This window comes from Verrucomicrobiales bacterium, assembly GCA_016793885.1.
Lineage (GTDB): Bacteria > Verrucomicrobiota > Verrucomicrobiia > Limisphaerales > UBA11320 > UBA11320.
In genome coordinates, this window is the sequence record JAEUHE010000149.1 from 1 (window position 1) to 57,671 (window position 57,671).

Genomic DNA, 57,671 nt, shown 5'->3' on the forward strand with positions numbered 1-57,671 from the left:
GGCAGCCGAAATTCCAAATCTCCAACGACACACCGAAACTAAAACATTGAGACTCCATCTCTGATGGACTACACCTTTCCCACACCAAGCCACCATAGCTTAACTAACCCTCCAAGTGGCCGGACTATTGGGGCCACCTCAAAGTAAAGTATTACCTTTCGGACGACTTCCAGGATTCATTGGCCATCGTTGCAGAGAGCGACAAGGGTGTCGGTTCGTTGCGGATCGAGGAGGAGGGCATCAAGCAGTGACATGGTGTGGTGGGGCTAGGGGAGCTGGGATGGTGCCGGAGAATCCGAGTAAAGGCGGAAGTAGCGGGTATCGCCCAATGCGGACTTCTTGAGGGTTGCATAATTAGTGTCTAAATCATTGGGCCACTCCTCCGTCCCGTAGTCGCTCCAAGCGAGGCTGTTTCCAACAACCTGGGCAGCTTGAAGACGAAAGTGAGGAAGCCTGTGAGACCATTTCAGCAATATCGAGTCTGCCTGATCCTGCACAGTCAACGCAGGTCGCACGATAAAGAACTGAAAAATCAGCCCCGTGGTCAGAGCCTCCTTTGCAACTTCAGCGGTGTTTGGACACCCGTAAATCATCGATATCCCATCTGCGAGGTCTGCTTGCGCGTCCATCGTGGGCCCAAGTCTATCGAAATCAGGCATCTTCCTTGAGTATTCGATATCGATTAGCAGGTTGCCTTTCAGTGGCGAATAAGGAAAGGAGTTGCTGAGAATCCACCAGTTGTTGAGGAACCTTGCCGGCCCACCCACACAGTCGCCCCCTCCATATACGCCAACCGAGCCTCGAAGCACAACCCTTTCATCCGGACCGATGTTCTCAGCAAACCTCAGCGAGAGGTTGTCCGGTTCCTTCGAAGTCGTGGAGAGCCTTATCACGACGCCATCGAGTGAAGTGCCCTCCTGATTGCAAGTATCCCCCCTGGGGAGTATAGAGTAAATAAAGCCATTTTCCTGCGGTCCCTCGCTGAATTCACTTGCAGCGATGACCTGTTGAAATCGACACGATTCGCATTCATGAAAGTTAGGGGATGGAAAAGTGCCAAATGGGATAACCGTGGCTCCTGCTCCCTCGGTGGTCTCGTTCAGGTTTTTAGGAACAACTGGTGCAAAGAACCACGGAGGAGGAGAGGCAGCGAAGCTCTGCGCAGCGGAGAGCAGACAAACCAGCCCGAAATAATACAAACGAAGTGTCTTCATACATTACCTACAAAAGCGCTAGTGCCATAGCGTCCTCAATCAACGTGCTCAACTCTTGGACCGGATAGAATGGCGAGCCAGCCGGATCTTGCAGGGCCCCTTGAATCAGCTGCCCGGATGACTTGCGATTATTGAAATATACAACTGAGTTAGATCGCCAATGGCTCATGGGAAGCTGATTCGCTACATCGATCACGTTGTTCTCAACATTGCCATTGATGACGTAAGCTAGGTCCACTGCCTTGTCTTGGGATACATCTCCAGGCAATGACGATCCGTCTGGAGATGTCACGTACCGCACTAGGTTATTCTGGATCTGCACATTCCCGAAGGCCCTGAATCTATCGGGAACATAGGGATCCGGAGCAGGCGGATTGAACGGCCCAGTAGGGGTTGCAAGGCACCTGATGGCAATCGAGCGCTGCGACGACGAAACCCCGGTGGGAATGAGCTCGATCGCGTTGTTCTCAATCAAAAGGTCTCGAGTGAAATTGCATGAAATCACTTCCGGCGGACGTGTGGGGGGTGTGGGGTTGTCAGCCGTCACATTAAACATCGGTATGGTGTTCAAGGCATACGTGAACGAATTATTATCGAGGCTTACACTCCGAACGGTGGAGATGATGTTGAAAAGCGCGCTAGGAACGCCACCCACTGTTGCCCCTATTATAGCTATCGGTTGGCCTACTACCAGGCCATGCGGAACAGCGACCGGATTGGGACTACCACCTGTATTATCCAAATGCTTTACGGTGAACGTGGCGAATGTTTCTCCTGCTAGAGCTTCAAGTGAAGAGGCGGAAACCTGTGGAGCGGCCCCAAGTTCGGTGTTCGAATTCCGTCCCATGTTGTAATTCGGCCCCCGTCGCACCCACCTAAACTGATTGTTCCGGATCACCAAACTTCCAGTCGCGGCCGTGTCGTTGTAGGGACCCGCAGACTGACAGTGGGAGATCTGATTCCCTTCGATGACTGAAGACGTGGCTCCAGACATAGCAAGCGCTTGGAAAACAACTCCGCAAGCACCCTGTGTGAGGTCGGAAAGTGTGCCGGAGAGGGAAGGGTCCTTCCCCGTTGCGTAGATCCGCCTACACTTGAATCCTCTTCGAGTCAGACCGTTCCCATTCGCCACAACGGTCCATTCAGCGTTAATGGTTTGATTATCCCCAGAGGTAGGGGCAGCGGGCTTGGTTCCCTCTATCACTACGGTGCTACCGGGGAGCAAGAAGTGTGCAGTCTCAGTTGCCACCGTCAATTCCCACTCGTTCGGTGTGGTCGTGATCTGTGTGAGGCTGGGAAATGGCGTGGTTTGGCTCACCGCCACTCGCATGCTCGGAAATCTGCCTAACCACATTTGGCTGCCAGCCATGGGTGAAGTATTGCGAGGGATGCTGCCCGATGGAGTGTAGCTGAAGGTGGTGGCAGTGGGGACCGGGCTCGCGTCGACCTGAAACGAGCCTACAAAGTCATTGTCGTAGCCATTATTGTAGAAAGCGCCATACAGTCGAAACCAATTCCCAGCTGAGAGTCCGTGGGACGTTCGAGTGGTCACCGTGGCCTGCGTTCCCGTCGCGGGAGTCACCAGGGACCCAATAGAAACCGGATTCTCCACGTACTCGCAGTTGACGTAGTTATTGCGGAACACGCACGATCGGTTAAAGGCGCTGAAACCGTTATACACCGTCGGCGATCCTCCCCGGGACAAAGCCGCTCGGCTACTGAACAGATGGAGGCAGGTCGTTTCCCGCACACTTCTGAGCCCGGGCTGTTCAATCACGCATTCCTCCACAACGCAGTTGTAGCGCTGTCCGTCCGTCAGACTGGTGATGTATTCAGATCCACCGACCCCGATCACGAAACATTCCTGAGTATTGGGAACCGGGTTACCCTGTCGTCCGAAGTTAATCACTCGAATTCTCCGGATCCGCGTCTGACTCCCTCGGATGAAGATCGCGGCACAGGAAAGTTGTGAATTCACCTGTCCAGCGATGTTACAATCGATGGTGAAATCTTCAGCGCTGAACGCGATCAAGGGTTGAAAAGCCAAGGTCATCGTCGCACGTCCAATGGCATAATAAGGTCGATTAAGAAACGCCGCCTGCACCAGCTTCAAGGTCGTCACACGCATGCCAGAGCCCCTGATCTTCAGCCCCGACCACGGTCTCCAACTGGCGGCTGGCTGTCCACCGGCTAGAACCCCACCCAAGCAATCTTCGCTTCCCTTGGTCTCGAAGGTCCCGGGTCCCAGCCATACCGCAATAGGTCCCAGTGTCGACAACGACCGCATCACCGCATCGAACCGATATGGGTCCTTGCGGCAGGTACCTCCAGAGTATGTACCAGCAGTGGTAGCATCTGCAGGCACGAAGGTCCTGAATGTAAAGGTTTTCGCTCCAGTCTTGGTGATCGAAAAAGCCCCCAGAATCTGATAAGCTGCGCTTGTCGAAAAGCCTTCTAGAAGGATGATATCGCCGCTTTCATAGCCGTGGTCAACCGTCGTGGTTGCGACAGCCGTGGTTGCAATAGTCGGATCCAAGGAGCTCGTCCTTACAACGGTCACACTGGCCGGCGGCGATAGGTTTTGCAGGACGGACCCGTCAAAAGGTTGCGCTTCGGTACCATCCCCGGCTTGACCGTCGGTCCTGAGCGCAACATACACGTTCATCCGAACCGGATCTTGGATCAGTGCTTGTAAGAGCGACATGCGTGATGTGAATTGTGCGCAGCGTCAAAGCCCGGACGCTCATTGCATCTTTACCTCTTGATTCTGGAATCAACCTAATCTGTACCCCCCCCCCATTTGTCAAAATATTTTCAAAACTTTTTTCGAGCTATCTAAATATGATGCAGGAGTATCGAAAGTGCTAGTGCGGAATGGGTGCTGGGGCTGGACGGGAACTATCTGCTCCGATGACTGGGGGGGGGACGAGGGACGAGTTTCCGACGGAGGGGGCGATTACGATTACGATTACGATCACGATCACGAGGGGGAGGGAGAGATGTTGCCCGCGGATCACACGGAACACACGGATCAGGAACAGGATCCCTGAGCACATGAATTATTTCCCATCCGAGTCATCCGTGAAATCCGTGGTTACCTTTCCTGCTTCCCAGTTGGTTCCTCTCCGCGCCTTTGTGGCTTAGTGTGAGACCATCGGGTTAGGCCGTGCCCTTCTCTGGGTCACTCGTCACTCTCAATCCTTTCGCCGCTCGGAGGCTGCCAACTCCAGCACTTGGAGGGTCTCCTCCACATTGCGCTCCAGGCGGAGCTGGTCTGAGTCCACCGGGCGCAGCATGAATCGCTGGGAAAACCAATAGGCGATCGCATTCACCAGTCCGGGGACGTTGGAGGGATCCGAAACCACGGTGCCATTGACCCCTTCAACGATGAGCTCGGACGAGCCATTCTGAACCGAACTGATCACCGGCAAACCCGCGGCCATGGCCTCGAACACGACGTTTGCCGACGGCTCGTATATGGGGGGGAACAGAAAAAGATCCGCGGCAGCGTAAGCGTTCTCCACATCCGGCATCGCACCCGCAAAGACAAAATCCTTCGACGTCAAATAGGGCAGACGCCCTTTGCCAACCACCAACAACTTGACGGGAGTTTTGGCCATGCGACGGGGCGGCTTACCTTCCCCGTTCCATTCATTCTCCAAGATCTCAAGGCCTTGTTTGACTCCAAACTGATCCACAGCCTGCAGCACATACTTCAGCCCCTTGCGCTCCCATCCTGACCCCACGAACAGAATCACGAAGTCCTTTTCAGTAAAACCAAAGCGCTTGCGCGTCTCGTCACGACGGCCGCTCTGAAATCGCGGGACATCGATGCCATTTCGCACCAGATGGATGCGTTCCTCCGGAAAGGGAAAGAACTCCAGGATCTCCCGTCGCACCATCTCGGAATTGACAATGATTCGTCGGGTGCGGCTGGGGTCGAAGGTCTGGGCTTCCAACGCCAGCATGTTGCGGTGAAACCCACCCCATTGAGTGAAGGGCTTCTGATACCAGGGGGCAAAGCGCCGACGCTGGTTCAGCCACGCACGATGCACCCCATCTCCCGCGCGATACACATCCTGCCGAAGCGTGCGCTCGAAGCTGAACACACAGTCAAAGCGTTGGGATTGAAGCCTGCGGTCGACCTGCTCGGCGAAACCGACGCTACGCAAAGCTCGCGATGCGCTGGCTGACACGAGATAAACCCTTGTTCCCTCCGGAGGCGAATCCCACTCTTCGGTAAAAAAATGAAGCTCGTGACCAGCTTCTGCCAAACTGGCAACGAGGCGCTGCACGTACAGCTCCGCTCCTCCTACGGAGGAAAAGCGACGTCGAATCAGCGCAAGTTTCACTGCCGAAGAAACTAGAGACCGACAGCGGCGGCTTCAAGCTCTGCCTCGAGAGCCGTGGGCTCGTCAGGGCTCGACGGAGTCTCTCCCTACCCCCAATCGTCACACGGTGGGGCGAGAGTCCATTGAGACCATTACCGCCAGACCGGCCAGGGTGTGATCAACCGATAGATGCGCACAGGATCCGGTGAAGCGGGATCGGCCAGGACTTCCGTTCTATTCGTGCTGCGAGGCAGCAAATGGACCCAATTACTCCACGAGGATCCAGCGGTCTGCGCACTGACTTGGACGGTGTAGGTTCGGTTGGACCGGGCCACAAACGAAAGGATCACCCGCCCGGCATCGTCCGCAACGGCACTCAACCGCAGCTGACTCTCGTGATCGTTCGGATCCGTGTCCGCCAGATACTCCTGAAGATTGCTCATTCCGTCGTTATCGGGGTCCAAAGCCGCATCGGCCGCGGTGCTGGTCGACAACCCATGCGCCACCTCCCAAACATCCGCCATATGATCTCCGTCGGCGTCGGACAGGATGGTGAGGGACGCCGATGAACTCGTCGCCACTCCGACCTGATTGGACACATTGACCGAGTAGAAACCTCCATGGCCGGATTGCACGTTGGTGATGACGTAGAATGCGGAGCTGAGAAACTCGAGATAGTTGGTTACCGCAGCTGCTCCCTTTCGCCACCGATAAGTCAACGGTTCTCCCCCCGTGGTTTCGACGACGAAGATCACGGTCTCGCCCTCCACCGCGGTAAGGCTTAACGGATGCTGAATCACAGCCGGCTTGGTCAAGGTCCGGAGCGACACCGCCGGGCTGGTTTCTGACCTGAGATCGTCGCGCACGACCACGTCATAGTTCCCTTCGCTCGTCGGCTGAGCGCTCGCGATGGTGAACACGTTGCTGGTTGCGCCGTTGATGGGAGCTCCGTTGAACCGCCACTGGTATTGAAGGGTTCCAACTCCGACCGCCGCGACGCTAAAACTGGCAGAAGCACCGACTGCAACCGCCAGCGGTTGCGGAGGAGTCAGCAGCAAGGGCGACTCCAGTTCACCGGCGATGGGGTAGAGCTGGGATGTGGGGATGACTTGTTTCGGGAGATTCGGTGCCGACCACGCCAGCGAAGCCGTCGCTCCGCCACCGTTTTCGTAATATTCCAGACGCAGCTCATACCGCTGTCCCGCGATCAAGCTGATGGTTCCGCTGTTCTCGGTGTCGCCATGGTCCGTCCAGTTATCGACCAGCGGCTCATTATTAATCCACAATCGAATCCCGTCGTCGGAGATCGTAAAGAAGCTGTGCTCGCCGGAATACTGCGCCTGCACAAATCCGGACCACCGTATTGAGAACTGATCCACCGGTAGTCCCGACGCCGGCGAGCCAGCGCCCCAATGGTTGTCCACCACCGGATCTACCCGCGTCAGCCGGGCCCGGGTCGATCCGGGACGCGTGCCGGTAAAGTACTCCGCCTTGAGACCAATGCCATTGCCCGGCGGGGCCGGATTGACCCGCAGTTGCAGCGGCTCAGAGAGGGCGCTCGAAAAGCCATCGTCAGTCACTCGAGCGGTGATGGTTAGGGAACCGGTGGGAACATTCATCCACCGAAAATCAAAGGGGCTGGTGCTCGTTTCACCAATCTTCTGCCCATCGACGAAGTATTCAACCAGCACCGGCTCGCCATCGGAGTCGCCTACCAACACTGTCAGAGTGAGGTCTACGGGAGCGGTATAGATGGATCCGCCCGCTGGGGAAGTCAGGCTGACCTGTGGGAGCTGATTGACCCGATTCGTTCGGCCGGGCGACATTCCCGAGACAAACCAATTAGCCGGGTCGTCAGCATACTGATCGAGACGAACGCGTTGGAGAGAAGGCCCTTGACCATTAGCAGCCGCTGGCCAAGGAACCTGGGGCGCATAGCGAAGGGTATCGATGGTGATCGAAGGAACTCCATTGGTGGATGGTTGCCCGGGCATGGATAGCTCGAGTCGTTCGCCATCATCCTGTAGCGCGCCGGTCCACGGACCGAACACGGAGACGGAAGCCGGCACCCGGTACTTGGCACGGAAGAGATCCGGCTCGATCCCCACCACCAGGAGCGTTTCCCCAGGCGACAAGGTCACATTGGCTGGGAACGAGAAACCAAGACCGCTCAACCTCCAGGTGTTGGTCGGATACGCCGCATCGTAAAGCAGCACAGGCTGGCTCGAAATGTTTCCCAGCTCTACAAACTCATCCTGTCCTGGGCGCGGATGATACATGACCTCGGAGATAACGATCGGACCGATCTGCGGTCCCAAATTGACTGCCCCGAAACTGTGCGCGACCTGGGCGGGGTAGTGCACCTCGGGAATGCTGGTAAGGTATCGTCCGAAGGACACGCCCTTCTGAGCGGCGCCGAATCCAAATCCATCACTGTAGCCCGTCAACTCGCCACTGGCATCGCCAGAGAATAGGTAAACCGAGTCTCCTTCGCTGTTGAACGAAAAACTCGTGAGCGAACCTGGGCTGGGATTGAACTGAGCCTCGCTCAGAACCGTGAAGCCGCCTGCAGCAATGGACGCCCCGGCGGGGAAGCGGAACTTGCGGGGGACCGCGGGGTCATCCGTCAACCACCATCCCGCGAGGCTCACCGAGGAAGCCGTTGGGTTGAAGAGTTCCACTTGATCCGTCTGGTTCCCCAAGCCCGCGGTCAGAATCTCGTTGATGACAATGGGAGGTATCGTGTTGGCCGGATCGTCCTTCCCGGGGGAGCCCCCGGGGAGGCTGCTCGTCCGCCAGGCGAGGGGATGGTTGAAGCCAGTGCGGGCGTCGGGATCCTTTAGCACCAAGGAAAATCCCAGACCGTCGGGAGTCACCGGCCACGGTGCTCGATCCCCATAAGAGAAAGACCAGACTGCCCCGGCCACCGGATGACTCAGCGTCAGGGCCTCGCCTGCGTTGTCCAGACGCCCGACGTACGCCCCCGTCACTTTCAGCCCGGGATAACGTGACTCCAACAGCGCCTGGTTGCGACCCAGAACGATGAACTGGCCGGGCGAGACCGCGGTACCCGCGGCGAATTCAAAGGTCACGCCCGAGCCGAAGAAAAACCCGGTCAAATCCAACGTCTCCAACCCGACATTTTTGAGCTCGATGAATTCCAGTTCATCGCCCGAAACATCTCCGAGATCGGCGGGATGATACATAACCTCAGTCAACCGCAGCGCGGAGAAGTCTTGATCAGCGTAAAACTCAGGTTCAACCAGGGCGCTCCAATTCGATCCACTCTTAACCCGTGCGCGAATCTTGGTGTAGCCCAACAGGGAAATGGGCGTCGAGTAAGGTGTGGCCGAAGCGGCAATCTCCCCCCCACGTCGGCGTGGGTCCGATCCATCCAGCGTGTAGACAATAGTCCCTTCGCCGTTGGGGTTGCTCAGGCTCACAAGCCCGCCTAGGGGGAGCAGTCCGCCGAACTGACTAAACACGGGAGGAGCGAGATCCGGATAGAGGCCGTCGGCGATCAACTGATCCATCATCACGGTGGTCCGATTGACCAAGAAATCATTGAGCACAGTCTCGCACGCCGCCCGCCAATCAGCCTGCGTAAACGGGGCCGTCGGGCGCTTGGAGTCCCCCCAACGCGCCGATTCACAAATGACCGCCCGCTCGATCTCCGCCATGCGCCTTTGGAATCGAACCCGGGCCGCCTCGGCCGTCAGCGGCCCTCCGTTAAAGCAATACTTCTGCAGACGGTCGGCCACTTTCAGCCGAAACTCCGGATTAGAATGCAATTTGAACCACAACCGTTGCGGATTGCTCGTATCGACACTCGCTCCGGCGCCGAAATCAATGACGTAGCCAGTCCCTTGCCGATGGATGCCGGTGCGGTCCTCAAACAGGTTCAGCAAGGTGTGCTCCGAGTCATGAACCACAAAGCGGAATCCACCCTCTCCTTCCCGATCCCGCATCCCGTACCAGTTGTTGGGAGAATTGTTGCCCAGAAACGCGGAGATGGGGGCATCCAGGTTTCCGCCGAAAAGAATCACCAGCATGTAGTCGATGAGATTTCCAACATCCAATAAAACCGGGTAGTCGGGGTTGCGCGTGCCGTCGGGATTATTCCCTTGAATCCGCTCATAAGCGGCATCAGTTGCCAGACCCAACTCGGCCTGTTTCCAAAGATTCGTCCAGGCGGTCATGTTGCCATCCGTTGCATTAATCGTGTAGGGGCCAGCCTCCACCTTGACCACGTCGTAGTTCTCTTCCTTACCCCCAAAGTAGGATTCTCCAAACGACGCCTCGGGGCGTTCTTCGGTGTTGTAGAGACCCCAATAGACGCCATTGATGTAAAGATGATAGTAGTCTCCGTGTGCTGAGGACTGTCCTAAAGCCAGTTGGGTGTCGCGCGAAAAGACGTCGCGAATAAAACACCCGCGCGCGTCTCCCTGAAAGGCCCAGGAATAGTTCTGAAAGGTTCGCAGATCGAACTTATCGAAGCTCGCGGCGGCGTCGGGTCCAAAGACCGGGAAATTCAGCTTCGCCGCTCCATACTCCTCGCGAAAGAAGAAGCGGAATGCATGTTTGGGGTTGTCCGTGCTTCGGCTGAACCCACCACGCAATCGGATCCCCCCGTTCACCTGAAATCCTTTGCGTCCATCCGGATAGATCAGCTCCAACGACATGGCCCGCTCCCAAGCGGCTCCATCCTCGCTGGGATTGGCATAGATCCCACGCGTCGCGTTAAAGAGATCGTCGAGCCTCATGACGATCGAGAATGACGGAAGGCTCTTGAGGTCCTCGCGAATGGTCTGGCCATAGACCGGATGATTCACGATTCGGGGATCCATTCCATAATCAACCGTGTTAGCCCCCCAAGTTGCAGGCCAGCCGGGAGGCGTCTGACGATTGGGGGACTGCTGCACCACATCCTCCACGAAGAGGTAGGTGTGAGTGTCGACCGCGGAGGGCGTGAAGCCTGGGGCGAACGCGGCCGCGCGGATGGTCGTGGTGCGGGCGATGGGAATGGGGGAGGAGTAGACAAAACCGTTGGTCAGCGAAGGCGGCGATCCGTTGGTCGTAAACCGGATCACAGCTCCCGGGGTTTCACAGGTGATGCTCAGGCTGAAATTGGTTTCGTAGAACCCGCGGTCGTGGCTGAACTTGGTATCCGAGACGAAAGCATACCCCGGAGCTTCGTTGAACGTTCCCGGAGAAGCTTGAGCGAAGTATTGATTCGTGCTGTTGGCATAACGATACCCGACGAGTTCTCCGGTCCAGAGCTGCTCCGCATCGGTGCTGGAGCGAACAAGCCCCTGAATGGCGAGCACGTTCGCCCCGGGCTTGAGAAGACCCAGGTGGGGAGTTAGATTTATCGTTTCCGGGAATACGGCCAAAGACGGACTTCGGGCAGCCGACGCGGCCGAGTTCCATACGGGAGCGAGGGGCGCCAATCGAGAGGCCGTTGGAGTGCCGTTGAGGGAGACAACGAAGCCATCGTCGTAGCGGGCCAGGAGAGCCAGTCCCGAATGCTGCCCCACCTCACCCGTCGCTGCGAAAGGGATCCGCAGATAGACCGTGGTGCTTTGCCCGGCCAGTGAATCCGCCAAGTCGGTTCGGATCAGTGGCGCGTAGGCAATCACTTGATTCTCCACGACCACAGTGGACCGCACCGGCAATCCCCCACGACCCGCGTCACCCACCAGGGCGAAATCGTTGCTGCTCCATGCCGTTCGGTTGCCGGCGGCCGCATAAAGCTCGACCTCCGAGCCCCCCAGACGATCATACATCATCAAGCGCACGGGATAGTCTCCGGCGACTCCGAAATTGAAGGCCGCCAAGGTTTCAGAAGCGGTCGTGCGATTGCTCGACACGGTAAAGTTCCCAACCGTCAGGCGAAATCCAGCATCACTGTGCACCCCGAAGGTCCAAAAACCAGGTGACGGAATAGAAAGCATGCCCGTGGCCTCCAGGACAAAGTCATCCACATTCACATTGGTGGCGACGCTTCCCGGAAACGGTGCGTCCAGGCGATAGCGTCCCGAGTTGCCGGTGCCCAGGTAGTTGATGGTCGGCCGATTTTCCGCCGATTGCGAAACCTTCAGGGCGGCATTGGTAAGGACGGCCTCGGCAGTGTTGAGGTTCGTGACCGCCAGGCTGGCCTTGATCCATCGAACCGCGAACCCGGAACTCAATCGCTGATAGCCGACCCCGTTGGTTCCAATGAGCCAGGCGGAATCGTCGAACGCGGGGGAGGTCCAGGTGTCGCCCAGAGTGCCATCGGACGGAACCCGATAGCGAAGCGGCGCCTGATCGGTGACATAGACTGTGCGCTCAACCGATTGGCGAACACCGTAGGAGACATCCTGAACCTGGGGCGGATAAGCGTTGAATTCCGAGGCTTTGAGAACGCCCCCCGGTTTCACCAAAGCGAGGTAACCGCCCTTGGCCGACAGACTGAAGTTCGCGTGCAGGGGCGATCCGGCCGCAGTTCGATTCTTCCCGGAGGCGAAAACAACCAAGAAATCGTTGACCAAGAGGTTCGTGGAAGGCAGACGCCACTTCGTGAGAGCACCGGCGTCATCGGTTAAAAACCATCCCGCTAGATTTACCGGTCCAGGTCCCTGGTTCTGCAGCTCGATCCAATCCGAAGAGGCTCCATCCTCGTCTTTAAGGCCATGATCATTGCTGGCCACGAACTCGGTGATGATCACCTCCGCCACCACGGGATGGAAGCCCAGGACCGTCGCGGTAAGGACAATCAGCATCCAGTTGGGTAACCGCAGGAATAAAGCAGGTTGAAGATAGCGCATACGTCGTGGCACAGGCTCGGCTTGGGAGTTACGGGACCTTACCCACGGTGTTGGAGAAATGTCCATTCTTGCTTACTCTCTGGGGTCAAATCGGTCATTTCCAGCCTATGCTGGTCCGGTGGAGGTATCGGCATTTTACCGGAGAAAGTGAGCGGAGATAACCCTGAAGCCAGGGATGGACTAACCACGGATGGCACGGATCTCACGGATCAGGAAAGCGATCCCCTTGGAAATGTGTTGCTGGGGACCGTGGGCCCATCAGGGCTCGACGGAGTCTCTCCCTACCTCAAATCGAATGACACCCCCCTTTTCCACCCGCCGCGTCTTTTTTCTTGTCCGCCCCGCCCACGGTTGCCCATATTCCGGAACCATCAGCCCCTCGAATCCAGGATTCAACCTGCCATTGCGGCAGGCACTGACGTAGTGTCATGGCCACAGGCAGGGGATGTGGGATTGATGGGCGTACCCAAATAAGTAACCAGAAACCCATGAAAACTCATCACCCCTCACGATCTGTCGCGGGAGCCAGGCGTGCTTGCCTCGGCCTGCTGCTGGCTGCCGGAGCGAGCTTACCTAGCCAAGCCCAGGACATTCCCAAGCTTTTTGCGCTTTGGGACTTCAACGATCCGGCCGTTTCAACCTCCACGGCGGACAAGCTACGTGGTTTCCCCGGCCAGCTCGTGGGCGCCGTTTATAGCGCCGATGCGGAAGGCCGAACCGGTGCGGCGGGCGACTACGCCATGGATCTAGGCCAGGCCGCTGGCGATGGTCAGTATGTTCTCGTCAACAACGCCAACTGGCTGAACTTCGCGGGCGCGGCGGACACCATGACCGTGGTCTACTGGCAGAAGCTCTCCGCCGTTGCAGCCAGCTCCGCCTACTGGATGGTATCTCCCTCCAGCTCGGGTAACTTCCGCGGCAACCAAGTGCATTCCACCTGGAGCGACGGCACGATCTATTTTGACACCGCCGGCTGCTGTGGTGGCCCACAACGGTTGAACATCAGCGCCGGCGGGGCGGATCTCACCACCTGGCATCACTTCGCCTTGCTGAAGCGCGGGGAGCACAAGGAGATCTGGATGGATGGCGTGAAGCTGGCAGAGTCAGACAGTGCGGCGCCCCTCCCCACCGATTTCACGCAATTCCTCATGGGGGCGGAAGTGGGTGGTGCCAACAGCATGCGAGGCTGGTTGGATGACTTCGCAGTTTTCGGCAGCGGACTGAACGAAGCGGATATCGTAGCCCTAGCCTCAGGCAGCATCTCGCCGGATGCGCTTTCGCCGGACACCGATGGGGACGGAGTTCCCGATTGGTATGAGGACGAGAACGGGCTCAACAAGGCAGTCGCCGACGGCAATCTGGATGCGGATGCCGATGGTTTGAACAATCTGCAGGAGTATCTGGCCTTCACCGCGGCCAACAACCCCGACACGGACGGGGACGGCGCCAAGGACGGAGCGGAGACCGGGACGGGTGTGTTTGTGGATGCCAACAACACCGGCACCAACCGCCTCAACCCGGATACCGATGGGGATGGTGTTCAGGACGGAGCCGAGACGGGAACCGGCACTTACGTGAGCGCCAGCAACACGGGCTCCAACCCGCTGCTGAAGGACAGCGATGGCGACACGTTTCCGGATGGAGCGGAGGTGCAGCTCGGATCTGATCCCACTAAGTCGAGCGCCACTCCGATCAAGGTCGACAACGTCAACCTGCTAGCCTACTGGGACTTCAACGACGCGAGCGTGGCTGGCTCGACCGCCGACAAGGCTCACGGCCTGGTGGCCAACCTCACTGGGAACGCCGACTTCTCGGCCGACAGCGCCGGTCGTACGGGTGCGGCAGGTGACCGTGCCCTTGACCTCGTGACCCTGGGTGGAACTCTGGCGAGAGCAGAGGCTCCCGGACAGTTCGCCTCTGCAGCTGGAGTGGGCGATGCCATCACGATCTCCTACTGGCAATCCCTCAGCGAGACACCGGATACCATGTCCGCTTGGCTGAATTCTCCATCATCGGGAGGAGGCCGTGGAGCTGCCACTCACAACCCCTGGAGCAACCGCAACATTTACTGGGACACTGCGGGATGCTGCGATGCTGCCACTCAGCGGATCAACCAAGCGGTCGATGCCGAGTTCGACTTCTCGGTCTGGCATCACTACGTCTTTGTGAAACGCGGCAGCAAGAAGCAGATCTGGATTGACGGCGTGCTCTTCCTCGAAGGGAACAGCACGGCGAAGCTCCCGGTGGATTTCGATCGAGCGTATATCGGTGGCGGGCCTGGCTTTAACAGCGCTCGTGGACTGATCGATGATTTCGCGATTTTTGCCAAGGCCTTGGATCCCGCCGAGATCGCGGCACTCGCGAGCGGCGCGTTGCTGCCCACGCAGCTCTCCGCGGATACCGACGGTGATGGGATGAGCGATTTGTGGGAAAATGCGTTCGGCCTGAATCTGAACTCGCCGGCGGATGCGAGCAACGACCCAGATTCCGATGGAGCGACGAACCTTCAAGAATTCCGAGCGGGAACCGATCCTAAGAATCCGGATTCTGACGGCGACGGGCTGCAGGATGGGGTCGAAACGGGCACCGGCATTTGGGTTAGCAATTCGAACCGAGGCACCAGTCCCAACTCGGTGGATTCCGACGCCGACGGTCTCGGCGATGCCGTCGAAACAAACACCGGCGTCTTCCTGGACAACACCAACCCCGGGACCAACCCCAACAAGGCGGATACCGATGGCGATCGATTCAATGACGGGCTGGAGATCACCCTCGGTTTCTCGCCAGTTTCGGCAGATTCCGCGCCTCTTAAGGTTGGTAAAGTCAACCTGATGGCGCACTGGGACTTCAACGATCCCTCGGCAGCAGATCTGGCGACCGACCGCATTCAAGGCCTCACGGGAACTCTGGAGAGCGGTGTGGTCTATACCGAGGATGCCGCCGGTCATACCGGCCAATCTGGCGACTACGCCGTCGACTTCGGTGCCGACGGCGGCTCGCAGAAGATTCGAGTCGACGGAGTGTGGGCTCAGCCCCTTGGCGCATTGAATCAGGTCACCGTCGCCTACTGGCAACAGCTCACGACCGTCGGAAGCAGCTTCGGATTCTGGTTCCAATCTCCCATCTCGGGGGGTGGACGCGGGATTTCCGGGCATACGCCGTGGAGTGATCGGACCCTGTACTTCGACACCGCGGGTTGCTGCGGCGGAGACCAACGGATCAACAAGACCGCATCGGCCGAGTTCGATTTCCTGACCTGGCACCACTATGCCTTTGTCAAGGACGGCTCGGTGAAGCGGATCTACATCGATGGTGAACTCTTCCTCGAAGGCACCGGCACGCTGCCTCTGCCGGGAGACTACACCGAGGTCATCATCGGAAACAGCACGACCACCCCGGCGACACGCGGTAAACTGGACGACTTCATGGTGTTCGGTAGCCCGTTGAGCACGGCGCAGATCGCCGGACTCGTGGCCGGGACCATCCCCACAGACGACGTCTCGACCACCGAACTGTTTAGCTCGGCTTCGGTAAATGGGCCGTTTGCCAAGGAAGCATCGGCCACGGTCGACCCCGCTGCCAAGACCATCAGCGTCGCGGTGAGCGGATCGGCCCGCTTCTACCGTGTGAGCTCGGAATCGGCGGTAACCATCAAGGGCATCACCGTTCAGGGCAACACGGTGACGATCACCTACTAATCGGACTGCTTTAGCAGCCCGACCGAATCGCAAGGCCACCTCCTCAGGGAGGTGGCCTTTTTGCTGGTTGGGCCAGGCGGGGGCCCACCGGGATGCCGAGCGGCGGGGCAGGGTCCTGCCGGGTACCGAGGCCTTCGTTACAGAATTGTAACGAAGATCCTCGTGATAAATGGAGGGCAGCGGCGTCTATCACGTATCGTCCTGCTGATGGCCGCCTCGATCCCGGGCTTGGACCCGGACTTCTTCAAGCGGCCGTCGGCCGGACTTGTTTTTTGTACGAGTTCATCCCCGCCCAAAGCAAAACATCCATCCGGTCAATTGGGGTAGAGAGGGGAAGCGCCTCCTAATCCTAAGCAGGAGAATGGAAACCACGGGATTTCACAGATGCCACGGATCCGCAAAGACTTGGAGGCCAGACCCTCATCACTCTGAGAGGGAGTGCGAACTCGTGCTCAAGAATGTCACAACGCCTTCTGAATCCGTGTTATCCGTGCAATCCGTGGTGAGTCCATCTCCGGTTCTAGGCTAATGGGCATCGAAGTGAACGCCCCTGCCATGCGAAAGTGCCGATGCCACCAGTTTGGGACGAGGGTCGCGAACTCGGCGTGGTCCTGGTTGGATGACGGGGTTGAAACTCCGCGCCACCTCTAAGGATCGCAGCATCGACGCTTTCTTATTCTGATGCGCCTCCATCCGGCGCAATATACCATCCAAGGCTCGTACCGCCGCCACCAACTGTGGGCCCTTATTCAGCATCACGCACTCCGCACGAACACCCATAGCGGCATCGGTTACCTCCGCGCGCGAGGGCAGACCGTCGCGGGCGAGACTCTCCAACACCTGAGTAGCCCAGATCACCGGCATGTGGGCGGCTTCGCAAACCCAAAGAATCTCCTCCTGTATCTCCGCCAATCGTTCGTAACCACACTCGACGGCAAGATCCCCGCGGGCGATCATCACTCCCACCACCGGACAGCTCATGGCAGCCAACAGTAAGTAGGGCAATTGTTCGAAAGCGCTACGGGTTTCGATTTTGAGTACAAGCCCCAGGCGCTCTCCCTGGAGACCCTTCAACTGGGCTTGAATGGCCTCAACGTCGGCAGGCGTCTGCACAAAGGAGTAACCCACCAGATCCGCGTTTGTGACCACGAAGGGAAGATCTTCGACGTCCTTCTCGGTCAAGGCCCGAAGGCGGAGACGGCTGCCGGGAAAGTTTATGCCCTTGTCCGCCCAGAGTTTTTCGCCCTTCGCTCTGGCATGCACTATCCGAACCTTGAGCCGATCCGGACGTGCTGACTCGATGATGCCACCGATCTTCCCATCATCGAACCAAACTTCCTCACCGGCCTTCACATCCAGAAAGACCTCTGGAGCGGTGCAACCGATTCTCGCTGGACGGGAGACTCGCCCCCCGGGTGTAACGCGAGCAGGCCGTCCGGGCCTGAGGGAACGGCTCAGGTGCAGCAAGTCGCCGACCTTGAGCACGATCGGTTGCCCCTCCGGAGCGAGCGCCGACACGCATGTTTCCGATTCCTTCGGCCGCTTCTGCTTACGATCGTCTGTCCCCCGAATCAGGCGGAGTTTGGTCCCAGCTCCAATGAACGCGGTCTTGCTCGATTCGGCCCACCATCCACTTCCCTCACGGGCCACGATCACCAAGAGTCGGCGCTTGGCGCGCAGATCGGTGAAACGGACAGCATCGCCGACTCTTAATCTCGACAACCATTCCTTCGGGACAGGAACTGTCGCAGCGGCGTTGCTGGATGGAGGCTCAGGGTGATCATCAACCGTCATCCAGATCTTCGCGGCCTTTACCACGCGCCCCATGGCGTCGCGACTAGGTTTCCACTTAATGACCGCGTCACAGGACTCGATGGGGCCAGTCCGAATTTTGGGTCCGGCCAGGTCCATATGTATCCGGCAGTTGCGACCCACCTTGGTTTCCGCTTGCCGCAGGTTCTGAATCATTTGCGACCAGACCCGGGAATCATCGTGGGCACAATTGATTCTGAGGCAGTTCATTCCTGCCAGGAGCAATTCCTCCATCAACAGCGGGCAGGTCGCCGCCTCCTCAGACATCGTCACCATGATGCGGACAAATCGCGGGGCAGGCTTTCGGCCTAACAACTCCTCCGCCCGCGTTTTCAACAGAGATCGGCCCTCCCGAAAACTTACTTCTAGCGAACGAACCGCGGTCTGGCGCTTCTTCGAGAGCAAACTTTCCAAGATAGCGATGACTGAGTCGATAGTCGCCAGCACATGAGACTCAGCTCTTCCCAGGGATGATAGCCCCACTGCGGCCAACCCCTCTTGCAAGCTGCGCAAATCATGCTGGCGCATCGCGAGATAGTGCACCAAATTCTTGGCACTGGCCAACTGGGTAGGATGCACCTGGCGCAGCAGACGTTCCGCCCGCCGTTCCGCCTGCTCAAGGTCTGAACGGAGCGATGTCAGTTGCCGCCAGAGAAGATCCAGCAGCCCAGAATCCCAGTCGGGTGTCCCACTCATCGTGTGGTTCAATTTGTAGACAGTGAGTGGCAGCTTCACTGCTATTCGGTTACGAGTCCGTAACAGTCTCAGCGCGGTTCCGTGCTTGTCACGGCCTGCGTTTCGCCTCAGGATCCAGCTGGCGTGTGGCAAAATCCCCTGCCCCGCTTCCCCTTTTGTCCGTTCAATTTATGACCGTGGTGTTCCATTTGTTAGATGAGCAACCGATCGCGAAAGCGCTGGTGGTGATCGCCTTGGTGGCCGCAGGTGGCCTGGCACTGGGCAGTTTGCGATTGGGGGGGATTCGCCTGGGAGTCGCTGGCGTGTTGTTTGTAGGCATCCTGGCCAGTCGACTAGGACTCTCGATTTCGCCGGAATTGCTGCCCTTCATTCGCGACTTCGGGCTCATCCTGTTCGTTTATACCATTGGGATGCAGGTAGGTCCTGGCTTCTTCACCTCGCTGCGACGGCAAGGACTCCCGTTGAATTTTCTTGCGGCGCTGGTCGTGTTGCTGGGTGCGCTGGTCACGATAAGCATCTCCTGGCTGCTGAACATCGATCTAGCAGCGGCCGTGGGAATTTTCACCGGGGCTACCACAAATACTCCGGCCTTGGGAGCGGCGCAGGAGGCACTACGCAGTCTGCCCGATGTTGAGGCCTCGCGCCAGGGCCTGCCGGCCATGGGTTACGCGGTGGCTTACCCTTTCGGCATCCTGGGCATCATCCTCGCCATGGTGGGGCTCCGCTGGGCGTTGAGGATCGATCTGCCGAGCGAAAGTGCCGCACTCAGCAAGGAACAAGCCTCCAAGACCGAGACCTTGGAGCGACGCAACCTAATCGTCACGAACCCCAACCTGAACGGGCTCAAACTCCATCAGATTCCGGGCAAATCCCAGCTTGAGATCGTCATCTCCCGCATCCGCTATGTTGGTGAGGTCGAAGTCTCCTCCGCCGACAGCAATACCGTCATCCATGTGGGAGACGTAGTTCTGGCCGTTGGTACCCGGACGGCCCTGGATGACTTCAGCCTGATCGTCGGGCGGGAGACGAGCGAGGACCTCAAGAAAGGAGTAGGTGCCGTCACCGACCAAAGGTTTGTCGTCACCAACAAACAGATTTTGGGCAAAACCTTGCGCGAGCTGGGCTTTACGGAACGATTCGGCGTCACTATCACCCGTGTCACCAGAGCTGGCATCGAAATGACCGCGGTCCCCAACCTGCGATTGCAGTTCGGGGATATGCTTAGAATCGTTGGGCCTCAGGAGGATATGTCCAAAGCCGCAGTCCTGCTGGGCAATTCGCTCAAAGACCTCAGCTACACGGACCTGATTCCCGTTTTCCTGGGCATCCTACTAGGCGTGCTAGCCGGTCTCTATCCCATCTCCCTCCCGGGTGTCCCCACCCCGGTGCGCTTGGGTTTGGCTGGAGGACCGCTGATCGTCGCCATCCTCCTGAGCCGGATTGGCCGCATTGGACCTCTGGTTTGGCACATGCCAGCCAACGCCAACGTGCTGCTGCGGGAGTTCGGCATCGCCCTGTTTCTGGCCTGCGCGGGCTTGAAAGCGGGAGAGCACTTTTTCCACGTGCTACTGAGCGGGGAGGGCCTCGTTTGGCTGGCAACCGGAGCTTGCATCACACTCATTCCACTCCTGGTGGTGTCTCTGCTGGCGCGTCGAGTGATGAAGCTCAACTTTGTGTCCCTCTGTGGGTTGCTGGCGGGGAGCATGACCGATCCACCTGCGTTGGCCTTCGCTAACGCTGTCAACAAATCTGATGCTCCGTCGGTAGCCTACGCCACGGTTTACCCCTTCACGATGCTGTTGCGTATCCTGGTCGCGCAACTGATCGTCCTTTTCTTCTGTCGCTAGCAGCCTGTCCGCTGTTGGTTTCCTTGAAGACGGAGCGAGATGAGTTGAGGCAAAAAGACCGATTCTGACCCGGCAGCCGGATTTTGAATTCTGGCAGGCCGACGTCCAGAGACCCTGGAATCAAGGAATAGCCATGGTGGTCAACTTATAAAACGATATTCTTAGTCCGACGGCCTGCTAGAAGGCACAGCGTGCGGTTCGAAGTTGGTTTGAGCGTCAAGAGCAATAGGTGGATGGGGGGGATAGCCTTAGGGGCGTTGGGCGCCTGCCAAGGCCGGATCGTCCAGATCGAGTCGGTAAAGGATCTGATTGTAGTTATAGCGGGGGGTAGGAACCGGCCGATCGGCGAATTCGGCTGTATATGTCCCTTCGAAAATAAGAATCGGGGAGTTCGTCGGCGTGAATTCAGGGTGCAAACGCGGGTTGTAAAAGGTGTAGTTGTCGTGCGAAAGAACCTTCACCGCACGGCCCCATGGTCCTGTCGGCGCATCCGCCTCCGCATACCACAGCTCGCCGAGACTCGACGGCTTGCCACCTTTCTCCATAAAGACGGTCACCCAACGCTTTCGGTAGTCGTTCCAGGCAATGTGACCGGTATGGGGCTTGACGGGCTGCAAATCCTTCGCGGAGGAAAGTGTCGGCTGGGGCTTAAGAAGCTCCCAACGCGAAGGATTCTGCCAGTCCTCGAATGTAGCAGGACAACGCAATACCGGAAGCGGATTGCCGAAGAGAACCCAATCCCGACCCTGGCCGTCCTTCCAGAGCGCCGGCTGACCTTCGGGGGCTGGAGGCTGCCTAGGAGACTCCTGGGTCTTGGTCCAGAGCACCCGGAGCTTGTCAAATTCCTGCGTCCGGTCGTTCCAAACGCAAAGACCCGATTCATAGGCCTCGAGATGTCCCTTTACCTTGATATAACACGCGCAGAGCCGGGAAGTGCCGCTGCGGTCCGGCAGGCTGACATAGCCACTCATCCAGGTGGGACCGGTTCCGGGCATTTTAGCAACGCCACGCAGTTTCCCGTCGGAGTCACGAAAGTAATCGAGTTTCAGACGCAAGGGAGGCTCAAAGGAGGCCAACGGCTGCGGGGAGGTCGTCGCACTGCTCATGTCAAAGATTCCGAGTGGGTAGTGCGGCAGCGTGGTGTCTCCCCAAGCCCAGAAAAGCCTTCCTCGATGCACCGCATTCTGGACGCTGTCACTTCCGAAAACGCCGGATTCCCGCCAGTCCAGCTCACGCCCCAGCTTTTGACTCTCAGCGAAGATCCCAGCCCCGGTCGACCGACCTAAGCGCTTGGCGACGATGGAGCGATGAACCTCGACTCGCAGTGTTCCGCCACTTTCGGGCTTAAGGCGAACTCCCGACATTCCGAACCCGTCCTTAGGCAGGCCATACCCATGGCCGATGACATCAAACCACACTTCACGACCCAACAACTCCGGTGCGTCCAATGCGATCACCCCAGCGTTGTCCGTCACAAAGGTGACCAGATGCGTGGTGCGAAGCTGCACCAAAGGGACAGGCCACCCGTTTTGCCGATCCACCACCTCAATCCGGCAGGGTTGGATCGCGGCCGGAAGGCGGACAGCCAGACTCAAGGAACCGATGAGAGCCAGGGCCACTAAATGAATATGGTTTGCCATGTTTGCGCCTAACCGGCTGATCGCAGGACCGCCTGGATCACTTCGCCCGAAACATCTGTCAGCCGAAAGTCTCGACCGCCATAGCGATAGGTCAATCGGGTGTGCTCCAGCCCCATTAGATGCAGAATCGTGGCATGATAGTCGTGAACATGAACCGGATCCTTCACGATCGAAGCACCAAACTCGTCCGTCTCACCATGCGCCATTCCACCTTTTACTCCCGCCCCAGCCAGGAGGCAGCTAAACGCCTTGGCAAAATGGTTTCGCCCCTTGCCGTTGCTGCTGTCCGTCCAAGGCGTCCGACCAAACTCAGTGCAAATCACGACCAAGGTTTGCTCGAACAAACCTCGCTGCTTCAGATCCGTGAGCAGCGCCGTCAAGGCCCGATCCACCCGGAGCGCCTTGGGTCGGTGCGCCTGCATATCGCCATGCGAGTCCCAGTTATCGTGCGACCCGGTATCAATAAGCTCGACCACACGCACCCCGCGCTCGACCAAACGACGCGCCATCAGGCATTGCCAGGCAAACGATGTGCGATCTCCCGCCTTCACTCCATAGGCCTCCAGCGTCTCTGGCCGCTCCGCAGCCAAATCGAACACCTGGGGTGCTTCCAGCATCATGCCACGCCCCGTCGCGAAGCTCTGAATTCGAGCCTTCACACTCAGGTCGCCAGGACGTCGAGCGGCATGGGCCGCATTCACATCGTCCAACATCCGCCGCTCCAGCTCGGCCAAAGTGCCAGGGCGTGGGATCGGCTTGAGGTTCGGAATCGGGTCCTCACCCGGAACCACTCGCACTCCCTGGTGGTGAGGTGGCAGAAATTGGGAATCCCAGACCTGGGCTCCAGCATAGGGCAAATGCTCAGCCAGGACGAGATAAGAGGGCAGGTTCGGGTTTGTTGTGCCCAGGGCATGGCTCAACCACGCGCCGATGCTCGGCAGCGGAATCGTCGCGGACCCCGTGTGCATGGCCAGAGTCGCCTGAAAGTGTTCGACGATATCAGTGTGCAAACTCCGGATCACACAAAGATCATCAGCAACCGTACGCAAGTTGGGGAACAGATCACTGAGCCAAAGACCCGATTGTCCGCACTGTCGGAACGCAAAGGGCGAGGCCAGCAACGGCTGTTTCTTCGCTTCGTCGGGTCGCAGCCCAAAAGCAGGGATCGCCTCTCCGTTCATCGCTTGGAGGCGGGGTTTGGGATCAAACGTGTCCACGTGTGAGAACCCGCCGGTCAGAAAGACGAACAGCAGATTCTTGGCAGGCGCAGGAAAATGAGTGGCGCGTGGGGCCAGGATTCGTGCTTCCCCTTGCACCGCCGCCTGCATGAGCCCAGGCCAGCAGCCAAGACCGGCGGAACCAACGCAGCCTGCGGCAGACCTCAAAAATCGACGACGGTTAATCGACATAGACGAATTCGCTGGAGTTCAACACAACGCGGACGTAACTCGTCCAGGCTTCCCTCTCCGCCTGGTCCGCCGTCAACCCGGCCATCCGCCCGGCTTCCCGGCAAGTTCTCAAAAACTCTCGCATTCTCTTGACCTCGCCCGAATGCGGGCGCCGACACCAAGCTTGTTCAATGGTGGACTCGATCCGCGCCGCCTCGCCATCCACCCCGACCGGCAGTTGCTGCGCCCAGGCTTGGGCCGCCTCCGCGATGAAGGGGCTGTTCATGAAGTACAGCGCCTGGAGCGGCACCGTCGAGGCAGTTCGCACATCGGTGGATAGATTGGCATCCGGAGCATCGAACAGTCCCAGATAAGGATGCCTCTGCAGTCGTTGCCGCATCAGGTAGACGCTTCGGTGACGGGACTCATACACCGTTTTGAAAGGATTGTGCTGCGTCCAATGCCACTCCTCGATCGGCGGAAATGGATGCGGTCCGGGCCGATTCGTATCCAAGAGTCCTGAGACAGCGAGAATCGAATCGCGCAAGGCCTCCGCATCCAGCCGACGCCGGTCAAATCTGCTGTACCACACATTCCCTGGATCCTTGGCGACGGAAGACTCCGATTCGGCGCTCGCTTGTTGCCATACGGCAGAGTTTAGGATCAACCGATGCATGGCCTTGATCGACCATCCGTGTTGAACGAACGAAAAGGCCAAGTAGTCGAGCAGCTCCGGATGCGACGGTGGCTCGCTGCGCATGCCCAAGTTTGAGGGGGTGCTCACCAGCCCTTTCCCGAAATGATGATGCCACAGCCGATTGACCATCACCCGCGCCGTGAGCGGGTTCCCAGCCTGCGTAACCCAGTCGGCAAACTCGCGGCGGCCACTGGTCCCGGGCGCGATATGCAAAGACGCTCCTTGGCCGAAAACCGCCGGAAGGCAGCGCGGCACTATCGGCCCCGGCTGTGATGGCTCCCCCTTCTCATGAATGAACTGGTCAACAGGCTTGTCGTCGACCACTGCGTAAGCCACCGGCAGATTAGGCAACGCGCCCGATCGCTCGCGACGTTTGAGCTCGGTACGCAACACCTTCAGCTCAACTTCCAGATGGTCTCGACTTTGCGCATTGGTGTTGCCCGCCGCGATCTCCTTCTCCAGACGAGCCAGCTCCGCTCTCAAGGTCTCCAATCGAACACGGTTGAGCTCCAGCGGACGCGCGGCACTCCCGGGTGGCAACAAAGGAACAAACCCCATCCTCGGCAAATTCTTCGATTGAAATTCCTCGGAACCGGCATAGGGGAATCGGGTGCTGGCAAAAAGCCCGTACATGCCATAGTAGTCCTGCTTGGTTAGAGGATCGAACTTGTGATCGTGGCAGCGAGCGCAACGCATCGAGAGCCCCAAAAAAGTGCGGGACGTTGTGTCAATCGCATCCTCGATCGTCAGGTGCATCAGCTCGAACGGCGCGGTAGCGTATCGACGCGATAACGCCAGGAAACCGGTAGCAACAATGCGTTCTGCGTAGCGGTCGGCGGGCCCATCCTTCGCCAACACATCCCCCGCCAGCTGCTCCTGGACGAACTGATCGTAGGGCTTGTCCTGATTGAATGAATCGATGACATAATCGCGGTAACGGGAGGCCTCCGGCACCGGATAGTCGGCATTGTCTCCCGCGGTGTCCGCGTAACGGGCAACATCCAGCCAGTGACGTCCCCACCGCTCGCCATAGCGCGGCGAGGCGAGTAAACGCTCGACGAGGTTACTAAACGCGGCTGGAGAGGTGTCAGTCAGAAAAGCCCGCACCTCGGCGGAGGTCGGTGGGAGGCCCACGAGGTCGAAGGTGGCTCGCCTGAGCAAAGTGAACTTGTCCGCCGTTGGCGCCGGCTTGAGATGGACAGCTTCCAGCCTGTTAAGAATGAATGAGTCGATAGGTGTGCGGCACCATCGCTGGTTTTGGGGTGAAGGAATCTGCGGCGTCCGGACAGGTTGAAACGACCACCACGAAGTCGAATTGGTTGGAATCACGTCCCCTGCCATCACGCGCGTTGCGAGCAGGAAGAAGCACACCACTCGGAGAATGGAGGCCTGCCACCTCCAAGACTCCAAGGCTCCCCTCGCCAGGGACGCAACGCCGTGTGGACTCGGAATGCGCCTATGCATGGTTATCGTGACAGCCCGACTCTAGTCAGAAACCGCGCGCCGGCGCAATGCACGGATTAGGGGGGGGTAGCGTGTGTGATTTGAAGTGGGTGAGGCTTGGTCTGTTGTACGGAGTTCCGCCTTTAGGCGGTCCCCTGAGGCTTGAGGATCATGGAAACGCTAGATCCTAAACCACTGGGCCAATTTCAGCGCCTTTTCCGCCTGAAGGCGGAACTCCATGCGCCCGACGATCGTTGGGTCCGCGGTTGGATAGTTCCCCGCCTCACCCACTTCTAATCACACCCGATTGGCTGGGGCCACTATGAATTTGCGTTGCCCACGGAACGTCTCAACCGGCACAATAGCACTCTCATGAAACTCTCCGGCGTTTGGGCTCTAGCCTGGATTCTTGCCTCGCTGCAGGCCGGAGGAGTCACAAACTCCTGGTGGGCGATCCAGCCGCTGAAGGCTCCCAAGCCTCCCGTGATCCCAGGAAACCCAAAGACGGCGCATCCCATCGATGCCTTCATTCAGGCTCAGTGCCTTCAACGCGGACTTACTCCGTCACCCGAAGCTGACGCACGCACCCTGATCCGACGATTGAGCTTTGATCTCATCGGCCTTCCCCCCGCACCGGAAGCGGCCGAAAACTTCGTAAACAGTGGTTCCACCCAAGCCTACGAGACGCTCATCGAGAAACTCTTGAACAGCCCCCGCTACGGAGAACGCTGGGCTCGCCATTGGATGGATACCGCCCATTTTGCCGAGACGCACGGCCACGACCAGGATCGCATCCGAGCGCACGCCTGGCCCTATCGCGATTATCTCATCCAAGCGTTCAACACCGACACTCCTTACCCGCGCTTCGTGCAGGAGCAGGTCGCGGGGGACGTGCTGTTCCCCGAAAGGCCCGATTTGATTCCCGCCCTGGGGTTTCTAGCGGCCGGCCCTTGGGATGAGAGCTCCCTGCGCGACATTCGAGAAGACACCTTGGATCGTCAGATCGCCCGGTATTTGGATCGAGACGACGTCGTGACCACCGTCATGCAAACCTTCACCAGCACCACGGTGCAATGCGCCCGCTGCCACGATCACAAGTTCGACCCCATCAGCCAGGAAGACTATTATTCCTTGCAAGCCACCTTCGCGGGAGTCGACCGCGCCAGCCGTCCCTACGATCCAGATCCAGCCATCGCTCGAAGGCGCAACCAAATCAAAGGCGATCTGGCAAGGGTGGAGAAGCGAGATCGTGAACTCTTGTTTTCTTCGAAGACCGAAAACTCGCTTGCGCAGTGGGAATCGACTCGAAACCAAACCCCGGTGAAATGGCAAATCGTCGAATCTGAGGTATTCCTGTCCGCCGCAGGTGCCACACTGCGGCGTCAGAAGGATGGATCCTTACTCGCCAGCGGGCAGCATGGTCCGACGGATATTTACACCATCACGGCTCGCGCCCAGGTTTCGCGCGTTTCTGCGGTCCGACTGGAGGTCCTCGCCGACGACAGCCTGCCCCGCCGCGGGCCAGGACGTGAACCCAACGGAAACCTGCATCTCTCCGAATTTCAGCTGTGGGCGTTTGATGCCGCGAGCCCGACCGGAAGAATCGTGAGTCTTAAGAACCCCAGCGCTGACTATAACCAACCCGATTGGACCATCGCGCACGCCCTGGACGGCAACGACAAATCCGCCTGGGGGATCTACCCTCGAGTCGGCGAGGCTCATCAAGCCGTGTTCACCTTGATTACCCCTCTGGAAATCCGACCGGATACAAAGCTGGTCTTCGTGCTCAAGCAGCTCCATGGAGGCCACTGCATCGGCCGACTTCGCCTTTCGGTGACCGACGCCTCCTCGCTCGAAAGTCTGATCCTTCTGCCCGAAGAACTTCAAACCGCTCTGGCCGCCCCTCGTTCGGATAGAACCGAAAGCCAGAAAGTCCTCCTGGCGGCATGGCACCTAAAGGCCGCGCTTGATCGGGATCTGGCCTCCCTGCCTCCACCATCCTTCGTCTATGCGGCAGCCAGCGATTTTCCGCCGGATGGCTCGCACAAGCCAGCGGGGGCTCCCCGTCCTGTTCAGATTCTACATCGAGGTGAGATTACCAGGCCCGGGCAGTTGGCCAACCCCGGAAGTCTAAGCTGCATCGACTCGCTATCGGGGCGATTTGCCGATCTACCCCCTCAGGACGAGGGTGCCCGGCGAGCCGCCCTGGCCCGATGGCTGACCGACCGCAACAACCCTTTGGTCTGGAGGTCTATCGTCAACCGAGTCTGGCACTATCATTTCGGTCGAGGCCTGGTGGAAACCCTCAACGATTTCGGATCCATGGGAAGCCAACCGACCCACCCGGAGCTGCTCGATTGGCTGGCTGTTTGGTTTCGAGACGAAGCGAAAGGATCCCTGAAGCAGCTGCATCGTCTTCTGGTCACCAGCCACACTTACAAACAAGCCTCGGCTGTGCGGACAGCATCCGGGGCCCAAGCACTCGACACCGAAAACCGCTATCTGTCCCGAATGCATCGCCGACGGCTGGATGCAGAGCAAGTGCGCGATGCGCTCCTCCAAATCTCGGGCCAGCTGGATTTGCGAATGGGCGGCCCCAGCGACCAACAGTTCGATCTTCAACCCGGCATCCATGTGACACCCCGGATCGACTACAGCAAATTCGATCTCGATCAAGCGGCAGGTCGTCGAAGGGGTGTCTATCGCTTTCTCTTCCGAACCCTACCCGATCCCTTCATGGATGCGCTGGACTGTCCGGCCGGAGATCAGCTCACCCCCGTGAGGATGGAGGGTGTGACCGTGCAGCAAGCACTCGCGCTTTGGAACAACGCGTTCGCCGCCCGTCAAGCCGAGCATCTCGGTTCGCGTCTAGGTCGCGAGCATCAAGGCTTGGCGGCACAAATCGCAGCCGCCTTCGAACTCGCCCTCAACCGCGGTCCCCGGTCGGAAGAGCAGGCAGAGGCCGCGGAGTATGCCAAGCGCCATGGCCTTAACAACTTCGTGAGGGTTTTGATTAACAGCAACGAGTTCATGTTCCTCGATTAATCTCCCTACACCGCCATGCATCCCCACTCCTCGCCAGTTCAAAGGTCCCTCGGCACTGCCGCCCGCCAGGCAACCCGACGTGCCTTCCTGGAAAGGCTCGCGGGAGGCTTTGGTGGAGTTGCACTCGCCCAGGTGCTGGCAGCGGATCAATCCCTAGCGGCTCCGACATCGGAGCGTGCGGCCTTGCTGCCAGACAACCCCCTGCCTCACCATCTGTCCAAGGCGCGCCGCGTCATTCAACTCTTCATGAACGGCGGAGCGAGTCAGATGGATCTGTTCGATTACAAACCTGCCCTCTTCCAACGAGCGGGGGAGTCTTTCAACCCCGGCGCTGGGGTCAGGGTCGAAGCTCCCACCAGTGAGCCGGGCAAGATACTCAAGCCGCCTTTCGAATTCCGTCGACACGGTCAGAGCGGGAGATGGGTTAGCAGCCTCCTGCCTCACCTGAGCACATGCGTCGATGACATCGCGTTTCTGATGTCCATGGTCTCCAAGACCAATGTCCATGGCCCGGGAAGCTATCTGCTTAACACCGGGTTTCTCTTGCCTGGGTTCCCTTGCTTCGGTTCCTGGGTCAGCTACGCGCTCGGGCGGATCGCCGACAACCTGCCGACGTTCGTGGTCCTACCCGATTCGCGCGGCCTGCCCTACAATCAAAAGGGCAATTTCTCGAGCGGCTTTCTGCCCGTTCAACACCAGGGGACAATCATCCAAGCACAGGCAGCCGCCCCCATGACCGACTTAAGCCCGCCAAGCAGCGCAACCTACATCACTCCCGAGGCCAGCCGGGATGGCCTGGCGCTCCTCAACCGATGGAATCGATCGCATTGGGAGGACCATGGTCGGGATGGCCGTCTGGACGCGCGAATTAGGGCCTACGAGTTGGCTGCCAAAATGCAACTGAGCGCACCCGAGGCCTTCGATGTCACTCGGGAAAGTGAAGTCACCCGCAAGCTCTATGGCCTGGATGAGAAGGTCACCGAGGATTTTGGCAAGCGCTGCCTCATCGCCAGGCGTTTGATCGAGCGAGGCGTGCGATTCGTGCAGGTCTGGAGTGGCGCTGGTGGGCCCACCGGCAACTGGGACAACCATTCCAGCATCGTCAAGGAGTTGCCGCCGATGTGCGCGGCCACCGACCGCCCAGCCGCCGCGCTACTCCGGGATCTGGAGTCCCGAGGACTTCTGGAAGATACGCTCGTATTGTGGAACACCGAGTTTGGCCGAATGCCGTTTAGCCAAAGTGGCGATGGGCGTGATCACAACGGTGGAACCTTCGTAGGCTGGATGGCCGGAGCCGGGGTCCGAGGAGGAACATCTGTCGGCGAGAGCGACGAGTGGTCCTGGAAGGCCGCGAACGCCGCCGTCACGAACTACGATTTTCATGCGACGGCTCTGCATCTCCTCGGAATCGATCACGAAAAATTGACCTTCCGAGCGAACGGAGCGAACCGCCGGTTAACGGATGTGCATGGCCAGGTCATTCGCGAAGTGTTGGCGTGAGACTGGATGTCAGTCCGAAGGGCTGTCCATGAACCAGGCCTCGTTACCTCGGCTTCTTCACTATCAACGGCTGTAGGGGACGAGATCACTTCCTGGATCCGCTGCCTAGAACCCACAGGGTTCAAAGAAATTAGCCGGGCGATCGCAGATCCCCGGTCACCCGTTCCCATTTCACCGCACCCCGCAGGGCGTGCCACGTCCCTTTCCCCGGTCAAAGGGACGGCCATAGGCTTGGTGGCTTAGTGTGAGACCATCCGGCTCGCTGTGCTCGGAGCCGGGGAATCGTCCACCACCCCGACTCGGCGTCGGGGTGGTTGCTGCTAGCGGCCGATCGATTTGTAAATAAAGCCGAGCCTCTCCATCTCAATGGGATCGAAGAGATTTCGGCCATCAAACAGGATCGGATGCGTCAGCTCGCGACGCGCCCTGTCGAGGTCGAGTTTCTTAAACTCCGGCCATTCCGTAGCGACGACCAACGCATCACATCCAACCGCCACCTCGTTCATGTCCTTGACGTAAGTCACGTCCTTAAGAACACTTTTAGCCTTCTCCATCGCCTGCGGGTCGTAAACACGAAGAGCGGCGCCTTCCGCCTGTAGCCGGTGACAGAGTTCGATCGCGGGCGACTGTCGAACGTCGTCGGTGTTTTGCTTGAAGGCAAGCCCCAGGACACCGAGTGTTTTGTCCTTGGCCACCCACAACGTTTCGATGATTTTCTTAACGAACCGATCCATCTGTGCGCTATTGATGGTCTGGACCTCCTTGAGCAATCGAAAATCATAGCCGAGCTGCTCAGAGATCTTCACAAAGGCGCTGATGTCCTTGGGGAAGCAGCTACCGCCATATCCGAGACCCGCGTCGAGGAAGCGGCGCCCGATCCGGGCATCCATTCCCATACCGTTGGCCACCTCGAGAACGTTGGCACCGGAAGCCTCACAAATCACCGACACCGCGTTGATATAGGAAATCTTCAGGGCCAAAAACGAATTGGCCGCGTGCTTGATAAGCTCGGCAGAGTTGATGTCCGTGATGATGAGCGGCGCCTTGATCGGCTCATAGATTTCGCGCATCGCCGGAACCGCCCGCTGGGATTTTACACCGATCACAATCCGATCCGGCTTGAGGAAATCCTCGATAGCAAAGCCTTCTCGAAGGAACTCCGGATTACTGACGACATCAAACTCCACCTTGGCTTTGCAGTAACGCTTGATGGTCTCGGAAACCTTGTCGCCCGTCTTGACCGGAACCGTGCTCTTATCGACCACGATTTTGTAGGAGGTCATGCAACTGGCGATCTCGCGCGCCACCCCTTCGATGAAACTCAGATCGACCGATCCATCCGCGTGCGGGGGGGTAGGAACCGCGATGAAGATGACGTCCCCGCCTTCCACTCCTTCCTGGGTTGACGCAGTAAAGCGCAGGCGGCCGGCGGTTACGTTCTTGCGCACCAACTCATCCAGTCCTGGTTCATAGATGGGCATTCCGCCCGCCTGAAGCACTTTGACCTTCGCCACATCCTTGTCGACGCAAACAACCTCATGACCAATTTCCGCGAAACAGGTACCGGTCACCAACCCGACATAACCTGTCCCAATAATACAGACCTTCATATGTGTAGCGAATCAGACCATGGAAACGGCGAGAATGTTCGATTCTCGCCGAATCATCTCACCCGAGTCCGGTTTTGCGTTAGCTCAAGGAGAGCCTCACGGCTTCGCGGCCGGAGTTGCCGGCGCGCCCGAGCTGGCAGCAGCGTTAGTTGCTCCCGCAACGATGTTCGTCAGCGACTTCTTGACCGCATCAACCGCCTTGGCGGCATTGGTACCCAGAATAGTGGTCGGAGTCGTCAAGGATGGGGTATTGGAACGCAGGTAAGGGAACTTCTGCGCCAACTCCTCTCGCTTCATGAACGCTTCCTGCCCGGCCGTCCCGCCGCGGCTGCCTTGGGTGATCTCCTCAAAAAGCTTGTAAGCCAGCTCGGGCTTATTCTGAGCCACGTAGAGCTTGGCCATGGACAGTTTGGCATCCTCAGCCACTCCTTCGGTGGAGTAGCGCTTGGCGACTTCATCGTACTTCGCGAGAGCCTCCGTCGTCTTACCCTGAGCATCCAAGCAGGCAGCCACCCCGAAGGCGGCTTGAGAAGCGAACGGGCTGCCAGAGCTGTTGCTTAGGAACTTTTCAAATTGAGCCTGAGCCTCCGCATATTTGCCATCGCCGAACAGCGCGCTCGCTGCTCGTAGCACGGCCTGCCGGCCAGCCACGGTGCCCGGATGATCGGCGGCCACTTTGAGGTAGCCTGCCGCCAATTCACCGGCCGGCGGATTCTCGCGAGGCCGAACCGGCTGAACATTGGTCAGAGCTTCCGCCGCTTTGGTTTCGCTGCCTTCTTGGTAGCTCACGTAGCCGTAAATCATCAAACCACCGGCAGCGACCATGCCGACACCCGTGATGATTAAGTTACGATTGGCATGAACCCAGGCCTCGAAACGAAGCATGCCATCCGACTGACTGACTTCCGGTTGCATAAGGGGCCAAAATGTCCGTTTCTACACCCCAAAACGCAAGCTCGAAAATGAATCAATCCCATGAAGAATCAATTCCCTTCTCTCAGACGCCCTACCCTCGATAACGTTAATCGCCAATCATGGTCCCTTCGGGGCCTCATTCTGGCCCCGATTGGCCAACGTCCTCGATTTCGTCCAAAACCTGGGCACCCCAACAAAAAGCCCGATGGAGCAAGCTCCATCGGGCGTCAAGTCCGGACACCGAAATGCCTCTACAGCATAACGGAGCGGATTGATTGAGGAATTACTGAGCCACGCGGAAGAACGCCTTGTCGCCGGAAGGCGTCACCGTGTAGGGACTGGCAGCCCCCACCACATCGGTCCACTCGCCGGTGATGGATGATTTCGATTGGAGCTTGCCCCCAGCGAACGTGAGGGTAAGTCCACCGACGGTGCTAAAGCTGAGGCTAGGAGAAACCGAGGCCGGCTTGCTGTAGAACCCGACATTATCAATGCCGAAGTACCAGCTACCAGTGCCAGCGTGAGCGAAGCGCAGACGCACCTTGGGTTGGTTGTCAGCCAAGGGCAGTCGATAGATTTCGACCCGCTTACTCTCCACGGAATCATCGTCCACGCGCCCGCTGATGTAGGGAGCCAAGGAGCCCCAGCGATCTTCGGTGACGCCGATAAAGCTGCCGTAGTTACCCTCACCGGTCACTCCGGTTTCGGGGTCGGAGAACTTCGCCGTATCCCCCCGAGGGCTGGACAACGTGTTGGCGGCATCCGTGAGACCGTCCTCTCCAAGGATGATATCCTTAGCGTCGATCATATACAGAACAGGCTCCCAGGTGGCACCTTCGTCGATGGAGTACTCAACGCCGCCCAACGAATCCTGGTTCTGTTCATAAATGCTATTCCAGGAGAGATACACATCGGTTTTGCCGGTCAGGTCATAGTCCGGGCTGTACAGGAGCTGGAACTGATTGCCTGAGCGATTGTCGGATTCACCGTAGCAGAGTTTCCCCTCGATCAAGGTGGTGAGGACTTTGCCGTTCACGACCTGATAAGGACGAACGCTCAGCCGCCGGGTGTCGAACACTTGAGCAAATCGCTCCTTGGTGATGACGGTAAAGTCGAGGTAGCTATCGGAGTTAGGACTGTTGAGGTCCAAAGTACCATTAGACCCGGACGTGTAGTTCTTTCGGGTCCAGCCGGCAGGAATATCTCCTTCCTCGGCACTCTCAAAGGTCTCGAGGTGGATGGCAGTGGGCAGCGTGATGTCGGTGTAGTCAGCGACCGTAAACGCGGTGCTTTGCACCTTCTTCACCACCGGGGAACCATTATCGCTGAACTCCAGACGGTAGGTGTGAGCCGAGTTGGCGGCCAGCAGCCCAGCAGGGCTGTAAGTGATCACATTTTTTCCAGCGGCTGGAACGGTGAGCACATGGGGAACCACATTGCCATCGAAGAACAGCTTAACCGATGCGGGATCCAGCGCGGTTCCAGCATTCTCGACGGTAGCACTGAAGGAGCCGTCCGGGCTAGCAGCAGTGGCACCATCCGTCGGGATCATCGAGACAATCGCCGGGGTCTTGGGATCAGGCACCGCGCTGATATTGATGCCCTCGAGAGCGGCTGAATAGATACGCCCAACCTCACTCGCAGCGAGTTCACGATGCCAAAGTCCGAAATCGTCCATCTGTCCATCAGCGATTCCAACTGAGCCGCCATCGGTGTAGGATCCGGTTCCATCCTGGCCGAGATTGATTCCCAAGCCGCTCCGAAGCGAATTCTGGACCCAGTTGCCATCGACGTCACGCGTCACAACGGGGCGTGAATCGACTTGAACACCATCGAGGTAGGTGGTGGCGTTCCCGTCGCGCTTTACGGTCACCACAATGTGGTGCCAGGATCCACCATCAATGGTGTGAGCGCCGCCATCATAGTCCAATCGGGGATTACCACTTTCACGGTAGTTCCACTGAAATCCCCCGTTGCCTGCGGTCGCCAGCACGTAACCCACATTGCCGCCGCTGTTCCAGTTCTTGTTACCGAAAAAGGAAGGATCTCCGCTCCAGGAGTTAAACTTAACCCAGAAGGCGGCGGAAAAATCCTTGTCCACCCCAAAATCCAAGGTGCCGGATGGCTCGTCCTCGCTTGCGCCGAGCTGCAGGAAGTTGAACTGTTCCTCTCCTTCTGGCACGAGATCCGCAGTCTTGTAAGACCAAAATTTGAGCGCACCACTGCCGATGCGGCCTTCACCTTCGGTGTTCGCTTGTCCCACCAGCCGCGGGGCAAAATCACCAACGAGGTGTCCGGTAGTGTCGTCGATGTTGCCATCGAAGTTCAGGTGGACAACTAGACCTTCCTGAAGAGTGCCAGCGAACGCTCCGCCGGCCAGGGACAGGCCCATCATGGTGGTGAGGACCCGTTTCATGTGAATACTTCTGTTTTTCATGACTACTGTTTTCATGCCCGCCATCGGGCTTTGGATGAGGTTAGGGTTTACTGAGGAAGGAGAATAAGCATGGGCTCGGACGAATCGTCGCTCGCAGGGGAAACCGGTCGGAGACCGGGATCGGAGCTAAAATAGTACGGCGCAACATCTTCATACATCCCATTCCTGAAAATCACGCAACCGTGGTCACCAGTCGCATCGACAAACCAGGTTCGCTGCTGAAATCCAGAACTTCGCTAATGCCTGAATATATACCAAAATCCGCAAATTGGAACAAGCTCAATCACGTGGCGACGAGGTCAAAACGACATGTCGCTCCCGCAACAATCAACGCATAGGTCTGGACAACGGGCCGGCTCGTGCTTCCATTCAATCTACAGCTTCACAAGCTGTGTCTCATTCATGTACACCGAATTGATCAACACTGGATCAGAGCTGATGCTCGGTCGCGTTCTCAACACGCACCAACAATGGATTTGCCGTCGGATGGCTGACCACGGCTACACGGTGACACGACAGGTCGCCGTCTCGGACGAAGCGCACGCCATTCAAGGAGCAGTTCGGGAGGCCTTGGAAAGAGCTGACCTGATCCTAACCACCGGCGGCCTCGGACCGACCAGCGATGATCTGACACGTGACTTGATCGCACAGCTGCTAGGCCGGCCACTCCGCGAGGACCCCGCAGCCCTGGCCAACATCGAGTCTTTTTTCACTTCACGCAAACGGCCCATGCCAGCCAGCACTCGAGTGCAGGCCATGGTTCCCGAGGGCGCTCAAGTGCTACCGAACGGGCATGGCACTGCTCCCGGGCTCGCGATACCCCTGGAGCCACGGCCCGGGAGCCGTCTTCCCCGCTGGCTGATCATGCTGCCAGGTCCGCCGCGCGAGCTGCACCCGATGTTCCTGAACCAAGCCCTGCCGCTCATCCAAAAGGCCTATCCTCTCGGAGAAGAGTATGTCTGCCGGACTTTGAAGACCGCCGGGCTCGGGGAATCGTGGGTCGAGGAGAAGGTCTCTCTCCCCCTCAAACCTTGGACCGACTCGGGCATGGACCTGGGCTACTGCGCGCGCACCGGAGAGGTCGACGTGCGATTTGTCTGCCGCGGCCCGGACGCCAAGACCCGAGTCAACGGGGCAGAAAAGCTCTGTCGCGAACTGCTGGGTGGCTATGTATTCGGCGTCGATGATGAGACCTTAGAGGGAGTGCTCGTCCGGCTGCTCACCGAGCGAAAGCGGACGGTTGGACTGGCGGAATCCTGCACCGGAGGGTTTGTTTCCCATCGCCTCACCAACGTCCCCGGGGCCTCCGAAGTCTTCCGAGGGTCGATCGTGTCGTACCACAACGAGATCAAACACTCGGCACTCGGAGTCTCCTCGGAAATCCTTCGAGAGCACGGCGCCGTCAGCGAACCCTGCGCTCGCCTCATGGCCGAGGGTGCTCGCCGCGCGCTTGGAGTGGACTATGCACTGTCGATGACGGGTATCGCCGGACCCGGTGGCGGGACGCCCGAGAAACCAGTCGGCACCGTCTTCATCGGCCTTGCTTCAGCAACGGGAACTACAGTGGTCAAGAATCTGAATCGTTTCGATCGGGAGACCTTCAAGTTCGTGACTTCCCAACAGGCCCTCAACTTATTACGTCATACGATCCTGGGCACAGAGTAGAGCAACACTCGTCACTCTCCTCGTGCCTGAGTTATGAGTTGGAGTGAGTGATGAGTGATGAGTTGCGGAACGGGGGATCGTCCGGGGACGGACGACGCTACAAGGGGGAGGAGAAGCGATTACGATTACGATGGGGATGGGGACAGGCAAGCTCCCTCACGCCCCCAACTCGTCACTCGTCACTCGTCACTCGTCACTCGTCACTCGTCACTCATCACTCTCCTAGCCCCCTCCAATCCGAACTTCCATTCCCCGGCACTTCTCTGCTAAACACCCGGCCGTGCGTTCGGAATTTCTTAAGTCAGCTCAGCGGTTGGTGGTCAAACTGGGAACCGGCGTGCTTACCGACAGCCAGAAGCAGCCCGATCTCGGACAAATGCGCCAGCTCGTCGCCCAGCTCGCAGCTCAGCGAAAGGCTGGTCGGCAGGTGGTCCTGGTCACCTCCGGGGCCGTCGGCTCGGGCATGGGCGTGCTGGGGTTTCAAAAGCGGCCTGAGGACCTCGCCGCTCTCCAGGCGTGCGCGGCAGTGGGACAGAGCCGACTCATGTCCACCTATGAAAAGCTCTTCGCCCGCCACAAGCTATCCGTCGCTCAGGTGCTCCTCACCCACGATGATGTGGCGGATCACGACCGCCATTTCAATGTGCGCGGAACTCTGCGCCAGCTTCTTGAACGCGGCATTGTGCCCATCATCAATGAGAACGATGCGGTCTCGACCACCGAGCTTAAGTTTGGTGACAACGACAAGCTTAGCGCCCTGGTGGCAACGCTACTGGCCGCGGATCTGCTGGTCATCCTCACCACGGTGGACGGAGTCATCGATCACTTCGGGGAGCCAGACGCCCGCCGGATTTCGAGCATCGAGAACATCACCTCTCGTGTGGAAGGTCTGGCGGGCGGAACCTCCAGCGCCACTGCGGTCGGGGGAATGAAGACCAAAATCCAAGCGGCTCGAATCGTGGTTCGCGCTGGGATTCCCCTGGTGATCGCCGCCGGTCATAAGCGACACGTGCTAAGGGATGTGCTCGCAGGCAAGGACGAAGGCACGCTGTTTCAACCCGACAACCGCCCCCTCAGCTCGCGGGAGAAGTGGATCGCCTTCTTTAACCGCCCCCAAGGAAAACTGAGGGTGGATGAAGGAGCGGTCCGGGCTCTGTCGGAGAAGCCGAGCAGCCTGCTGCTCCCCGGCATCCGACGTTGTGAAGGCGAGTTTACCAAGGGTGCCGTGGTGAGCATTTGCACCCCGAAGGGCAAGGAGTTTGCCCGAGGAATCGCACGACAGGATTCAACCGTTCTGCGGCAGCGCAAATCCGATGACAGTGTGGCCATCCACCGGGATCACCTGGTTTTGCTCTAATCCCGCGCTGACGATTTCGCATGAAACGCCCACGAGCCCCCAAGCCCGCCATCGTCGACCTTCTGGCCGTGATGGCACGACTGCGTTCCCCCACCGGTTGTCCATGGGACCAGGAGCAGGATCACATGTCGCTGCGATTCCATGCCGTGGAGGAAGTCTACGAACTCATGGACGCGATCGAGGCGGGCGACGACGAGGAGATGATGGAAGAGTTGGGGGACCTCCTGCTGCAGGTAGTCTTCCATGCTCAGCTGGCTCGGGAGCGGAAGGCGTTCAACTTCGAGAAACTCACTCGCAACCTGGTGGATAAGCTCATCCGCCGTCATCCGCATGTATTCGGGGACAGCAAAGCCAAGGATGTGGATGCGGTTTGGGCCCAATGGGAGAAGATTAAACGCGCAGAGAAGAAGGGAACTGCTCATGACCGGCCCTCGGCGTTGGATGGCATCCCTCGTCACCTGCCAGCCTTGCTGCGAGCCGAGAAGGTGACCAAGAAGGCCCGCAAGGCCAAACTACTCCCGACCAAGGCGGCGGCCACCCGAATATCTCGATCGGCCCTCGCGGCCAGCCTCTTCGACCTGGCCGAAATCGCACAAGCCCGCGGCTGGTCGGCCGAGGAGCTGCTGCGAAGCGAAACCAAACGTCGTGAACGTGCCTATCGAAAAGCAGAAGTCTCCCACATCCAATCTGCATCTCACTCCCGCTAACCTCCTGCTCACCACTTCTATGGACCAACGTTATCAAAAGCTCGCCGAACTCCTGACTCAGTATTCGCTCAAGCTCAAACGCGGTGAAGTGGTCTTCATCGACGCCACGGATATCCCGGAGACCTTCTGCATCGAGATGGTCAGGGCCGTCCGACGCGCCGGGGCCCACCCCCTGATCGAACTGCGTCAAAGCAGAATCTCGCGCGAACTCCTGCTGGAGACGAACGAGGAACACGCCCGGCTCATCCGCGACGTGGAGATGTTTCGCATGAAAAAGGTCGACGCTTACATCGCGCTTCGCGGAAGCCAAAACGCGAATGAGTCGTCGGACGTCCCGGGAGCCCTTTCCTCCCTGTTCTCGCGAACATTGCGGCCAGTGCTCAATTATCGGGTCAACCAAACTCGATGGGTCGTGCTCCGATGGCCAACCCCGAGCATGGCGCAGGGCGCTGGAATGAGCACAGAAGCCTTCGACAACCTCTTCTTTGACGTCTGCACCATGGACTACGGACGGATGGCCAAGGCCATGATCCCGCTCGAGCGGCGCATGAAGCGGGCGGACCAGGTCAGAATCGAGGGCCCGGGCACAGAGCTTAGTTTCAGCATCAAAGGCATCGGCGCGAAAATGTGCCGAGGCGATCGGAATATCCCCGACGGTGAAGTCTTCAGCTGCCCGGTCAAAGACTCGGTCAACGGCTACATCCAGTTCAACACCCCCACCATCTACGCCGGAACCCGCTTCGATAACATCCGGCTCGCGTTCCGCGATGGACGCATCGTGGAGGCCACTGGCAGCAACTCCAAGCGTCTGAACGAGATTTTGGATACGGACCCCGGAGCACGTTATATCGGGGAGTTCTCGCTTGGGTTCAATCCTTACATCCTAAATCCCATGTGCGACATTCTCTTTGATGAGAAGATCGCCGGGTCCTTCCATTTCACACCTGGTCAGGCTTATGAGGGTATCGCCGACAACGGCAACCGCTCGGCGGTCCATTGGGATATGGTGATGATTCAGCGCGCAGACTGGGGCGGCGGAGAGATCTGGTTTGACGACGAATTAATCCGCAAGGACGGCCTCTTTTTGCCGAAAGATCTGCGCGGCCTGAACCCAGACCAGCTGAAGCGCTAATCTCCACCTGGGGAAACGGAGCTGGCCGCTGATCTTTATCCTGAAAACGGCGGTTGTAACCACGGATTTCGCGGATCGCACGGATGGGCGAAGATTTGAAGAGATCACCTCATCACTCGGAAGGAGAGTGCGATCTGTCGTTGAAGAATGTCCCAAACCCTTCCGAATCCGTGTCATCCGTTCAATCCGTGGTTAGTGCATTCCCGGTTTTCGGTTAAATAGTTTCTTCCCCCCGAGCCCGCCCTTCGCGCAAAAGGCGGTCCAATTCCATACTGCGCGCCATATAGAGATTCAGCGCGAAGACGCTGAACACTGCCACAAAGAGGCCGAATCCATGCCGGGAGAAGGTGTTGTAGGTACCGTGCAACACTGCTGGCAAACCAATGGCGGTCATCCAAAGCCCCACTCGACGTTCCGGGTAGCGCAGAGCGAAACCCAGGAAGTATCCGGCGATGCCAGTCCAAACCGCGTGTAGAAAGGGAAGCGACGTCAGTCGGAGGACGTTGAGAAGGTAATAACCCTGGGCACTCTGGGTCATGTTCAGATTGAACTGCCACTGGTAGCGCACCCCCTCGAAGAGCCCAAAGCCCAGGCCAGCCATCAGTCCGTAGAAGAGCATGGTGTGCGGTGAGAGTTGATCCTTCCGCCGAAACATAATGATGAGCACCATTGCCTTGCACAACTCTTCAGCAACTCCCACTCCGCCGACAAATCCGATCCAGGTTCGAAGCAAGGAAGGCGATTGAATCCAGGGTAGAAGGAATCCGGTAGGTGTGAGCCGATACACCCCATAGAGAATCAGAGTGCAGCTGAGAGCACTGCCAAACAGACAGAAAGCGGCGTCTCGCAGTTTTACGTCCGGAGCCGGAAACGCGTGATAGAAAAACCCCCCCCAGAGCAGCGAGAAGTAGACTGCCATTGCCCAGTACGCCTTCTGAATCCCCGCGTCCTCGCCAAAATAGGCGAGGATTGCCAAGGGCATGAGGCCTACCCCGGCGATCAATAGAGCCCGACGCTGTCGCAACCATCGGCCCGACCTGAGCTCATCCCATGGCACCAACAAATGAGCCGTCAAACGCCGGAGGTCTTCCTTGGGTGCGACTGAGGAGCTAGGCCCCGTGGTAAAGGCATCGAAAAAGCGCCGATCGCGGTCCAGAAGCTCCCCGAGCTTGACCCGCACTGCTCCGTCCTCGGATTCGACCGGAGTGTTAGGTCCGATCGCCCCCTTGCGGTAAAGACTGACAAGCTCGTCAACGGTCCAGGGTCCCTGGGCCGGCTGATCAGGAATAATGGAATAGTAGCGCACGAGAGGACCCCACTTTTAAGACAACGTAGCTCGCTGTCAACGGCCTGGGAGATCCCGCATCAACATCCTTGACGTTCCCTCAACGGATCGTTGAACTGGATCCCAACAGCTCTCATCCAAAAGTCACATGAAAACACTGCAAGTCTTCCTCGCTGCTCTGATGGTTCTCGGCGCCACATCCCTTCCGGCAGCCGACCGCGTGGTTTATGAAGGAACGAAGGGCCCTGGGCGTGGGAAGCACATCGTCTTTCTGAGCGGCGACGAGGAATACCGCTCCGAGGAGGCACTGCCGATGCTCGCCAAAATTCTGGCGGTGCACCATGGTTTCAAATGCACGGTACTTTTCCCACTGAACCCGGCGGATGGAACCATCGACCCCAACAACCAAACGAACGTCGTGGGTCTGGAGGCGATCCAAACGGCGGACCTAGTGATTATGCTGCTGCGTTTTCGCGAGTTTCCTGACGCCCAGATGAAGTATTTCGTCGACTACTACAACGCCGGCAAACCGATCATCGGCCTGCGCACCTCGACCCACGCCTTCTCCTACGAAAGAAACAAGAAAAGCCCATACGCCAAGTTCGATTGGCGAAGTAAGGAATGGCCGGGCGGGTTTGGCCAGCAAGTCCTGGGGGACACTTGGATCAGTCACCATGGTAACCATGGGAGCCAGAGCACCCGCGGGATCATCAACGAGCAGCTGAAAAAGCACCCGATCCTTAAAGGAGTTACCGACATCTGGGGACCGAGTGATGTTTATGGCATCACCCACCTGCCGGCCGACGCCCAAGTACTTGCCTATGGACAAATCCTGGCCGGCATGAAGCCAACGGATGCGGCCATCGAAGGCCCCAAAAACAATCCGATGATGCCCCTGATTTGGGTGCGTGAACGCAAGAATGAAGACGGGAAAGTCAACCGGATCCTCTGCAGCACCATCGGCGCAGCCTCGGACTTTGAGAGCGAAGGCCTTCGACGCCTGATGGTGAACGCCTCCTATTGGTGTTTGGGCATGGAAAAGAAGATCAAGGCCAGCAGCAAGGCGGACGTTGTGGGCGAGTATCACCCCACTTTCTTCGGATTTGGCAAGTTCAAGAAGGGCCTGAAACCGTCGGACTACGAGCTCGAGTCGAAGTGAAGCGGTCTGTCAGCGACTCCAGCGTGCACGCAGCTTGGCCATCGCCTGATCGATGGCCTCGCTGCCGTAACCGATGTGGAAGAGGCGGATCAGCGCGAGGTAGACGATGGCCGCGCACGCGGTAGGAACAAACACCGCGCCGGTTTTTACCCAGAATTGAGCGTGTCCGAAGTGACGCTCCCACCCTTGAAAAATCAGCCAGGCCACTGCCCCGCTGACCAAGGCTACTCCCGCCAGCGCGGTGACACTTCCCTGCAAGCGCTGAAAATCCAGGCGGCCCAGCTTCTTGCGTAAGGCAAACAGCAACAAACCCGCATTCATCGCAGCGGTCATCGAATTGGCCAAGCCCATGCCGGCCTGCTCCAGGGGTCCCAGAAACAGGGCGGTTAAGACCAAATTCAAAAAGAGACAACAGATGCTGATGCGCGCGGGGGTTGAGGTGTCACCCAGCGCGTAGAATGCCCGGGCGAGAATATTCACCGTCGAATAGGCGATCAGCGCCGGAGCGAGAAAGACCAAGGCTTTGGTGACCCTGGTGGTGGCAACGACATCAAAACTTCCCCGCTCAAAAAGCAGGCGGATGATCGGCTCGGCCAGAACCATTAACAAGACTGCGGCCATGATGTTGGAGGTGAGCACATAGCCCAACCCTTGTTGTAACGTTGAACGAAACTCCGGATACTTCTTGTCGGTCGCCAAGCCTGAAAGCGTCGGCAGAAGATAAGTGGCCAGGGAAACGCCAAATAGACCTTGCGGCAGTTCCATGAGGCGCACGGCGTAATCAAAAGAGGAAACGATATGATCGGCGAACCAAAAGCCAAGGCCCTGACTCACCAGCACATTGATCTGAAACGCGGCCACTCCCAGGATACCAGGCACCATCTGCCGCCCCACAAAAAGCACCGATTTATCCTTCCAAGGGGTAATCCAGCGAAATCGAAAACCCTCACGTCGCAGCAGCGGCAGTTGGTAGATCGCCTGAGCAGCCCCCGCCAATACCACCCCCAGAGCAATTCCGAAGACTTGGCGCTCCTTGGTTTGCCCCATCATGGGAGCGATGAGAAACACCGAACCAATCATGACCACGTTCAGCATCACCGAGCCGAACGCAGGAACGAAAAAGTGTCCTCGAGCGTTCAGGATGCCCATGAAAAAGGCAGCCACGCAGACCAGGAGCAGGTAGGGACACATGCACCTCATCAAATCCAGCATCAACACCGTCTTGAGTTTAAACCATCCTGACCACATCAACAGCGTCGCCACGGCCATCATCAGCAGCACCACCCCAGTCGCAACCACCAGCAGCGCCGACAGCACCGCGTTCGCCACACGCCACATTTCCTGTTCTCCCTCCAGCTTCTGTTTCTCCTTAAAGTGGGGGATGAAAGCCGCAGTCAACACCCCCTCGCCCAGCAAGCGTCGGAATAGATTCGGAATGCTGAATGCATAGGTGAAGGCACTCGCCACCAGGCCCGTGCCCATCAGGTGAGCATAAGCCATCACACGAACCAGACCCAGGATCCGGCTTAACAAAGTGGCCAGCGCGATCGCACCGGAGGACTTCAGCATTTGAGACATTTGGAAAGGGGCGATCTAAAGTTGCTGCGGTGTAGCAAGCAAGATTTCACCTAGTTAGCACCACGGTCCACAGCTGGCTCACCACTCTGCCCGATGGTCGGTTCCAAGACCGGCACCGGATCCAGCGCCGCGATCCCGGCAGCGACACCCTCAGCCAATCGCTGGCGATAGGCGGCCTCACCGATTCGCTTGGCATCCTCCGGGTTGGACAAATACCCTCCTTCGATCAGGATGGCGGGGCGAGACTGTCCTCGAAGAACGCCCATGAAGCGAGCCCGCTGCACCCCACGGTCTATCGCTCCGGATCGCGCGATCACCGATTTGTGCACACGCCAAGCCAGGTTGAGGTTTTCAAGATCGAACCCGTTGTTTGGAAAAGCCAACCGCAGATTGTCTTCTCCATCCCGAACAACCGAGGAGGCCAGACCGGGCGGAGTCAGAACAAAGGTCTCCAAGCCGCGTTTGTGATTGACCGGATACGCCGAGTTAAAATGGAGGCTGACAAACAGATCCGCCTTAAGGGTCTCAGCGAAAAGCACTCGTTCCGCCAGAGACATGTCAGCATCGTTGGTTCGTGTCAGCGCGACCCGATACCCGTGCTTCTGCAACACCAAGGCTAAACGGTGCGCCCAATCCAGGGTGACTCGCTCCTCAAAGTAGCGGCGATCGACACTCTCACTCCCGGCGTCTTTGCCGCCATGCCCCGGATCGATGACAATCAGCCGATTCGTAGACCACCAGACCGGCTGGATGGGCCAGAGGAGGGGGTGAAGGGTTTTCTGGTAATCCACGCGATGCACGCAAGGCTGCCCATTCACGAACTGCGGTAAATGCCCGAGCATGACATCCACACCTCGAATGGTCGCTCGGGTCGATCCCACACGGATCAGCGCTCTCCCCATGGCCGTCGCGACCTCGTAGGTTGGCTGGGGATTCTCCGCCACACGTCGAGGAGCCACCAATCCCAGGTTTCCCGCCCACTCGAACAGCGAGATCAGCGGATTGCGCATGGGGTTCGCTTGGATGAGCGGCTGGAGGGGATGCCTGGCGGTCGAAACCGGCGGGGGCGCTGGAGGAAACGCGACCAGCCCGTTGGTCAGGGGCGAGGAGGATGGCACCAGCGAGTTGCTCATGCTTCCAAGCTGGGATGCCGGAACAGCGAGCCGAGAGAATCCCGAACCCACACTGCCCGCACCAACCATTAGGTTCGAGGAGGTTCCCGTCGACACTGACAGGGGTGAGGAGATTTGCGGAGAGGTCTCCGGATGCTTCGGATAGGCCAGCAACAAAGGCGCGGCCACCTCCTGGGTAACCAAAGGAGGCAACGAGCCTGCTGCAAACCCTGAGCTGGCTGATACGAGCCAAACCAGAGTCAAAATAGTGTGGCATCCTGCCTGACTCACGGGAGCGTCATTCTGCAAAAGCCGCCAGTGCGCAGCAATATGTTTTAGGAATACTTGCTAGGAAGCCTCCTCCCGCAACAGCTCGAGCGGCGGAAGCTCCGATGCGGTTCGACTGCTGAGCAGTCCAGTAACTACTGTCAGTAAAGCGACACTTAGCGGAGCAATCAAGATCGGCAGCACCGAGAGCAGGTAGGAGGTTCGAAAAACGAAGTGGGCCAGCGCCCAGGATGCAGCGATCGCCAAAACGGTCCCCGTGGAGCCGGCCAGGAACCCGAGGCTGGCGTATTCCCACACCAGAATCCGCTGCAGCTGGGCCCGCGAAGCGCCCAAGGTCCGGAGCAGTACGGATTCCTTCATGCGCTGATGCCGACTCACCAGCACCGCCCCAGCTAAGACCAACAGCCCCGTTGCCACCGTAAAAAGCGCCATGAAACGCAACGCCAGCGAAACCTTGCTGAGGATCGCGTCCAGGGTGTTCAGCACCAAGGTCAGGTCGATTGCCGAAACATTGGGAAACCGCTCCACAACACTCCTTTGAATCTCGGCTGATTCTTCCGCGGACTTGGTGCGGGTCACAAACACATGAAACGCCGGCGCCCCTTCCAAAGACCCGGGCGGGAAGACGACAAAAAAGTTGGGCTGCATGCGCCGCCAATCCACCTTGCGGAGGCTAGCAACCCGGGTGCTCAAAGGCACGCCCTGGAGATCAAAGACCAATTCGTCTCCGAGACCGACACCCAGCTCTCGAGCAATCCCCTCCTCGACCGATACCGGGATGAACTCCCGCGAGGGATCGAAGGGGGGATGCCAGGATCCCACCACCAGACTCTCGGAATTGGCCAACTCGGCCCTCCACGTCGAGCGGTATTCCCTCCTCAGAGCCCACTTCGCCACCACACGATTCGTATCGGCCAGCAACTCATCCACAGTCCTCTCCTTCAGCTTGGAAAGGCGCATGGTAACAATGGGAGCCTGTTCCATTAAGGGAATGCCCCGGCTTTGAAGTAATTCTGTGACCCCTGCTTGTTGATCAGGCTGAATGTCAAAGAAGATTGTGTTTGGGCGATCCGACCCCCGATCCTTAATCAGCTGCGTCAGCAGCGTGTTTTGGGCGAGGTACAAAGTCAGGAGCACGAACGTGCCCAAGCCCAGGGAGAGCATGAGGAGGGTGGTGCGATTGTTGGGGCGATGCAGATTCGCGACCCCCTGCCTCCCCGCAAAGGGGAGAAAGCGCGGCGCTATCGCCCGCGCCGCAAGCATCAGTCCGCGCGCTAGTGAAGCCAGGAGAGCAAACGCCGCCAGCAAACCGACGGCAAACCCGATACCATGTCGCCACTTTTGAGTGTGCTGAACCGCAAACGTGCCGGCAGCGAATAGGATTAGAAGGTAGACCGCCACTGCGTCCCAGGGGACGCGCCTTCCTCCTTCGCTGCCGGCGGCCAAGCGTAAGGCCGCCAGCGGGGAGGTGCGACGCACGGCCAGCAGAGGCAAGAGGGCGAAGATTAAACAGAAAACAGTCCCCAGCAACAGTCCCTGAAGCCCGCGCCACAGGTTCAGTGAGGAATCTATCTTCAACTGGAGGAAATCTCCCATTACCCAGGGCAAAACTCGCTCGGTTGCCAGACCCAGGATCACACCCACCAAAGAAGCCAGCACGCCCAGAGCCATGGCCTGCGCCAGATAGATGGAGAATGTTTGCGCCTGGGAAGCCCCGAGGCAGCGCAGCATCGCGACACCGGGAAGTTTCTCACGAATGTGGGTATGGATGGCACTGGACACCCCGATACCGCCTAACAGGAGAGCAACGAACCCAATCAGGCTCAAAAAGTTCGCCAGATTCTCCATGGAGTCACCGAGGTCCTCCTGCCGTTTCTCAACGGTGGTATGACCCAGTCGCAGCCGATCGAGCTCCGGTTTGAGCTGCTTAGCCCACGCCTCCGCAGACTCTCCAGGTGCCAGTCGAAAATAGACCTTATATCGAGCCAAGCTACCTTCCCTAAGCAAGTTTCCCCGGGCCAGATCGCTCTTCCGTAGATAGACCCGAGGAGCCAGGGTGGTGAAGGCCATGGAGTCCCCAGGGACGCGCTGTAAGCGCCCCACCACTTTGAGTGAAAGATCCCCCACTCTCAGATCATCACCAACCTGCGCCTGGAATTGAGCCAGCAGACTCTCCTCGACTAGAGCCCCTCCCGTCTCACGCCAACGATCCAGGCTACCCGGGGGCAAGGATTCCAGCTCTCCGTAAAAAGGAAAATCACCCTCGATGACGCGCACCTGAACCAATCGGGTACCACGGGAGGCTGGAAAAATAACCATGGAGGAGAAATCGACCTCCCGGGCCTGCTCCCCACCGATCGACCTAAACAACGCCTCCTCCTCCACCCCGAACCGACTGCGCCCAGCGAGGACCAAGTCCGCTCCGAGCAAGGATTTAGCCTGAACTTCAATCGATTGGTTAATCTGATCTCGCAGCGAGCCAATCGCTGTGAGCGCCGCTATGCCCAAAACGATGGAGCTGCCGAAAAGAGCCAGCCTGCGGCGGCGCTGCCGGCTTTCGCGCCAGGCCATCGTCCACGTCCAGGGCCGCAGCAAGGCACGAATCATGGCGATCATTCGGAGCCTACCACCTTTCCTCCACGCAACCGGATCATCTGTCCCGCACGGGCGGCAAGCTCCCGATCATGAGTCACCAAAACGAGCGCGGTTTTCTCGCCTGCGTTGAGCTCGAAAAGCATTTCCACGATCTGCTGAGCGGTGGCATGATCCAGGTTGCCGGTCGGTTCATCAGCAAACAGGACCTTCGGGCGATTCACAAAGGCCCGGGCGATGGCCACGCGCTGTTGCTCCCCTCCAGAGAGTTGGGAAGGATAGTGATCCAACCGAGCTCCCAGCCCCACCCTCTCCAGCAGCGCGCGAGCCGGACCCGCGGCATCAGCAGTGCCCCGAAGCTCCAACGGGATCATCACATTTTCCCAGGCGGTGAGAGTCGGAAGCAGCTGAAAGCTCTGAAAAATAAACCCAACACTTTCGTTTCGGATGCGGGCACGCCCATCCTCGTCCAGAGAGCTCAGGAGAGTCCCGCCCAACCATACGTCACCGGTGCTTGGGCGATCGAGGCCGGCGGCCAATCCCAGCAAGGTGGTCTTGCCGCTGCCTGAAGGGCCGACAATGGCACAGGAGTCACCGGCGCAGAGCGAAAAACTCACCTCGCTGAGCACAGTGAGCGTCCCATGGCTGGAGGCATAGGTTTTGGACAATCGCTCCACGCGGAGCACAGGATCAAATTGCACAGCTCCACTTTCACCCAGCCTAACTCCAGGTCAAATGCGAATTGTTTTGATCCCCCCTGATATTCCTGTGTTCAATTCTGCTAGCCAAATGAGCCTTATTCATCCGACGGCTACTATCGATGCGCGTGCGACGCTGGATCCTTCGGTTCAGGTGGGTCCCTATGTCGTGATCGATGCTCATGTCACCGTGGGGCCAGGGTGCCGAATCGGACCGCACGTACACCTCACCGGCCATACAACCATCGGAGCCAACAACCTCTTTCATTCGGGGGCTGTGATCGGGGATGCCCCGCAGGATTTGAAGTACGACGGCGCACCCACCAGGCTCACCATTGGAGACAATAACGTCTTCCGCGAGCACACCACCGTTCACCGCTCCAACAAGCTGGCGGATGCGACACGCATCGGCCACTCGAACTTTCTGATGGCAAATAGCCATATCGGCCACAACACGATTCTCGGTGACCACAACATCATCGCCAACGGGGCACTCATCGCCGGGCATGTCACCGTCATGGATCGCGCGTTCATTTCCGGAAATTGTCTAGTTCACCAGTTCGTGAGGGTCGGTACGCTGTCACTCATGCAGGGAGGCTCGGCGATCAGCAAAGACCTACCCCCGTTCGCCATCGCGAGGGGCGACAACCGGATTTGCGGACTGAACATCATCGGGCTAAGGCGCGCCGGCTTCACTCCCGAACAGAGACTGGAGCTCAAGCGTCTGTACCACCTACTTTTCCGCAGGGGCAACCAGCTCAGGGCGGCTGTTGACGAAGCCTCTATTGCATTCCAAAGCCCGGCCGCCCAGCAGCTCTTGGACTTTGTGAAAGCGACACGCCGAGGAGTTTGTGCGGACAGAAGCCGCCGACCGGATTCCCCGGAAGAAAACGACTGATTTCGAAGCGGCGGCTCCTAACTCAGAAGCCCACGGACCACGCCGGAACTGGAATTTCCGACGGGACGATTCAGTCGAACCTGTCGCCCATCTTGAACCCCATCCTGGAAAGTGCCATGAACCCGGACTGCGGCCGATTGTCGGGCGATGGTTCGCGGATGAACATATCGGTAAAACTCTGTCAATCGAGGGTCTTGCTTCCAGACTAGTGCCTGCTCCCGAGCCAACCGATCCGTTTGCCCGCGAAGCTTCTCGGAGAAACCCACCACCACACCCCAGTAGTAGTGTAGTCGGCCGGCATTGGAACGCAGCCCCACCGCTCTTTGGTGCGCTCGCCACAGCTGAGGAAGCAGGTTCTCCAGGAAAGCCGCAACATACTCCGCCATGTCGAGATTGAGTTTCGTTCCGTGGATTTTCAAAAAAGTCCCCCGCTTCTGAGAAAGCGGATCGTAACCTCGATCCCAAATGACCTCCACGAAAAAGAAGTCCCGCAGCAAACTCGCGATGGCATTTTCGTAGCGCTGCACCCGACTTCGAGGTCGTCCCAGTTGACGCACACCATAGCGAGAGCCAGCCTCACCCACATCCTGGAGCGATAGATTGTACTTCAGCAGAAGATAGCGAGCCTTCTCCATGGCCAGCTGAGCTTCATGCTCATTGGAGCTGGTGGCAAGTGACAGGAGCTTCGAGATCTTTTCCCGAATCGGGTTGTCGCCCTCCAGGATGCCACCGACGACCGGCGTGACCTCTCCGCCGTTGCCTGATGCGTGAGGACTCACCCGAAGCAGCTGACAGGCCTCTTTAAACTTAGGACCATGAGGAGCCGGGTCATCGCCGCCCAAAATCTCATCCACGTATTGATGCGCCATCTCGTGGCGAAGAGTCTCCATGACCCCCATCCAGGGATCACGAAGAACGTGCGCCTCTGAGAGCGAGATCATCCGCGTCTCACGATGCCAGGCACCCAGGCGAGTGGCAGCACCATCGAGACGAAAACTGGGTTGCGTCAGTCTTTCCCCCAGATAGCACCAATTGTAGTGACGCCAAAACGAGGCTATCTCGACCAGGAGCGGCGGACTTTCAGCAGGTTCTGAAGGGAACCGCGGGTTCATAGGTGCTCAACCTATCATGGATGGTCAGTGAGCCACCTCCAAGGGCCCCTTTCCACCATTGACCAGAAACAGCACCGCCATGCGTATGGCGAGGCCATTGGTGACCTGTTCCAAAATCACCGACCGACCACAATCGGCCACCTCGCTATTAATCTCCACCCCGCGATTGATGGGCCCGGGATGCATAATCAGCACATCCGGTTTGGTCCGAGCAAAGCGCGCACGAGAGAGACCAAAGAGTGTGCTATACTCACCGATGCTGGGAAACATCGTCTTGCGCTGTCGCTCGTGCTGAATTCGAAGCAGGTTGATGACATCGGCGTTCTCAATAGCCGCATTGACATCATAGGTCACCTGGCAGCCCATCTCCTCGAAAACTTTGGGAACCAAGGTACTCGGGCCACAAAGAGTGACCTTGGCGCCTAATTTCAGGAGCGCCCAGATGTTGGATCGAGCTACGCGGCTGTACAAGATGTCCCCAAGAATGGTGACGTTCAGGCCTTCAATCTTTCCTTTATGCTCACGTATCGTGAACACATCGAGCAGCGCCTGAGTAGGATGTTCATGGGCTCCATCTCCAGCGTTGATCACACTGCCTTTCAAGAAGCGGCTCAAGAAGTGCGGGGCACCGGTAGCGCTATGTCGAATAATGATGATGTCCGCATTGAGCGCCTCGAGGTTCTTCGCGGTGTCCTTTAGGCTCTCGCCCTTCTTGAGCGAGGAAGCCTCCGCAGTGAAATTAATGATGTCGGCGGTAAGGCGCAGAGCCGCGAGCTCGAAACTGATTCGAGTGCGGGTGGAGGGCTCGATAAACAAATTCACCACCGTCTTACCCCGGAGTGCAGGCACTTTCTTAATGGCACGCTCACCCACAGCTTTGAAGGCGCGAGCGGTATCCAGGACCGCGTTGATCTCTGCCGACGAAAGCGATTGGATATCCAGAAGATGTTTTCGAGTCCAGCTCATGGGGGAGATAAACGATGCAAATGAACGGAGTCCTGACCGTGTTCTTCAAGAAAACACACGTCCACCCGCTCCTGCCGGGCGGTAGGAACGTTTTTGCCAACGAAATCAGGCTTGATCGGCAGTTCCCGGTGCCCTCGGTCAATCAGAACAGCCAACTGAATTCGATGCGGCCGTCCCAGATCGTGAAGTGCGTCCAGAGCCGCGCGCGCCGTGCGACCACTGAAGAGGACATCATCCACGATGACCACGGTCTTGCCATTGATGTCCGAGGGCAAGTCAGTGGCATGCACGACCATAACCCCTTGTTGATCAAGGTCATCACGATGCATGCTTACATCCAAGCTTCCGTATTCCACGGGATGTTGCCAAATGCCTTCCAATAGCTTCGCCAAGCGAGTAGCGAGCAACGCCCCGCCTCGAGGGACGCCTGCCAAGATGACTTGTCGACCATCTTCATTTCGTTCGGCGATCTCGTGGGCAATACGCGCCAAGGCTCGCTGCATCGCTTGTCCGGTCATGAGTATGGTGGCGCTCGTCGTCACGGGTGGCAGTAAAAATGAAAAAGCACCGGAATGGAAATCCATTCGGTGTCCTAGGAAAGAATTGATACTGAAAACTTAGCCCCGTCTGACCGCCAAACTGCCGCCCCCCCGCAGGCGACGGAGCTTAGTTCTGGGCAGCAAAAGGACTCGTCGAGTGGCGAGACCGACGCCACTTCGCACGATGCTTGATAATCCAGTCGGTCAGCGCTCTTTCGAAGCCGATATCGTAGCCCAACTTCTCAGATTCAAGCCACTTATGGCGGAGGATCTCCTCCCGCTCGGCCTGAAACTCCCGGTAGAGTGATGAGTTCCTAACGACGTCACTCACACCGGCGGTACCAGCAAAATGGTTGCTCATACTTGGTTTCGTCTTGTGATAGCGTCCGGAATGTAACATGAGGCGCATAGGTGACAACTCGTTTCTGGAGGTGGACTTTCGACCCCTCTTCTTGGGGCTTGCCTTTTGAACCAAGGTTCGATTCATCGGGACATGGATATTGTGGTGACCCACGGTCATTATTGGAATGCGAGAACCCGCACTTCGTTGTTCCATTGAACCGTAACCTCATAACGATCAATGGCTAAGATCTTGGCCTGTTGAACTCTGTCCCCCACAAAAACCGTCTTCGAATTGATCACGGCGGAGGGTCGGGAAGGCCGATAGTAGATTCCCTGGAGGCTCAGCTTAGGGAATGTGTTGGGAGGCGAAGAGGGAGTGGAGCCTGCGACGGCTGGAGCAGGAGGAGTCGCCGGGGCCACTGACGCAGGCGAGTCCGTCTTCGGCGCTAGGGCCGCACGAGCCTGAGGGGCAGGCAGAGGAGCAAGCGGGAGAACTGGCGGAGCCTCCGAGGTAGGAAGGGCACGCGGTGGGGTGAAGGCGGTGACTTTTGCGGGATCCGGAGCCAGGGGTTCCACCGTCCCGACCGCAGACCGGAGGCCGGTAGAGTCAGGAGAAGCTGTAGGGGGTGGAGCCAGCGCGGGTTCGGTTACCCGGGCATTGACTTCGGTTGGACCTGGGTTCTCGGGCTCTGGAGACGAACCAGAGTGGATCCCACTCCACCCAAGCCAAAGCGCCCCGACGAGGAGCACCGCAAAGAGTGCGATGGGCCACAGCCTGGTTTCATCGGACGAGGCCTCCACCGTCTGCATCGTAGAGCCAAGCTCTCCTGCACTGACGTGCTTCGCCTTCTGTTCATTCGCCCTCTTGAGGGCGTCGTTGATAAGACTCATATGCTAATTTTTCCCTCCAACTCACTGATTGCTCTACCCACGGTGCCAAAATCAATCTGATCGGTATGCTTGACGAATCCAGCCAACAAACACTTGTCGCAGAGCGCGTTGACCAATCGCGGAATCCCCTTGGAGTAATGGTAAAGCCGCCAAATTGCGGGGCCGGTGAAAGTAGGAGTGCCCTTGGCTCCGGATACCGTCAGTCGATGTTGCACATACTGCCGAATCTCTTGACGACTGAGGGGAGTGAGATGGTAGCGAATCGTGATCCGCTGACGGAGTTGACGGAGCGAGTGATCTTCCAGACGGTCGCGCAATTCAGGTTGGCCCATTAGGACAATCTGAAGCAACTTGCGATCATTGGTCTCCAGATTTGAGAGCAGGCGGATCTGCTCCAATGACTCGTTGCTCAGGTTCTGCGCCTCATCAATGATCAGCAGCACCTCCCGCTCCTTCTGCGCCTCAGAAAGCAAAAAGCGATTGATCTCCGCCAGAACTTCCAAGCGGGTGGCACCCTTGACTTCAAGCCCGAATTCCGTCGCAACCGCCCGCAGAAGCTCGTCGTTGTTTAGCACCGGGTTCAATATCAGCGCAGTGGAGAAATTTTTGCCGAGCTCTTCCAACAATGCTCGGCAGAGAGTGGTCTTGCCAGCTCCCACCTCCCCAGTCAGCTGAACGAACCCTTTGCGTTCCCGAATGCCGTAGAGCATGTGGTTGAACGCTTCCCGATGGCGCGCGCTATAGAATAAAAACCGCGGATTAGGTGTAATCGTGAACGGCGGTTCAGTTAGACCATAGTATTCCAAATACACACTGCCTTGGGAGCAAACTACGGGCCGATCTTCGAAACGAGCCTAGAGCGGCATATATTGCCCCCTAGCTGACCGATGCCAACTGGGATTCGGGCCGCAGGCAGACGTGGCGCAATAGGCCACCCTCAAAAAAAAGAACGGCCCCGAAGGGCCGTCCCTAAATCTACACTTAACCTATTCTCTAATAGAATATTACGCCTTAAAGAACAACTCAATAGACTCCACTTTGAGGGCCCGTTTTTGTCCCTCGAGCTCAAACTCTACCGACTCACCCGGTTTCTTGTTGAGCAAAGCTTGGGCGACAGGGGTAAGGTAGCTAATAATGTTCTTCTCGGGAGCTGAGTCCCAAGCTCCAAGAATCGTATAGCGCTCCCGCTGGTTGGAAATCAGGTTCGAAACGTCGACATGAGTTCCTATGCTGACGATGTCGGATTTTGCGTTGGCAAAATCCGTGCCCCGAGCTCGAATGAGTTGAGCCTCTAGTTCGGCCTTGCGTCGCATGAGAATCTTCTGCATCTCCTTCGCCGCCTTATACTCATGGTTCTCGCGCAAGTCCCCATAACTTCGAGCAATGGCGATTTCCTTCGAGTTGGCGGGGATGGTCTTCTGAACGAGTTCGTTGTATTCGAGTTTGCGTCGTTCGAGGCTCTCCCAGGATACCACGAGCCCGTTGTCCTGCTTGGATTGCTCGCCAGAGATGAGACTTTGGACCGCCGGGTAGCTCTTGACGATCCGCGCGAGCAAGGAGCGCTTGTCCATGTCGTCGAAGCAGGGCGAGAGTTGAAGAGCCCGCGTCAAGTCCTTGATCACCTCCAAATCGGCTGAACCGATCAAGTCGACCAGCAACTGCTGATCATCCATGATGTAATCCCGCAAGCGGTTGGACTTTTTCTCATTAAACTGGTCGCGCTCGATCGCGGTGAGCATGGCCCGAAACACTTCCGGACCGAGGATGTCCGCGAAGGAGTCTGAGCGCTCCTTGGCCAACCAGAGAAGCAATTCACTACTGGCGCTGTGGCGACTGATCAGCATCGCCAATGCGTCCTTGAGTTGAGGCATCTTTCCTTCGGAGATCAGCATCGTCGCACATTCACCGGTCGCCTTTGCGGAGAGGCTGTTCAAGGATCCGAGCAACGCCTCGTGCCAAAGAGTGGGAGCCGAATCACGGAACGACTGCAACGCCCTCTTGTGCTTCCCAATGGAGATCTGCTCAAAAATTTGAGCAAACTTGATGTCCTGACTCCAAACTGCCGTGGTCTTGATTTCGTCAGCAGACGGGGTCAACCCAGCAGCGGCACACAGATCGTCCCGAACGAAGATGCCTTCGAGTGCCACGGAGGGTTGGGTCCGAAGATAGGTCGCAATTTCGCCGTTGAGGGCAGCGATCATCTCATTCGCAACCGTGGCCCGATCCGTCAAGTCTGAGAAGCTCTTGAGAGCCTCGTTGCAAGACGTAGTCTTGGCTTTCAAACCTTTGGCCGATCGGAATTCGGAAAGCAGTCGTTCGGATAGCGCCGTTTCCTGCACTTGATAGATGATGGCGTCAGACTTCTTGGCAGGGATCTGGAAATGCCCATCCTTCTTCATTTCTTTCTTCGCAACCTCCCACCATTTGCGCCAATCGTCGGCAATAACGTCAGGCACCAACACCTGTTGGATCTGCTCGAGAGTAGCCCGGCCACTGAAGCTCTGGATTACCAACTTAATCAAGTCTAGATGATGCAGGGCTGCCATTTGCCGCAACCCCTCAAGATCAGCCGCCTTGCGCGCCAGGATATGGTCCCGAGGAATGGGGCGAAGAGATTCGGCCGCAAATCCGAGATCCATGTAGTGTCCAGACTTGGTCTGGAAATCGATGGTAAATCTCGAAAAGACCGTATCAATGGCTTTGATGCGGCCAAACCCCCAACTGCGGTGATGGCAATACCCACTGGTGGTAAGAGCAACCAAGGCCTCGATGTGCTTTACTTCGAGCTTCCCGGCTGCGGCCAGCTTTTCAAACTCTTCTCTCATAGATTACGGTGCTGAAAATTCGTGAGTCCTGACGTATTTCCCTTTATTAAAGCTTGCGCGTGGAAAAACCAAGACAAATTGCCTTCAGGGTACTTCAGCGCCATGCTGAAAGTGATGAGTATGTCGAAGATGTACTCTCGGCCGAACTGAGAAACAGCCCGCTCGCAGGGAGCGACCGTGGCCTGACTCATGAACTCGTGTGCGGAGTGGTTCGGCTTCAGCGAGCTCTGGATTGGATGATCGACCGGCGTACCGATGGCAGACCCCAGCAACCCATCATCCGCACGATTCTTCGGCTGGGCTTGTACCAGCTTCTATGGCTCGAGCGAGTGCCTCCACATGCCGCAGTGAACGAAACCGTGGAGCTCGCGAAGGCGCTCAACTTGGGACCCATCGCCGGCTTCATCAACGCTGTAATGCGCGGTGTCGCAGGATCACTGCCTGAGACCAGACTCGCTCTCAAGGAACTCGAAAGCACAAATCCGGATATCGCCTTCTCCCATCCAGGGTGGTTGTGCCGAAGATGGGAGGAACATTGGGGTCGGGAGAACATGCTCAAACTGATTCAATGGAATAATTTGCCGCCCCGTATCTACGCCCGATTGAACACCCTGAAGATCACCCAAGCCGCCCTCGAAGAAGCGTGGCGTGATGAGAAAGTGGTTTTTGAGCGACGCAGCTTCCCTTGGGCCACCAGATTTGTAATTTACGAGCTGATTGAACACCCTCCCATCGCCCACCTGAAGTCGTTTCTAGAGGGGGGTTTTTACATTCAGGACCCCAGTACGTTGCTGGCCGTCGAAACCATGGACCCGCAGCCTGGAGAAACCGTGCTCGACCTCTGCGCCGCCCCCGGAGGCAAGACAAGTTTGATTGCTCAGCAGATGCAGAACCGCGGGCAAATCATCGCGCAGGACACGCACCGAGCTCGACTTCTGCGATTGCGAGATAACTGTTCAAGGCTGGGCGTAAGCATCGTCCGAGCATCCTCCAGCACAGGGGTAACTCATCCGGAACTTAGCCTCAGTTTCGATCGCATTCTGGTCGATGCGCCATGCTCCAACACCGGAGTTACGCGGCGTCGTGTCGACCTCCGCTGGCGCGTCAAAGCTGAGGAGATCTACCGACTTCAATCCACCCAGCAAGAATTGCTCGCCGATGCGGCGGTCCAACTCAAGCCAGGGGGATTGCTGGTCTACAGCACCTGCAGCCTTGAGCCAGAGGAGAACCAAGCCGTCAGCAAGTGGTTTGTCTCTCAGCACCAGGACTTTAGGTGTGTGCAGGAACAACAGCTAAAACCCTTCGAACACGCGGTTGATGGAGCTTTTGTAGCGGCCTTCCGCAAGCGACCCCATCCCGGAACCCATTCCGCTGTTGACAATATCAGCAGGAGGCCCGATGGTTCATCGGTAAGTTAATCAAATTACTAATGATATGAGCGCG

35 protein-coding genes (1 of these 35 running past the window's edge) are annotated in these 57,671 nt (G+C 58.1%); 12 read left to right on the plus strand and 23 right to left on the minus strand.

All coding sequences use genetic code 11. The features are described from left to right. Window positions 1-266: 266 nt before the first annotated feature. The 4 genes from JNN07_16565 to JNN07_16580 form a co-directional block, all read right to left on the minus strand. Window positions 267-1,214 (minus strand): hypothetical protein, encoded by a 948-nt coding sequence (locus tag JNN07_16565; GenBank protein MBL9169355.1) that lies wholly within the window; start codon window positions 1,212-1,214, stop codon window positions 267-269. Between the two features lie 7 nt (window positions 1,215-1,221). Beyond that, window positions 1,222-3,918 carry a hypothetical protein gene (locus tag JNN07_16570; protein MBL9169356.1) on the minus strand — a complete coding sequence of 899 codons (2,697 nt, stop codon included), beginning with the start codon at window positions 3,916-3,918 and terminating at the stop codon, window positions 1,222-1,224. A 490-nt stretch (window positions 3,919-4,408) separates the two neighbouring features. After that, window positions 4,409-5,566, minus strand: coding sequence for a glycosyltransferase family 4 protein (locus JNN07_16575; protein ID MBL9169357.1), 1,158 nt, complete (start codon window positions 5,564-5,566; stop codon window positions 4,409-4,411). 131 nt (window positions 5,567-5,697) lie between these two features. Next, window positions 5,698-12,354, minus strand: coding sequence for a lamin tail domain-containing protein (locus tag JNN07_16580; GenBank protein MBL9169358.1), 6,657 nt, complete (start codon window positions 12,352-12,354; stop codon window positions 5,698-5,700). A 488-nt stretch (window positions 12,355-12,842) separates the two neighbouring features. On the opposite strand from JNN07_16580, the gene JNN07_16585 reads away from it, so the two are divergent. Further along, window positions 12,843-16,052, plus strand: coding sequence for a hypothetical protein (locus tag JNN07_16585; protein ID MBL9169359.1), 3,210 nt, complete (start codon window positions 12,843-12,845; stop codon window positions 16,050-16,052). Between the two features lie 525 nt (window positions 16,053-16,577). Here the strand turns inward: JNN07_16585 and JNN07_16590 are convergent. Next, window positions 16,578-18,599, minus strand: a complete 2,022-nt coding sequence (locus JNN07_16590) for a hypothetical protein (GenBank protein MBL9169360.1) — start codon at window positions 18,597-18,599, stop codon at window positions 16,578-16,580. A gap of 140 nt (window positions 18,600-18,739) precedes the next feature. Here JNN07_16590 and JNN07_16595 point away from each other — a divergent pair, with 140 nt between their 5' ends. Next, window positions 18,740-20,407, plus strand: a complete 1,668-nt coding sequence (locus tag JNN07_16595; GenBank protein MBL9169361.1) for a putative transporter — start codon at window positions 18,740-18,742, stop codon at window positions 20,405-20,407. Window positions 20,408-20,655: 248 nt separating this feature from the next. Here the strand turns inward: JNN07_16595 and JNN07_16600 are convergent, their stop codons facing one another. From JNN07_16600 to JNN07_16610, 3 genes are read right to left on the minus strand one after another with little or no spacing between them, the layout of a single operon-like run. Then, complete coding sequence (locus JNN07_16600) at window positions 20,656-22,011, minus strand: hypothetical protein (protein MBL9169362.1); 1,356 nt, start codon at window positions 22,009-22,011, stop codon at window positions 20,656-20,658. Between the two features lie 44 nt (window positions 22,012-22,055). Next, window positions 22,056-23,456, minus strand: coding sequence for a DUF1501 domain-containing protein (locus JNN07_16605; protein MBL9169363.1), 1,401 nt, complete (start codon window positions 23,454-23,456; stop codon window positions 22,056-22,058). Further along, window positions 23,446-25,596 (minus strand): DUF1553 domain-containing protein, encoded by a 2,151-nt coding sequence (locus JNN07_16610; protein ID MBL9169364.1) that lies wholly within the window; start codon window positions 25,594-25,596, stop codon window positions 23,446-23,448. The genes JNN07_16605 and JNN07_16610 overlap by 11 nt, the downstream gene beginning before the upstream one ends. A gap of 351 nt (window positions 25,597-25,947) precedes the next feature. On the opposite strand from JNN07_16610, the gene JNN07_16615 reads away from it, so the two are divergent. Further along, window positions 25,948-28,620, plus strand: a complete 2,673-nt coding sequence (locus tag JNN07_16615; protein MBL9169365.1) for a DUF1553 domain-containing protein — start codon at window positions 25,948-25,950, stop codon at window positions 28,618-28,620. A 15-nt stretch (window positions 28,621-28,635) separates the two neighbouring features. After that, the gene (locus JNN07_16620) at window positions 28,636-30,120 is read left to right on the plus strand and encodes a DUF1501 domain-containing protein (GenBank protein ID MBL9169366.1); all 1,485 of its coding nucleotides are present in this window, start codon (window positions 28,636-28,638) and stop codon (window positions 30,118-30,120) included. Window positions 30,121-30,440: 320 nt separating this feature from the next. Here JNN07_16620 and JNN07_16625 read toward each other — a convergent pair whose 3' ends face one another. From JNN07_16625 to JNN07_16635, 3 genes are all read right to left on the minus strand, one after another. Beyond that, the gene (locus JNN07_16625) at window positions 30,441-31,730 is read right to left on the minus strand and encodes a UDP-glucose/GDP-mannose dehydrogenase family protein (protein ID MBL9169367.1); all 1,290 of its coding nucleotides are present in this window, start codon (window positions 31,728-31,730) and stop codon (window positions 30,441-30,443) included. 96 nt (window positions 31,731-31,826) lie between these two features. Then, window positions 31,827-32,645 carry a tetratricopeptide repeat protein gene (locus tag JNN07_16630; GenBank protein ID MBL9169368.1) on the minus strand — a complete coding sequence of 273 codons (819 nt, stop codon included), beginning with the start codon at window positions 32,643-32,645 and terminating at the stop codon, window positions 31,827-31,829. Between the two features lie 283 nt (window positions 32,646-32,928). Further along, on the minus strand, window positions 32,929-35,061 hold the full coding sequence (locus JNN07_16635) for a hypothetical protein (GenBank protein MBL9169369.1): 2,133 nt from the start codon (window positions 35,059-35,061) through the stop codon (window positions 32,929-32,931). A gap of 423 nt (window positions 35,062-35,484) precedes the next feature. On the opposite strand from JNN07_16635, the gene JNN07_16640 reads away from it, so the two are divergent. The 4 genes from JNN07_16640 (at window position 35,485) to JNN07_16655 (ending at window position 39,943) form a co-directional block, all read left to right on the plus strand. Then, window positions 35,485-36,747: a competence/damage-inducible protein A gene (locus JNN07_16640; protein ID MBL9169370.1), complete on the plus strand. Its 1,263-nt coding sequence runs from the start codon at window positions 35,485-35,487 to the stop codon at window positions 36,745-36,747. A gap of 280 nt (window positions 36,748-37,027) precedes the next feature. Further along, on the plus strand, window positions 37,028-38,104 hold the full coding sequence (gene proB / locus JNN07_16645; protein MBL9169371.1) for a glutamate 5-kinase: 1,077 nt from the start codon (window positions 37,028-37,030) through the stop codon (window positions 38,102-38,104). A 20-nt stretch (window positions 38,105-38,124) separates the two neighbouring features. Further along, a complete protein-coding gene (locus tag JNN07_16650) occupies window positions 38,125-38,811 on the plus strand; it encodes a MazG family protein (protein MBL9169372.1) in 687 nt (228 codons plus the stop codon). A 19-nt stretch (window positions 38,812-38,830) separates the two neighbouring features. Continuing rightward, window positions 38,831-39,943 (plus strand): aminopeptidase, encoded by a 1,113-nt coding sequence (locus JNN07_16655; GenBank protein MBL9169373.1) that lies wholly within the window; start codon window positions 38,831-38,833, stop codon window positions 39,941-39,943. Window positions 39,944-40,157: 214 nt separating this feature from the next. Here the strand turns inward: JNN07_16655 and JNN07_16660 are convergent, their stop codons facing one another. Beyond that, window positions 40,158-41,249: a PrsW family intramembrane metalloprotease gene (locus JNN07_16660; GenBank protein ID MBL9169374.1), complete on the minus strand. Its 1,092-nt coding sequence runs from the start codon at window positions 41,247-41,249 to the stop codon at window positions 40,158-40,160. A gap of 127 nt (window positions 41,250-41,376) precedes the next feature. On the opposite strand from JNN07_16660, the gene JNN07_16665 reads away from it, so the two are divergent. After that, a complete protein-coding gene (locus tag JNN07_16665) occupies window positions 41,377-42,387 on the plus strand; it encodes a ThuA domain-containing protein (protein MBL9169375.1) in 1,011 nt (336 codons plus the stop codon). Between the two features lie 9 nt (window positions 42,388-42,396). Here the strand turns inward: JNN07_16665 and murJ are convergent, their stop codons facing one another. From murJ to JNN07_16685, 4 genes are all read right to left on the minus strand, one after another. Continuing rightward, a complete protein-coding gene (gene murJ, locus JNN07_16670) occupies window positions 42,397-43,956 on the minus strand; it encodes a murein biosynthesis integral membrane protein MurJ (protein MBL9169376.1) in 1,560 nt (519 codons plus the stop codon). A gap of 59 nt (window positions 43,957-44,015) precedes the next feature. Beyond that, window positions 44,016-45,098, minus strand: a complete 1,083-nt coding sequence (locus tag JNN07_16675; protein ID MBL9169377.1) for an N-acetylmuramoyl-L-alanine amidase — start codon at window positions 45,096-45,098, stop codon at window positions 44,016-44,018. Between the two features lie 327 nt (window positions 45,099-45,425). Continuing rightward, window positions 45,426-47,972, minus strand: a complete 2,547-nt coding sequence (locus JNN07_16680) for an ABC transporter permease (protein MBL9169378.1) — start codon at window positions 47,970-47,972, stop codon at window positions 45,426-45,428. Between the two features lie 5 nt (window positions 47,973-47,977). Next, complete coding sequence (locus JNN07_16685; protein ID MBL9169379.1) at window positions 47,978-48,643, minus strand: ABC transporter ATP-binding protein; 666 nt, start codon at window positions 48,641-48,643, stop codon at window positions 47,978-47,980. Between the two features lie 103 nt (window positions 48,644-48,746). On the opposite strand from JNN07_16685, the gene lpxA reads away from it, so the two are divergent. Then, window positions 48,747-49,553 carry an acyl-ACP--UDP-N-acetylglucosamine O-acyltransferase gene (lpxA, locus tag JNN07_16690; GenBank protein MBL9169380.1) on the plus strand — a complete coding sequence of 269 codons (807 nt, stop codon included), beginning with the start codon at window positions 48,747-48,749 and terminating at the stop codon, window positions 49,551-49,553. A gap of 17 nt (window positions 49,554-49,570) precedes the next feature. Here lpxA and JNN07_16695 read toward each other — a convergent pair whose 3' ends face one another. The 7 genes from JNN07_16695 to JNN07_16725 all read right to left on the minus strand — a co-directional run bounded on the left by JNN07_16695 (window position 49,571) and on the right by JNN07_16725 (window position 56,228). Next, the gene (locus JNN07_16695; GenBank protein ID MBL9169381.1) at window positions 49,571-50,665 is read right to left on the minus strand and encodes a DUF2786 domain-containing protein; all 1,095 of its coding nucleotides are present in this window, start codon (window positions 50,663-50,665) and stop codon (window positions 49,571-49,573) included. Window positions 50,666-50,689: 24 nt separating this feature from the next. Then, on the minus strand, window positions 50,690-51,631 hold the full coding sequence (locus tag JNN07_16700; GenBank protein ID MBL9169382.1) for an aspartate carbamoyltransferase catalytic subunit: 942 nt from the start codon (window positions 51,629-51,631) through the stop codon (window positions 50,690-50,692). Continuing rightward, a complete protein-coding gene (pyrR, locus tag JNN07_16705) occupies window positions 51,628-52,215 on the minus strand; it encodes a bifunctional pyr operon transcriptional regulator/uracil phosphoribosyltransferase PyrR (GenBank protein ID MBL9169383.1) in 588 nt (195 codons plus the stop codon). Before pyrR ends, JNN07_16700 begins: the two co-directional genes overlap by 4 nt. Before the next feature lie 82 nt (window positions 52,216-52,297). Further along, window positions 52,298-52,531 carry a hypothetical protein gene (locus tag JNN07_16710; protein ID MBL9169384.1) on the minus strand — a complete coding sequence of 78 codons (234 nt, stop codon included), beginning with the start codon at window positions 52,529-52,531 and terminating at the stop codon, window positions 52,298-52,300. Window positions 52,532-52,689: 158 nt separating this feature from the next. Continuing rightward, window positions 52,690-53,403 carry a hypothetical protein gene (locus JNN07_16715; protein ID MBL9169385.1) on the minus strand — a complete coding sequence of 238 codons (714 nt, stop codon included), beginning with the start codon at window positions 53,401-53,403 and terminating at the stop codon, window positions 52,690-52,692. After that, a complete protein-coding gene (locus tag JNN07_16720; protein MBL9169386.1) occupies window positions 53,400-54,215 on the minus strand; it encodes an AAA family ATPase in 816 nt (271 codons plus the stop codon). The genes JNN07_16715 and JNN07_16720 overlap by 4 nt, the downstream gene beginning before the upstream one ends. Before the next feature lie 192 nt (window positions 54,216-54,407). Then, window positions 54,408-56,228, minus strand: coding sequence for a GreA/GreB family elongation factor (locus JNN07_16725; GenBank protein ID MBL9169387.1), 1,821 nt, complete (start codon window positions 56,226-56,228; stop codon window positions 54,408-54,410). A gap of 59 nt (window positions 56,229-56,287) precedes the next feature. Here JNN07_16725 and rsmB point away from each other — a divergent pair, with 59 nt between their 5' ends. Both rsmB and JNN07_16735 read left to right on the plus strand, forming a co-directional pair. Beyond that, window positions 56,288-57,646 (plus strand): 16S rRNA (cytosine(967)-C(5))-methyltransferase RsmB, encoded by a 1,359-nt coding sequence (gene rsmB, locus JNN07_16730; protein MBL9169388.1) that lies wholly within the window; start codon window positions 56,288-56,290, stop codon window positions 57,644-57,646. A gap of 16 nt (window positions 57,647-57,662) precedes the next feature. Beyond that, window positions 57,663-57,671: the 5' end (the start) of an NADPH-dependent assimilatory sulfite reductase hemoprotein subunit gene (locus JNN07_16735; GenBank protein MBL9169389.1), read on the plus strand. 1,668 nt of this gene lie beyond the right edge of the window; the window shows 9 of its 1,677 coding nt (coding positions 1-9); it begins with the start codon at window positions 57,663-57,665; the stop codon falls past the right edge of the window.

What these genes read in the sequence shown, in the direction of transcription:
- JNN07_16565 (MBL9169355.1), bottom strand. Translation starts at nt 1,214, where the DNA reads ATGAAGACACTTCGTTTGTATTATTTCGGGCTGGTTTGTCTGCTCTCC.
- JNN07_16570 (MBL9169356.1), bottom strand. Translation starts at nt 3,918, where the DNA reads ATGTCGCTCTTACAAGCACTGATCCAAGATCCGGTTCGGATGAACGTG.
- JNN07_16580 (MBL9169358.1), bottom strand. Translation starts at nt 12,354, where the DNA reads ATGCGCTATCTTCAACCTGCTTTATTCCTGCGGTTACCCAACTGGATG.
- JNN07_16585 (MBL9169359.1), top strand. Translation starts at nt 12,843, where the DNA reads ATGAAAACTCATCACCCCTCACGATCTGTCGCGGGAGCCAGGCGTGCT.
- JNN07_16605 (MBL9169363.1), bottom strand. Translation starts at nt 23,456, where the DNA reads ATGTCGATTAACCGTCGTCGATTTTTGAGGTCTGCCGCAGGCTGCGTT.
- JNN07_16610 (MBL9169364.1), bottom strand. Translation starts at nt 25,596, where the DNA reads ATGCATAGGCGCATTCCGAGTCCACACGGCGTTGCGTCCCTGGCGAGG.
- JNN07_16615 (MBL9169365.1), top strand. Translation starts at nt 25,948, where the DNA reads ATGAAACTCTCCGGCGTTTGGGCTCTAGCCTGGATTCTTGCCTCGCTG.
- JNN07_16620 (MBL9169366.1), top strand. Translation starts at nt 28,636, where the DNA reads ATGCATCCCCACTCCTCGCCAGTTCAAAGGTCCCTCGGCACTGCCGCC.
- JNN07_16625 (MBL9169367.1), bottom strand. Translation starts at nt 31,730, where the DNA reads ATGAAGGTCTGTATTATTGGGACAGGTTATGTCGGGTTGGTGACCGGT.
- JNN07_16630 (MBL9169368.1), bottom strand. Translation starts at nt 32,645, where the DNA reads ATGCAACCGGAAGTCAGTCAGTCGGATGGCATGCTTCGTTTCGAGGCC.
- JNN07_16635 (MBL9169369.1), bottom strand. Translation starts at nt 35,061, where the DNA reads ATGAAACGGGTCCTCACCACCATGATGGGCCTGTCCCTGGCCGGCGGA.
- JNN07_16640 (MBL9169370.1), top strand. Translation starts at nt 35,485, where the DNA reads ATGTACACCGAATTGATCAACACTGGATCAGAGCTGATGCTCGGTCGC.
- JNN07_16650 (MBL9169372.1), top strand. Translation starts at nt 38,125, where the DNA reads ATGAAACGCCCACGAGCCCCCAAGCCCGCCATCGTCGACCTTCTGGCC.
- JNN07_16655 (MBL9169373.1), top strand. Translation starts at nt 38,831, where the DNA reads ATGGACCAACGTTATCAAAAGCTCGCCGAACTCCTGACTCAGTATTCG.
- JNN07_16665 (MBL9169375.1), top strand. Translation starts at nt 41,377, where the DNA reads ATGAAAACACTGCAAGTCTTCCTCGCTGCTCTGATGGTTCTCGGCGCC.
- murJ (MBL9169376.1), bottom strand. Translation starts at nt 43,956, where the DNA reads ATGCTGAAGTCCTCCGGTGCGATCGCGCTGGCCACTTTGTTAAGCCGG.
- JNN07_16675 (MBL9169377.1), bottom strand. Translation starts at nt 45,098, where the DNA reads ATGAGCAACTCGCTGGTGCCATCCTCCTCGCCCCTGACCAACGGGCTG.
- JNN07_16680 (MBL9169378.1), bottom strand. Translation starts at nt 47,972, where the DNA reads ATGATTCGTGCCTTGCTGCGGCCCTGGACGTGGACGATGGCCTGGCGC.
- lpxA (MBL9169380.1), top strand. Translation starts at nt 48,747, where the DNA reads ATGAGCCTTATTCATCCGACGGCTACTATCGATGCGCGTGCGACGCTG.
- JNN07_16695 (MBL9169381.1), bottom strand. Translation starts at nt 50,665, where the DNA reads ATGAACCCGCGGTTCCCTTCAGAACCTGCTGAAAGTCCGCCGCTCCTG.
- JNN07_16700 (MBL9169382.1), bottom strand. Translation starts at nt 51,631, where the DNA reads ATGAGCTGGACTCGAAAACATCTTCTGGATATCCAATCGCTTTCGTCG.
- pyrR (MBL9169383.1), bottom strand. Translation starts at nt 52,215, where the DNA reads ATGGATTTCCATTCCGGTGCTTTTTCATTTTTACTGCCACCCGTGACG.
- JNN07_16710 (MBL9169384.1), bottom strand. Translation starts at nt 52,531, where the DNA reads ATGAGCAACCATTTTGCTGGTACCGCCGGTGTGAGTGACGTCGTTAGG.
- JNN07_16715 (MBL9169385.1), bottom strand. Translation starts at nt 53,403, where the DNA reads ATGAGTCTTATCAACGACGCCCTCAAGAGGGCGAATGAACAGAAGGCG.
- JNN07_16725 (MBL9169387.1), bottom strand. Translation starts at nt 56,228, where the DNA reads ATGAGAGAAGAGTTTGAAAAGCTGGCCGCAGCCGGGAAGCTCGAAGTA.